This is a genomic window from Bythopirellula superficialaquae, assembly GCF_059632245.1.
The window spans coordinates 2,421,681-2,479,351 of the sequence record NZ_CP197426.1; the positions used below are offsets into that span (position 1 = coordinate 2,421,681).

General features: G+C 53.5%; 38 protein-coding genes (2 of these 38 cut by a window edge). 16 read left to right on the forward strand and 22 right to left on the reverse strand.

The window, feature by feature from the left end:
* Together SH678x_RS09890 and SH678x_RS09895 are read right to left on the reverse strand one after the other, a co-directional pair.
* Nucleotides 1–591 carry the 5' portion of a PEP-CTERM sorting domain-containing protein gene (locus tag SH678x_RS09890; RefSeq protein WP_496922741.1) on the reverse strand. Its footprint begins 24 nt before the window's first position, so the window shows 591 of its 615 coding nt (coding positions 1–591); the start codon lies at nt 589–591; its stop codon lies off the left edge, out of view.
* Nucleotides 592–686: 95 nt separating this feature from the next.
* Entirely contained in the window at nt 687–2,075 is a 1,389-nt protein-coding gene (locus SH678x_RS09895) for a glycoside hydrolase family 99 protein (RefSeq protein WP_496922742.1), read from the reverse strand.
* A 266-nt stretch (nt 2,076–2,341) separates the two neighbouring features.
* Between SH678x_RS09895 and SH678x_RS09900 the strand changes: the two genes are divergently transcribed.
* From SH678x_RS09900 to xdhC, 5 genes are all read left to right on the forward strand, one after another.
* Nucleotides 2,342–3,406, forward strand: coding sequence for a substrate-binding domain-containing protein (locus SH678x_RS09900; RefSeq protein WP_496922743.1), 1,065 nt, complete (start codon nt 2,342–2,344; stop codon nt 3,404–3,406).
* Nucleotides 3,407–3,517: 111 nt separating this feature from the next.
* Nucleotides 3,518–5,599, forward strand: a complete 2,082-nt coding sequence (locus tag SH678x_RS09905; protein WP_496922744.1) for a glycoside hydrolase family 97 protein — start codon at nt 3,518–3,520, stop codon at nt 5,597–5,599.
* 222 nt (nt 5,600–5,821) lie between these two features.
* A complete protein-coding gene (locus SH678x_RS09910; protein ID WP_496922745.1) occupies nt 5,822–7,255 on the forward strand; it encodes a xanthine dehydrogenase small subunit in 1,434 nt (477 codons plus the stop codon).
* A 15-nt stretch (nt 7,256–7,270) separates the two neighbouring features.
* A complete protein-coding gene (gene xdhB / locus SH678x_RS09915) occupies nt 7,271–9,607 on the forward strand; it encodes a xanthine dehydrogenase molybdopterin binding subunit (RefSeq protein WP_496922746.1) in 2,337 nt (778 codons plus the stop codon).
* Nucleotides 9,608–9,673: 66 nt separating this feature from the next.
* Nucleotides 9,674–10,480, forward strand: coding sequence for a xanthine dehydrogenase accessory protein XdhC (gene xdhC, locus SH678x_RS09920; protein WP_496922747.1), 807 nt, complete (start codon nt 9,674–9,676; stop codon nt 10,478–10,480).
* 66 nt (nt 10,481–10,546) lie between these two features.
* Here xdhC and SH678x_RS09925 read toward each other — a convergent pair whose 3' ends face one another.
* From SH678x_RS09925 to SH678x_RS09945, 5 genes are all read right to left on the reverse strand, one after another.
* A complete protein-coding gene (locus tag SH678x_RS09925; RefSeq protein ID WP_496922748.1) occupies nt 10,547–11,269 on the reverse strand; it encodes a PEP-CTERM sorting domain-containing protein in 723 nt (240 codons plus the stop codon).
* Between the two features lie 291 nt (nt 11,270–11,560).
* A complete protein-coding gene (locus SH678x_RS09930) occupies nt 11,561–13,213 on the reverse strand; it encodes an endonuclease (RefSeq protein WP_496922749.1) in 1,653 nt (550 codons plus the stop codon).
* A 21-nt stretch (nt 13,214–13,234) separates the two neighbouring features.
* The gene (locus tag SH678x_RS09935) at nt 13,235–14,815 is read right to left on the reverse strand and encodes a lamin tail domain-containing protein (RefSeq protein ID WP_496922750.1); all 1,581 of its coding nucleotides are present in this window, start codon (nt 14,813–14,815) and stop codon (nt 13,235–13,237) included.
* Between the two features lie 105 nt (nt 14,816–14,920).
* Complete coding sequence (locus SH678x_RS09940; protein WP_496922751.1) at nt 14,921–16,717, reverse strand: endonuclease; 1,797 nt, start codon at nt 16,715–16,717, stop codon at nt 14,921–14,923.
* Between the two features lie 102 nt (nt 16,718–16,819).
* Nucleotides 16,820–18,538: a PEP-CTERM sorting domain-containing protein gene (locus tag SH678x_RS09945; protein WP_496922752.1), complete on the reverse strand. Its 1,719-nt coding sequence runs from the start codon at nt 18,536–18,538 to the stop codon at nt 16,820–16,822.
* A gap of 446 nt (nt 18,539–18,984) precedes the next feature.
* On the opposite strand from SH678x_RS09945, the gene SH678x_RS09950 reads away from it, so the two are divergent.
* The 3 genes from SH678x_RS09950 to phnD all read left to right on the forward strand — a co-directional run bounded on the left by SH678x_RS09950 (nt 18,985) and on the right by phnD (nt 22,629).
* The gene (locus SH678x_RS09950) at nt 18,985–20,217 is read left to right on the forward strand and encodes an endonuclease/exonuclease/phosphatase family protein (RefSeq protein ID WP_496922753.1); all 1,233 of its coding nucleotides are present in this window, start codon (nt 18,985–18,987) and stop codon (nt 20,215–20,217) included.
* Nucleotides 20,218–20,340: 123 nt separating this feature from the next.
* Nucleotides 20,341–21,528: a DUF1559 family PulG-like putative transporter gene (locus tag SH678x_RS09955; RefSeq protein WP_496922754.1), complete on the forward strand. Its 1,188-nt coding sequence runs from the start codon at nt 20,341–20,343 to the stop codon at nt 21,526–21,528.
* Nucleotides 21,529–21,564: 36 nt separating this feature from the next.
* On the forward strand, nt 21,565–22,629 hold the full coding sequence (phnD, locus tag SH678x_RS09960; RefSeq protein WP_496922755.1) for a phosphate/phosphite/phosphonate ABC transporter substrate-binding protein: 1,065 nt from the start codon (nt 21,565–21,567) through the stop codon (nt 22,627–22,629).
* Here phnD and SH678x_RS09965 read toward each other — a convergent pair.
* Nucleotides 22,626–24,620 (reverse strand): hypothetical protein, encoded by a 1,995-nt coding sequence (locus tag SH678x_RS09965; RefSeq protein ID WP_496922756.1) that lies wholly within the window; start codon nt 24,618–24,620, stop codon nt 22,626–22,628. The two genes, phnD and SH678x_RS09965, sit on opposite strands and share 4 nt — an antisense overlap.
* A 149-nt stretch (nt 24,621–24,769) precedes the next feature.
* Here SH678x_RS09965 and thrC point away from each other — a divergent pair, with 149 nt between their 5' ends.
* The 3 genes from thrC to SH678x_RS09980 all read left to right on the forward strand — a co-directional run bounded on the left by thrC (nt 24,770) and on the right by SH678x_RS09980 (nt 29,016).
* Entirely contained in the window at nt 24,770–26,014 is a 1,245-nt protein-coding gene (gene thrC / locus SH678x_RS09970) for a threonine synthase (RefSeq protein WP_496922757.1), read from the forward strand.
* A 144-nt stretch (nt 26,015–26,158) separates the two neighbouring features.
* Nucleotides 26,159–27,610, forward strand: coding sequence for a pyridoxal-phosphate dependent enzyme (locus SH678x_RS09975; RefSeq protein WP_496922758.1), 1,452 nt, complete (start codon nt 26,159–26,161; stop codon nt 27,608–27,610).
* Nucleotides 27,611–27,708: 98 nt separating this feature from the next.
* The gene (locus tag SH678x_RS09980; protein ID WP_496922759.1) at nt 27,709–29,016 is read left to right on the forward strand and encodes an amidohydrolase family protein; all 1,308 of its coding nucleotides are present in this window, start codon (nt 27,709–27,711) and stop codon (nt 29,014–29,016) included.
* Between the two features lie 81 nt (nt 29,017–29,097).
* On the opposite strand, the gene SH678x_RS09985 is transcribed toward SH678x_RS09980, so the two are convergent.
* From SH678x_RS09985 to SH678x_RS09995, 3 genes are all read right to left on the reverse strand, one after another.
* Complete coding sequence (locus tag SH678x_RS09985; RefSeq protein ID WP_496922760.1) at nt 29,098–30,057, reverse strand: carbamate kinase; 960 nt, start codon at nt 30,055–30,057, stop codon at nt 29,098–29,100.
* 155 nt (nt 30,058–30,212) lie between these two features.
* Nucleotides 30,213–31,244: an ornithine carbamoyltransferase gene (locus SH678x_RS09990; protein ID WP_496922761.1), complete on the reverse strand. Its 1,032-nt coding sequence runs from the start codon at nt 31,242–31,244 to the stop codon at nt 30,213–30,215.
* Nucleotides 31,245–31,364: 120 nt separating this feature from the next.
* A complete protein-coding gene (locus SH678x_RS09995) occupies nt 31,365–32,630 on the reverse strand; it encodes a YgeY family selenium metabolism-linked hydrolase (protein ID WP_496922762.1) in 1,266 nt (421 codons plus the stop codon).
* Nucleotides 32,631–32,875: 245 nt separating this feature from the next.
* Here SH678x_RS09995 and xdh point away from each other — a divergent pair, with 245 nt between their 5' ends.
* Nucleotides 32,876–35,566 carry a selenium-dependent xanthine dehydrogenase gene (xdh, locus tag SH678x_RS10000; protein WP_496922763.1) on the forward strand — a complete coding sequence of 897 codons (2,691 nt, stop codon included), beginning with the start codon at nt 32,876–32,878 and terminating at the stop codon, nt 35,564–35,566.
* Nucleotides 35,567–35,632: 66 nt separating this feature from the next.
* Complete coding sequence (locus SH678x_RS10005; protein WP_496922764.1) at nt 35,633–36,235, forward strand: nucleotidyltransferase family protein; 603 nt, start codon at nt 35,633–35,635, stop codon at nt 36,233–36,235.
* An 11-nt stretch (nt 36,236–36,246) separates the two neighbouring features.
* Here the strand turns inward: SH678x_RS10005 and SH678x_RS10010 are convergent, their stop codons facing one another.
* The 8 genes from SH678x_RS10010 to SH678x_RS10045 form a co-directional block, all read right to left on the reverse strand.
* Nucleotides 36,247–37,563, reverse strand: a complete 1,317-nt coding sequence (locus SH678x_RS10010) for an MFS transporter (protein ID WP_496922765.1) — start codon at nt 37,561–37,563, stop codon at nt 36,247–36,249.
* 119 nt (nt 37,564–37,682) lie between these two features.
* Nucleotides 37,683–38,975, reverse strand: a complete 1,293-nt coding sequence (locus SH678x_RS10015; RefSeq protein WP_496922766.1) for a DUF5722 domain-containing protein — start codon at nt 38,973–38,975, stop codon at nt 37,683–37,685.
* Between the two features lie 348 nt (nt 38,976–39,323).
* Nucleotides 39,324–40,589, reverse strand: coding sequence for an endonuclease/exonuclease/phosphatase family protein (locus SH678x_RS10020; protein ID WP_496922767.1), 1,266 nt, complete (start codon nt 40,587–40,589; stop codon nt 39,324–39,326).
* Nucleotides 40,590–40,674: 85 nt separating this feature from the next.
* Nucleotides 40,675–41,799, reverse strand: coding sequence for an alkaline phosphatase family protein (locus tag SH678x_RS10025; protein WP_496922768.1), 1,125 nt, complete (start codon nt 41,797–41,799; stop codon nt 40,675–40,677).
* Nucleotides 41,800–41,882: 83 nt separating this feature from the next.
* On the reverse strand, nt 41,883–43,007 hold the full coding sequence (locus SH678x_RS10030; RefSeq protein ID WP_496922769.1) for a PEP-CTERM sorting domain-containing protein: 1,125 nt from the start codon (nt 43,005–43,007) through the stop codon (nt 41,883–41,885).
* 47 nt (nt 43,008–43,054) lie between these two features.
* Nucleotides 43,055–43,498, reverse strand: a complete 444-nt coding sequence (locus SH678x_RS10035) for a hypothetical protein (protein ID WP_496922770.1) — start codon at nt 43,496–43,498, stop codon at nt 43,055–43,057.
* 23 nt (nt 43,499–43,521) lie between these two features.
* Nucleotides 43,522–44,562: a DUF1559 family PulG-like putative transporter gene (locus SH678x_RS10040; protein WP_496922771.1), complete on the reverse strand. Its 1,041-nt coding sequence runs from the start codon at nt 44,560–44,562 to the stop codon at nt 43,522–43,524.
* A gap of 132 nt (nt 44,563–44,694) precedes the next feature.
* The gene (locus SH678x_RS10045) at nt 44,695–45,627 is read right to left on the reverse strand and encodes a hypothetical protein (protein WP_496922772.1); all 933 of its coding nucleotides are present in this window, start codon (nt 45,625–45,627) and stop codon (nt 44,695–44,697) included.
* A 508-nt stretch (nt 45,628–46,135) separates the two neighbouring features.
* Here SH678x_RS10045 and SH678x_RS10050 point away from each other — a divergent pair.
* On the forward strand, nt 46,136–47,149 hold the full coding sequence (locus SH678x_RS10050; RefSeq protein WP_496922773.1) for a metallophosphoesterase: 1,014 nt from the start codon (nt 46,136–46,138) through the stop codon (nt 47,147–47,149).
* A gap of 1 nt (nt 47,150) precedes the next feature.
* Here SH678x_RS10050 and SH678x_RS10055 read toward each other — a convergent pair whose 3' ends face one another.
* Both SH678x_RS10055 and SH678x_RS10060 read right to left on the reverse strand, forming a co-directional pair.
* Nucleotides 47,151–48,650 (reverse strand): MFS transporter, encoded by a 1,500-nt coding sequence (locus SH678x_RS10055; RefSeq protein ID WP_496922774.1) that lies wholly within the window; start codon nt 48,648–48,650, stop codon nt 47,151–47,153.
* Between the two features lie 213 nt (nt 48,651–48,863).
* Nucleotides 48,864–50,030 (reverse strand): XylR family transcriptional regulator, encoded by a 1,167-nt coding sequence (locus tag SH678x_RS10060; RefSeq protein WP_496922775.1) that lies wholly within the window; start codon nt 50,028–50,030, stop codon nt 48,864–48,866.
* A gap of 244 nt (nt 50,031–50,274) precedes the next feature.
* Here SH678x_RS10060 and SH678x_RS10065 point away from each other — a divergent pair, with 244 nt between their 5' ends.
* Both SH678x_RS10065 and SH678x_RS10070 read left to right on the forward strand, forming a co-directional pair.
* Nucleotides 50,275–51,474 (forward strand): Gfo/Idh/MocA family protein, encoded by a 1,200-nt coding sequence (locus SH678x_RS10065; protein ID WP_496922776.1) that lies wholly within the window; start codon nt 50,275–50,277, stop codon nt 51,472–51,474.
* 33 nt (nt 51,475–51,507) lie between these two features.
* Complete coding sequence (locus SH678x_RS10070) at nt 51,508–56,802, forward strand: PVC-type heme-binding CxxCH protein (RefSeq protein ID WP_496922777.1); 5,295 nt, start codon at nt 51,508–51,510, stop codon at nt 56,800–56,802.
* A gap of 37 nt (nt 56,803–56,839) precedes the next feature.
* Here SH678x_RS10070 and SH678x_RS10075 read toward each other — a convergent pair whose 3' ends face one another.
* A protein-coding gene (locus tag SH678x_RS10075) for a glycoside hydrolase family 3 protein (protein ID WP_496922778.1) crosses the window boundary here: on the reverse strand, nt 56,840–57,671 show its 3' portion. Its footprint extends 923 nt past the window's final position; 832 of the gene's 1,755 nt are visible here — the last part of the coding sequence; its start codon lies off the right edge, out of view; the stop codon is at nt 56,840–56,842.

Here is a 57,671-nt window from a genome sequence, read left to right on the forward strand (position 1 = left end):
CAGCATCGCGCAACCGCCCAACAAAGCAAACGAGCTTGGCTCGGGAACGAACAAACGCAGGTTTTCCCAAGCAATTGTGTATTGGCCCGACGTGCCTAACCCACCTGGATCAAGCTGCATGTGCATGTGGGTCAAAGTGTTTAGGTCGAGCCCTGGAACCGCACCTGGGACGGCCGTCCAAGTCGGCGAATCCACGGGCATGGTCAACACGTGGCTGCCCAAAAGTTGTCCGTACCAAGCAAAGTTGACATGCGTGCCGTCGCCATCGATCAAACCAACGATTGGACCCAAGTGGCCATCAGCCGCTGGTGGGCCGCTTAACGTGGCGGTGAGCTCGATGTATTTGTTGCCAGCGCCGTGGATTTCTGGAAAACCAATGTACTTGTAGTTGCTGCCGTAGCCCGTGGCGGTAATCGAGTAAGCATTCGGACCCGACACAACAGTGCTCGAGGGCAACGCCCACGATGGATACAGCGCGTCGGAAACAAAGTTATTGAAGTCGGTGATCAAGGCATCCGCCTGTGCCGTGGCCGTGAGCAACATCATGCTCAGTGCGGCGGCCAAACCGCAACGATTCAGTGTCAGTCTCATCGAAAGTTTCTCCCTTAAAATCTTCATTAGCCAGAAAAGTACCCTGAAAAAATGGTGATCAAAATCGCCTTGGCACACGCGTGCCAAGATTTCCTCTAATAACGATTGCCCTCCCCAACAGCGTTAGAGGCTAACTGAATAGAATGTGAGCCCTCGAAGGAAGGTCGCACGAATGAACGGTGACCATTCTCAAACGACGCTTTGTCGTTCGCAGAAGATATCGCCGAAAGATGCTCGATAAGGTGCCGCGCGGCGTCCGTTTCGCCGTCGGCTAACAATTCAGCCGCCTCATCCATCGATTTTACTCGTGCTTTCGCCGACTTTCTCAAACGGTACAGCTTTTCGGGAAGCCGTAGCGCAGAAGCCGTTTGCTGAAATTGTTGCCCATATTCATTACGACGCACAGATTGCACGATTTCTAAGAACTCATAACCAAATTCATGGCTCGGTTCGATCATTGTCCCCTCGCCGAAATCATTCCAAGTCACAAGTTGAATGACGGGCCATTCTCCAGCCATGCAAACAGCTAAGGTTTCTCGGAGCGTTTCACCGTCTCGGTGATCGATGTCGGGATAGCCCTTGTCATAGCGATCGTTGAAACCGGGGAATGCCGAAACGATTGTTTCTGTGGCAACTGGTGTGACGCTGTTGTATTCCTCGGCCAAGCGTTGTTCGGCAATCTGTGCTGCGGGACTGTCAGCCCAAACCTGTGGATAGACCCAAGTGAACCCGCCATCGGCTTGGACATCTTTCCACAGGTGATTGAGTGCGAAAAAGCGCGGCCGATTCTTGAGTGAAGCGAATGCTGTCTGCCAATCACCGGGCGAGGTGACGAAGATCGGCCCAAAGTTCAAGAGCAACGGTTGATCCGCAATACGAACATAATTAGGTGCGGCGAACCAATGATCATCCAGCCATTTGAAAGTTTTTGTCAGTTGGTCATCGACCTGATCTTGTTTTAATTCACCGCTGTCGACCAAATGCTTAATCGTGCGATCTTCATAGCACACGGCGAACTGCATTCCATATTTAGCGGCACCTGCGAAGATTGCCGAAGTGGCCAGATGAATCGCTGGATAGTCAGAACCTTGCGAAATTCCGTACCAATCGACAATGACGCCATCAATGCCGGCAAGTTTCATTTGCAGCAGATGGCACTCAATAAGATCGGGGTCGGACGAATCATAGGGTCCAAGCAGTGGATGATAGTGCGAAGCCAACTCGGGCAGGCCATCTTTGTCGAGCTTATCAGGGCTGAATTGCCCTCGATTGCCTGTCCAATGCTTGCCCCAGGCGCCACGAACCGACTTGCTCTGAAACCAGGGCATATAGTGAACGAGCAGAGTCTTTCGCGATTGCTCCGCCAATTCCTTACCGGCAATGTTTTCTTCAGAAACCTGCGCAGAGCCAGAAGCTGCCCCAATACAGGGGAGTATCAGGCAAACCCAGATCCACGATAAGGGATGTAGTGCGCCGAACTTCATAGCTAATGTCTAAGCGGTGCCGGAAACGAGAATAGAAGACTGAAACAAGCAGAAAAGGAAAAAACAAGTTATAGCGTTGTTGCACCTTGTAGCGTTCATGCTATATTGATAGGTATTGACTGTCAACACAATTGTTCTTGATTTTTTCTGAAAAGGGATTTTGTCCCCCATACGAATTGAAATGCGTACATATCGGACCAAATGACGTAGCCGTAGGCTGCGACGGGTCGAGGTGTGTCCGCTTGCTAGGATCAGGTAACCGCAACATGCCGTCTCAAGCCAAATACACGGAAGTGATGTCCGTTATTGAACGTCGCATCCGTGAAGGCGACTACTTATTGTCGAGCATTCCCGGCGAACGAAAGATCGCCGAGGAAACCGGCGTCAGTTATATGACGGCTCGCAGGGCTGTGTTGAAACTGCTCGATCAAAAAGTCTTGATACGCCAACCATCAGGCGCTCTCGATATCCATCCTTCGTATGCCATGCAAGCGCGGCCCGCCGAGGTTGTGCTGCTATATCCGGCGTACCCTTCGAATTACTTAACGCAACTGCGCGGATTGGTATCCGACTTTGCCGAGAAACGTGGCGTCCGTTTGCGGCCTGCCCAGTACGTTCACTGGGATGAAAGCACAGTGGTCGAAGCTGCGGAGCAAGCCCGCGGGGCCTTTGTGATTCCATCGGGAGCCGAGATCCCCGCACGTTTGATCGAGATTTTCAAAACCAACAAAGTCGTTATTCTCGACGGTGATTACGCAGGCACGGGTTTGCCCTCGATCCGCTTGTTTTCGGAAGAAAACATCGAAATGGTTCTTGAGCATCTCTACGAACTGGGCCATCGCCATATTGATTGCGTCAATACCCAGAATCAAAACGAAGAAATCGAACGCCGCATCGATATTTGGCAGCGGTGGACGAAGCGCAAAAAGGTCCAAGGCCAGTTGTGGGATCAACCCGCGCCGATGTTCACTGATCCCACAATTGTCTCGTACAACTTGATGGCCCGTTTGCTTGATGAGAACGAAACTCGCGCGACGGCCATGGTGGGCACGACTTGCCCCGCCGCGATTGGCATGATGCGCGCCTGCTGGGAACGAAGCATCCGCGTCGGCAAGGATATTTCCATTTGCTCGATCAACATCGAACCCCCCGCGGAGTTTTTCTGCCCTTCGATCACGGGACTCAACATGCCGAGCATTGCCGGCGTGCTTGAGAACTGCTTTGACTGGATTTTTGGAGCAGAGCAATACGCAGGACAATTGTTGCTGGAGCCCCAGGAAACTTCGCTATTTGAAGGAGAATCCACCGGCAAAGCCAGCCAGAAATACTAGTTCGACTGACACATCTTATCTCGCCTATCTACTAACTTTTCTTGTGCGCTAGCGTGAATGAGGCAGCACGCCTTGGCGCACAACGACCTTTCGCCATTGAATCGACACCCCATGTCCCGAATTTCACTTGTCGTTTGTTTGCTTGGTTTATTGTTTGCTCCCCAGCGGCTGCTTGCCCGGGACTATCAAGCCGTTTCACCCGATGGGCAATTGCAGCTCGATTTCAAGCTCGAAGATGGCACGCCGACATATTCGCTTACGCGAAACGGGGCGACGCTCGTCAACACCTCGCGATTGGGTGTGACGTTATCCGATGCACCCGCGCTTGACGGCAATTTTCGCGTCGTGGCTTCGCGCTGCACCTGTTACGACGATACGTGGACGCAACCTTGGGGCGAACGCAAAAAGGTTCGTAACAACTACTGCCAGTTGTGGCTCAAACTACGGCAACAAGATGAGCTCGCTCGCGAGATGATTGTCGTCTTCCGCGTATTTAATGATGGTATTGGCTTTCGTTACGAATGGCCCCAGCAACGCAACCTCAAGAATTTTGTGATCAGCGATGAACTCACCGAGTTCAACTTGGCGGAAGACAGTGCCGCGTGGTGGATCCCTGCCTACGAACCTGAACGCTACGAGTATCTGTATGATGAAAGCAAAGTGAGCGAAATGGGCACCGCCCACACGCCGGTCACATTTGTGCGTGAGGATGGTGTTAGTTTGAGCGTTCACGAAGCGGCGCTCGTGAATTTTGCGAGCATGACTTTGGAGCAAACGGACGGCGCTAAGTTGAAAGCCAATTTGGTTCCCTGGGCCGATGGCACAAAAGTGAAAGCGGCCACGCCGTTTCATTCGCCCTGGCGGACGATCCAAGTGGGGGCCAATCCCGGCGAGCTCGTCACGTCGTACATGATTCTCAACCTCAACGAACCGAATAAGCTTGAGGATACGAGTTGGATCAAACCCGGCAAGTTCGCCGGTGTTTGGTGGGAGATGCACCTCAACAAATCGACTTGGGGTTCTGGGCCTCAGCATGGTGCCAACACCGCAAACGTCAAACGGTACATCGATTTCGCGGCGGAAAATGGCTTTGCCGGCGTGCTTGCTGAAGGTTGGAATGAAGGTTGGGACGGAGATTGGACTGCCAACGGCGACAAGTTTAGCTTCACCAAGCCCTACGCGGATTTTGATCTGAAGGAGCTTGCCCGCTATGCCAAGGAAAAGGGTGTCGCACTGGTCGGGCACAATGAGACAGCTGGTTCCATCATTAATTACGAGGATCAACTGGCCGATGCCTTTAAGCTTTATGAAAGGCTCGGAATCAACGTACTCAAAACTGGCTACGTGAAACTTGAAAAGCTCATCAAGCGTGTTGATGAAAAAGATGGCGAGACCATGGAGTACCATCACGGCCAGCACATGGTTCGTCACTATCAGAAAGTGGTCGACGAAGCGGCGAAGCGACACATCATGCTCGATGTGCATGAGCCGATCAAACCAACGGGATTGCAGCGCACCTACCCGAATCTGATGACCGGCGAAGGAGCCCGTGGCCAGGAATACAACGCCTGGAGCGCTGACGGTGGTAACCCCCCCGACCATACGACGATTTTGCCGTTCACTCGCTTATTGGCGGGGCCCATGGATTTCACGCCGGGAATTTTCGACCTTGAGTATCCTGAGTTTCGCCCCACCAATCGGGTGAACTCAACGCTAGCCAAAGAACTGGCTCTCTACGTGGTGATCTACAGTCCGCTGCAAATGGTTCCCGATCTGCCGGAGAATTACGCTGCTCATGCCGATGCATTCGAGTTCGTCCGCGATGTCCCTTGTGACTGGGACGAAACGCAGGTGTTGCATGGCAAGATTGGTGACTATGTGACGATCGTTCGCAAAGAACGTGATGGCCAGGATTGGTATTTGGGCAGCATCACCGACGAAGAGCCGCGCACCTTAGAAGCCCGGCTTGCTTTCTTGAAACCCAATCAAAAGTATCTGGCGACGATCTATCGCGATGCCGACGATGCTGATTGGAAGACCGAGCCCAGCAAGTATGTGATCGAGCAACGCGAAGTCGACGCGCAAACGGTTATGCCCCTCAACCTGGCAGCCGGAGGCGGGCAAGCGATTCGCTTTTCGCCCATTTCACCGGCCGAGGAAATCAAAACGGCTCGCAAGCCTGCCGAGCGTTGAGTGCTGCCCAACCCGCACGCTCCGGAATTTCGCTGATTTCGGCAATTACGCAGTCTGGCCTCAATAATTCGGGCGAGACGGTCTGGCTTAGAATTCGCACCGAAATTAAGTTAGAGATTAACAAACTGTGAAGAATCGCAGTTTCTCGGCCGTTCCGCCAACGGCGAGGTCAGACAATTTCTCGAGCGAAACAAAACCTCTCTTGCGAAACACAGCGGGCCCATGCGGGATTATGCGTTAATCTATATCAACGGTATCCGACGTGAGATTCGCGGCAGTGAGGCGAGACTGTCGCTCTCCGATTTTCTCCGCCGACGGCTTGCACTTATCGGCACAAAAATCGTCTGCAGCGAAGGGGATTGCGGAGCATGCACGGTTCTCGTCGGCCGGCCCACCGAGCAGGGCCTTCGTTATCAGGCCGTGGATTCCTGCATCCAGTTTTTGTTCCAGCTCGATTGCACACATATCGTGACAATCGAAGGCGTGGCCAAGTCAGGTGAGTTAAGCGGCATTCAGCAGGCGATGATCGACTGCAATGGTTCGCAGTGCGGGTTTTGCACGCCCGGCTTTGTCATGACCATGACCGGCATGAGCGAAAATGATTGCGGAATGCACATCGAAGGTTTGAAGTACGGGCTGACGGGTAATCTCTGCCGTTGTACGGGTTATACGGCGATTATTGAAGCCGGTTTATCCGTCGGCAACGAACAGCAAGACCGCTTGGCGGAACTCTACCCCCCTGCCCCACTGCTGGCCGATTTTGCGAAACACGAACACGATGATCTTGTGCTCAGCGATGGTCAGCACCGCTCAATTCGTTGTCCCCAACAGCTGGCGATGGCACTTCAATGTTTGGCTGACAATCCTCAAGCGATGATCGTTTCCGGCGCCACCGATATTGGTGTTCGTGTGAATAAAGGTCTGCAACTGCCAGATCAATTGATCGATCTGAATCGCCTGGATGAGCTCGCTCATGTCGAACTTGTTGATGGCAAGTTAGTGATCGGTGCCCGCGCGTCGTGGACCGCCGTGGAAGCTGCTTATCGCGATCTTGTGCCCGAGTTTCATCGTGTGCTTAACGTATTTGGTGCGCCTCAGATTCGTAACGTCGGCACGATGGGTGGAAATCTCATCAACGCTTCGCCGATTGCCGATTCGTTGCCATTTTTGCACGTGATGGAGGCCGAGCTTGAGCTGTCATCCACTACCGGTAAGCGAACGGTGAATATCAACAATTTTTATCAGGGCTATAAAAAGTTCGATCTTCAACCGGGAGAACTGCTGACCAAGATCACCGTGCCCCTACCCGAGGCTACTGATTTGCTCGGACTTTATAAGATCTCACGGCGCAAAGATTTGGATATCTCTTCGTTTACCGCGGCGATCAAATTGCGAATAGAAGGCAACAAAATCGGCCAGGCCGCAATCGCTTTTGGTGCTGTCGGCCCAATTGTCCTCCGCGCGCGTGCCACCGAAACATTTCTCGTTGGGCGGGAATTTACTGAGGACACCATGCGTGAAGCCGGTGAAATTGCCGTCGGTGAGGTCACGCCAATCGGCGATGTCCGAGGTTCGGCCGATTACCGCTGGCAACTGACGCGCAACATCTTGGTAAAATTCTTTTTGGAGAATCAACCAGACGCCGTGTTGGTTTAGAGGATCGAAGCTACCATGCCCCAATCCGTTGGACGATCATTACCTCATGATGCGGCTCCGAGCCATGTCACGGGACGTGCGCTCTTTATCGACGACTTCCCTCAAGTCGCGGGGGAACTTCACGTCGGCTTTGTGGGCAGCCCCATTGCCAGCGGTAAATTGCTAAGCGCCGATTACAAACAGGCACTTGCCATTCCCGGCGTGGTTGGCTGCTACACGGCCGCGGATGTGTGCGGTCACAATATTTTTGGATTGATCGTTGCCGACGACCCTTTTTTGGCGGAAGGTGAAGTCCTGTATGTCGGCCAGCCGGTGGTTGTAGTGGCCGCGGAAACTCCCGAGGCACTCGCACAGGCTCGTCGGGTTATAAAAATTCAATGCGAAGCGACGCCTGCGATTCTCACGATTGAACAAGCGATTCGCGAAAACCGCTTCCTTGGTCCCATTCGCCGCATCGCGCGAGGCAAAGTCGACGAGAACCTCGCCGCCGCACCGCATTGCTTGTCCGGCACGTTCACTAGCGGCGGCCAAGAACAGTTTTATCTCGAATCACAAGCAGCGGTTGCCTATCCCGGTGAACAGGGCCAGATTGTCGTTCACTCCTCAACACAAAATCCCACAGAGATTCAGGCCGTTGTTGCCGAGGTTCTTGGTTTGGGACAACACCAAGTGGTTTGTATCTGTAAACGCATGGGGGGAGCCTTCGGGGGCAAAGAATCTCAAGCGTCGATCCCCGCGATTATGGCCGCGCTGGTCGCACAGAAGACTGGCCGCTCGGCTCGAGTCATCTACAACAAAGATGACGACATGTGTGTCACGGGTAAGCGGCACGAATATCTCAATCGCTGGGAAGTTGGTTTTAACGACGCGGGCCAAGTGCTGGCCGTGCGGTATGAGTTCTTCTCCAATGGCGGAGCAACCACCGACCTCTCCCCTTCGGTGATGGAACGATCACTCTTACACGCCGATAACTGTTATTATTTTCCAAATGCGGAGTTCACCGGCAAGATTTGCTTTACAAACTTGCCTTCCAATACGGCTTTTCGTGGTTTTGGTGGGCCTCAAGGGATGGCCGTCACAGAGAATGTGCTCGAATCGATCGCCCAATACTTGGGGATGGATTCCCTCGAAGTGCGGCAGGCCAATGTTTATGGCGTGGAGAGTCGTAACGTCACGCCTTATGGGCAAGTCGTCGACAAAAATCATCTTCCCGAGATTTTCACCAAGCTCGCGGAAACATCAGCATACAAAGCTCGCCGGGCGGAAATCGATGAATTCAACGCGAAGTCACGGCTCCAAGTGCGCGGCCTAGCCCTCACGGGAATCAAATTTGGCATTTCGTTTACGACGAAGTTCCTTAACCAGGGGAATGCCCTCGTGAATATCTATACCGATGGAACCGTGCAAGTTTCCACGGGTGCCACGGAAATGGGCCAAGGGGTCAACGTCAAAATCAAACAACTCGTCGCCGATGAATTTGCCATCGACCCGAGCTGCGTGATCGTGATGGCGACCAGCACCGAGAAGAACATCAACACGTCGCCAACCGCCGCCTCGGCCAGCACCGATCTCAACGGTGCCGCGGCGGTGATCGCCTGTCAGGAAATCAAAGCACGCTTACGGAACTTCGCCGCCGAACATTTGGCAGATAGCGAATCGGGGTTGGTTGCTTCGCCAGAACATATCTGCTTTGATGATGGGCACGTTTACGACGACCGCCAGCCGCGCGTGCGTGTCCCATTTGGACAGCTTTGTGATGATGCCCGCCGTGACCGGGTTGATCTGGGGGCACGCGGATTTTTCGCTACACCCGGCATCGACTTCAATCGTGAAACCGGTCGCGGCACGCCGTTTTTCTATTTCACCCAAGGCGCCGCCGTGGCCGAGGTTGTCATCGACCGCTTGACCGGCGAGATGCGCGTGCTGCGGTCAGACCTGCTGATCGACATCGGGGAATCCATCAATCCCGGCATCGATCGCGGTCAAATCATCGGTGGCTATATTCAAGGCATGGGTTGGGTTACGAACGAGTGCCTCGTGTACAACGACAAAGGTCATCTGCTTTCGCATTCCCCGACCACATACAAGATTCCGGCCATTACCGATATTCCCGCGGTCTTCAATCTCGATTTGTTTCCCAACGCCGATAACACACACAATATTGCGAGCAGCAAAGCTGTGGGCGAGCCGCCATTGATGATGGCCTTGGCCGTCTGGGCCGCGGCGAAGAATGCCCTATCTTATGTTAACGGCAAAGCCGAAAATGATTTGATGCTGCCAGCCACGGGCGAGGAACTCCTGCGAGTGATGACGACCCTCACGTTAAAAGCCGAACCCGCGAATGTTGGTTGAGTTGATTCAACTCGCTTTGTGCCAGTTTTATTCCGAAATCTGCAATCCGAATTCCGCGATTCTTCTATGTCTTCGCCTCACGGTTATGTTGAACGTCTCGCAGAACTCGCTGCCAGTGGCATGCCGTTCGTGAGCGTCACCATGGTCGATGCCGTGGGGAGCACCCCACAGGACACCGGCAGCAAGATGCTGGTGACGGCGGCGGGTTTGCATTCGGGAACCGTCGGCGGCGGCAAAGTTGAATTCAAGGCGATCCAATACGCTCAGAGTATGCTTAACCAACTGGGCAGCGAAATTGCGCCCCATCAATTGGTCGAATGGAATTTGCAGCGCGATGTCGGCATGACTTGCGGTGGCGTTGTGAAGCTCTTTTTTGAAGCCTACAACCATTGCGATTGGCGAGTCATCATTTTCGGTGCGGGGCACGTCGCTCACGCCGTTGTGCAATGCCTGGGGCAGCTTGATTGCCAATCCACGTGCATCGATTCCCGTGAGGAGTGGCTTGCCAAAATTCCCGATCGCGAACGGCTCACCAAGATTTGCACGGCGGACCTGCCCGCTCAAGTGGCAGCACTACCGAGCGATGCTTTTGTGCTCTGCATGACCATGGGCCACGCGACGGATCGCCCCGTGCTGGCCGAAATTTTCCGCCAAGGCCGCAGGTTTCCCTATCTGGGTGTGATCGGCAGCAAGGCAAAACGCGGCGTGCTAGTGCGCGAGCTTCGCGCCGAGGGGTTCTCAGCCGAGCAGGCCGAAGCGTTTCATTGCCCGATCGGCTTGCCGCTGGGCACGAATCAGCCGGGCGAGATCGCCGTGAGCGTGGTGGCTCAACTCATTCAAAAACGCGATGCTTGGCGGGATTCACGAGCATAAAAAAATAACGCCCAGGGATGGCAATCCCTGGGCGTTAGTCGTTTTCAAATTTTCAAGCAAGCAAGATTACTTGCGACGAATCAACAAACCACCCAAGCAAACGAAGGCCAAACCAAGTGTAGCTGGTTCGGGGATTTCGGTGCCTTGGACATAGAAGTTGTCCAGGCGGTTGTTGCCGTTAGTGCTCGAAGCGCCACTGTAAGTAATGCGAAACGCTGCGGCGGAGTTGTTATTCAGACCTGCAATGGTGCTCAAGTCGAGCGACACGGTCGTAAACGACGAACCAAGCGCTCCTGCGGAACCAGCGTAGGCGCCGATGTCGGTCCAACTTGAACCACCATCGGTCGAATATTCAAATACACGGCTGTTGTAGCCTGTGGAAGTACCACGTTGCGTCCAGGAAACAGATACGCCAGCGAAACCTGTGGTCGGAACACTGAATACCATCTTGGCCCCGTTGTTGGTATTCCCTACGAAGGAAAATGAACCACCGGCACCAGCTCCTTCAAGATCGTTGACGGTCGAACCAGCAAATGATTGGACTAAGGTGTAAATGCCGTTGCCATCTACGGTTGCGTCGAAGTCTGCAATGGTTAAACCACCTGCAGCAGGGCCATGATCATTGGCTTGAGGAAAGTCGGCAGCTTCAAAGCCGAAGCCCGTAGGGGCAAGAGGGTTGGCGTTACTGTTTTGATCCCAACCAGCAATGATTGCCGCGTTTGCAATCGAGGCAGTCAGCGCGCAAAGCGCTACCGCGCTAAAGATGAAGGAAATTTTTCGGATACTCATTAGCTCGTCTCCTGTTGAAAGTCGGGGTCACAATTTCGTGAAAAATGCCCAACGCCGCGGCTGCCTGACCCCTGAAATTAAAAACTTAAGCAGACAGCACGACGGCCTCCCTTGTCGCATCTAAGTTCTTCCATCCTATCAGCCCTGACAAGTGTTGTCTGCTGTTTTTTCCGAAGATTTGCTGATTCTTCATCTTCTATAGGTAGAAGACGCAAGTAGACCGGAAATGGCTTTAAAACAGCCACATTTTGTCCTCGTAAATCCGTAAGATCATCCATCTCAATCCTAGTATTAACAGCCTGGGATTGAAGCCTTGCGTGGCCGTGCTACGAGGCCGATCGAGCATGCGATACTGATCAAAAGCAAACCCGTCGGTTCAGGAATCACCACCGAGCCGAAAAGATTCAAAGTCAGATCGCCCAGACCGATAGCTCCCGCCAAATCCTCGTCTGAGAATTCCAGGGTATAAGTAGCGGAAAAACTCCCGATACTCGCAGTCGACATGGTCGCCGTGTAGACGTTGCTCAGACCGGCTTCGAGCGCCGCGACACCCGCAAAGGTCGTCAGATCGGTCATCAAAACCGAGGAGTCACCGCTGGCAAAAATGCTGTCGAGTTCCAAGTCGGCCGTAAAACCTAATGTGTTAGCAAGGTTGGCAATATCGAATTGGAAGCTGGGCATCGAACTGCCGACAAAGACTGTTCCCAGATCGATGCTGAGAGTATTGATGTCGCCAGCCAGCGAGAACGAGGGATTCGCGTGATCCAACACGTTCAAAGATACATTGATCGTGTCGTTGCCGTCATTGGCACCGCGACCTGTTCCACCTTCGGTCGTGACGTCGAGATTGTTAATGCTCACGGAGCCAGAACGCTGACCAGCGGCCACCGTGTTAGTGTTCAAACCAACGGAAAGGTTTCTACTGCTTGTGCCCGAGGTGAGCACGGGAAAAGCGTTGTAGCGACCGCTCACCGAGGAAGTGGCAGCGCCTGAAGCCGTGACTTCATAATAAGTGCCGTCGAGGCCCGACTTGTTCAGCGATACGTTTTGAGCCGCAGGGACCGCTGCACCCACCAGCACAGATCCCAAATTCAGATCGAGCGTCGAACTGCCATCGCTGCTGGGCGACCCGCCAAGATAGACCTGCGAATCGTTCTGTTGATCGACAAAAATCGACCAAACGTACTCAGGGTGATCGACGTAAGGATTGCGGTTTTGTTGGCGATATGCATTGACAATTGCCGGGCTGTTTTCGCCGGCTAAGCCGTAAATCGCATGATTGCGGCGTCGCTCGAAATCATCCGGCAAGTCGCGGAAATGGTAGTTGACCAGTGATGATAAGTCCCCCATTTGAGTGCCAGCTGGGAACGAATCGGTTAAGGATAAGTTGCTGTAACGTGTAGCCATGTAAAACTGTGCGCGGGCGACGTCACCGGCATCGGCGTCCCCGGGATAGTAATAAGAACCGATGGCACCATGATTGCCCGTCGTCGTATCCATGCCGAAGGGGTCATTGCCCCGCGAAGAGTTGATACTTGGGTTAGCTGGCCGAAGATTAAATTGATCCGTGGCGATATTTGTCGTGCTATTGCCAGGAGCACTCACGCCCAATCTGGAAACAGGCCAAATATGCTCGCGATTGAATGTTGTACCGCCATCCCAGACATTTGAGACCGAAGCTCGATTATAGATCAAAAGAATGTTCGACGAGTTATTCGGATCCTGATCCGTAATCGCTGCAGAGTAGCGAGCATCGCCATAATTAACGCCCGTCATGCTGCTGACAATCGATTGCAACTGGGTCTTAAGTGTTGCTCCCGTGCCAGTCGCGGAATTGTAGTACGTAGCGGGGGCATTGTACTGGGCCCGCGCGCACTCCATGGCAATGCAGCATAAGAATGCGACCGTCAACAAACGGCCGAACCAACTTGTCGTCATCTTCATTAGGCTAGCTCCGGTTGAAACTCATGGCACGCGGTTACTTCTATGTTGGTTGCCAAACGCAAATCTTGCAAGCGTTAAGCCCGCAGAGGCAAATAAAACCCATGTAATTCCCGCGGGCTCGGGAATTGCCTTGATCGCCACAAGTCCAACTCCGAAACGGGAACGCCAATCGTTCAAATCCTGGCTGCTGTGGGGATTTGGAGAACCGCCACGCTGCCATCTCAAAAAGTCGCGCCCATCGATATCCCCATCGCCGTCGAAATCCCCGGTATTTGAAGGCTCACCTGCCGAAAGAAAACTCCCCGGGCTACCGACATCCCCGCCCAGATGTAAGGGAATACCTCCCTCCCCGCCGGACACAAGAGTCGCCGCGAAAGAACCCAGCGAATCGTCATCGGCACTCACGGCCCAGTTGGAACCAGTTGCCGCATTCAGACTGAGATTTTTTAAGCTTAATGAGGCTCCTTCAGGTGGGTTGGGGAAACCGCTCGTCTGCATGAAGTTTTGTGTCACAACCGTCGTCCCAAACGTGTTCTTGAGGGTAATCGTGTCGCCCGTGTTGTTCAGCGTCAGCCGACTCCAATTTGTGACCGGGACCAAGTTAAGCCCCGATCCCCAGGCTCCGGCGAATTCCACCGCCGTTACGTCATCGGCATTGAACAAAATGGCGGTCCCTCCCGCGGCAACATTTCCACCCGCAATGTTGGCCGAAGTGACGACCGGATTGGCAACGTCATCGAGCGTGTAGCCTGCCAACGAAATTGCGGATCCGCTGCTGTTATAAAGCTCGATCCATTCCCAATCGTCATCGGGGCTGGCCGGGTCGAACATCACTTCCGTGACTTGCAGCCCTGAAACACTTGATATGCCTGGTGGTTTGATGCCCGGATTACCGATATCGTCATCGCTGTTGATTGAGCCTGGTATCGAAACCGCGCTGCTCGTCACGGCGCCGTTGATGCCTGAGTTGCTCAAATACCAGTTCGAACCCGCACCATGGCTGCCACTACCCGACCAGGCGATCGATTGCCCATCGGCTTGAGGAAAGTTCGCCGATGAAAAATCCAAGCTGAATGCGGCATGGTCAAAACGAGCCGTTTCGTCGTCGGTTTGATCTGCACGCCAATCCGACGCCGTGGCCCAAAAACCAATCGAGCGACCAGGGCTATCTACTGTGTTCGTGAGTGACGGTAGCGAATCCGCGGCGATGAGTTTCACCGCGGGCCCCAACCCCCAAGCTTGCCGAAAATAGGAATCGTTAAAATTGACCGAGTTGTCGTCCGAAAATTCACCATCGTAGATAACCGCCGTTTCTCCCGGATTGATAACCGTGTCGGGATCGAGCGTGGCGCTGATTGTGGGTGAAGGGGTCGCCACATCGGGGTCCCCTAACCGGCGAGCAAGCATGCCGTTGAGATTCACCGCCTGGCTACCGAAGTTGCGAACTTCAATCCATTCCCAAACGCTGTCGTCAATGGGGTTGTACATCACCTCGGTGATGCGAAGCTGGGCAAAGGCTTCATGCGTAAAGAGGACGCTAAATGCAGCAAAAGCGAAAGTGGCAAAACCCTGAAGAGTGATAGGGCGAAACCTGGAAGTCACTAGCCACCTCCCGATCATGGATGAAAAACTCTACGGCTAAAAACCTCCCCAATAATAATGGCGGGTCGTGGGCGTCACAACAAAATTTTCCCGTCGTTCTAAGTCCTAAAGAGACAACGACAAACGACGACGCGAGCTCCCCGAGAGGCCCGCCAAAACGAACAGGCACAGCACGCTGCTTGGTTCAGGGACGGCGACGGAAGCAACAACGGGTGGGGCAGCATACTCCGCCTGCCACAATTCCAGATCGCTGCTGCTGAAAGGATCGAAGGAATCGCCCCGCTGCCAGGCGAGAAAATCACGGCCATCGATGTCGCCGTCGCCATCGAAATCACCCGTTTCTACGGCGGCTGCTTCGACGATGCCCGACAAGGTGAGCGTCATCGCCCCCAGGCCAGCTGCACCGGGCAAGTCCTCGTCCGAGAAATTCAAGGTGTAACTGGCGCTGAAAGTTCCTTCCGCCGACGTGTCGATCGAGGCTAAGAACGAATTCGTGCTTCCCGCATCGAGTGAACTGAAAGCGGTGAGGCTCGTCGTCAGTGCCGAGATATCACCAGCGGAAACAATCGAATCTAAATCCAGTCCCGCGGTGAAACCAGCGGTCTCGATGAGATTGCCAATCTCAAACTCAAAGGCGGGAACCACGCTGCCCATTGTGACCGTGCCAAAGTCGAGATTCAAAACGTTTTCATCGCTCGCCAGTGTGAACGAAGGATTCGCATGCGACAGCACGTTGAGCGACACATCGATCGTATCATTCCCATCGTTATTGCCCCGCCCGGCACCGCCGTCGGTCGTAATATCTAAATTGTTGATCAAGACCGCCCCCGACCTTAGTCCCGCGGTTGCCGTGTTGGTGTTGAGGCCAACCGTCAACGCACGGGTATCAGTTCCCGAGGTCAAAACTTGGAAGGCGTTGTACCGTCCTGAGATCGAAGAAGTTGCCGCGCCGCTGGTTGTCACTTCAAAATAGGTGCCATCCAAACCGTTCTTACTGAGCGAAACATTCTGCGCGGCGGGGACGGCGGCACCGACCAGCACGCTTCCCAAATTCAAACTGTGCGTTGAACTTCCATCGGCACTGGGCGCTCCGCCAACGTACAGTTGCGAATCATTCTGCTGATCGACAAACACCGACCATACAAATTCCGGGTGATCGACATACGGATTGCGATTCTGCTGCCGGTAGGGATTCGTAATCGCCGGCGAGCCAGATGCACCTGCCAGTCCATAAATCGCATGATTACGCCGCTCCTCGAACGCATCGGGCACGTCGCGGAAATGGTAATTAATGAGTGACGATAAATCTCCCATCTGAAGACCAGAAGGAAAAGTGTCGACCAAAGAAAGCTGAGTGTAACGCGTAGCCATGTAAAACTGGGAGCGGGCCACGTCCCCCGCATCGGCATCCCCTGGATAGTAATAGGAACCGACGGCTCGATGATTGCCCGTCGTCGTATCCATGCCGAAGGGATCATTGCCCCGCGAAGAGTTGATACTTGGGTTCGCTGGGCGAAGATTGAATTGATCCGAAGCAATATTAACTGTGCCATTGCTGGCACTTGCACCGAGCCGCGATTGTGGCCAAATGTGCTCGCGATTGAAACTCGTTCCGCCATCCCAAACATTCGAAACCGAGGCCCGATTGTAAATCAACAAGACATTCGCAGAGTTGTTGGGGTCAGCATCGGTGATCGCTGCGGAATATCGGGCATCGCCGTAGTTGACTCCGGTCATGGTGCTGACGATCGTGCGCAGCTGGGTTTTGAGCGTCGCGCCCGTCCCCGTCGCGGAGTTGTAGTAAGTCGTCGGTGCATCATATTGGGCAAAAGCCATTTGCCGGCTCAGAAATGCCAATACGAACAGACCACAAAACCAGGCAATAGAGACTCTTCGCGTCATCGCAACAACCTTACTGTTCTGTAAGCAAAAATCAGGACACAGAAACGGCCATGCCCACTTTCGCGGGCATGGCCGTTTGATTAACAAAACATATCGTTCAGCTTACCGCTTGCGGCCACAAGCCAGCGGGGCAACCGCCAAAGCCAAGATCAACAACGAGCTGGGCTCGGGGACGGCATTCAAGCCCGATAGCGCACCGCCGTTGTAGGCCGTTTGCCATTCGAGCAGGTCCGCGCCACTGAAAGGAGTCGTCGATTCGCCGCGCTGCCAAGCCAGGAAGTCCCGACCATCGACGTCGCCGTCGCCATCGAAATCTCCATCCAGGCCTTCGCCAGGAATGGTGAAGAAGTCGACCTTGTCGCCGAAGCCAATCGAGGTGAACAGCGAAATACTGTCATCCAAATCCAAGAAGGAAGTCGTGACACCCGTGGCATAGTCGATGACCCACATGTCGAAGGCAAATTCAGGTGTTTCACCTGCGGCACCCGGAGCAAAGATAAACAATTGATCGGTCTCACTGTCCCAAGCTGACCACTGGCCACGCTCGAGGAAGCCGACGTCTCCGGTCGATTTTGTTGGGTTGAGAATGATCTTCTCGCTCCAAGCGCCAATCTCGATTTGTCCGCCATTGTCGTAGCTCACGATTTCGGCACGCAATAGGGCTGGTTCGTGATCACCAGCACCAATGCCGTCCAAAGTGTCATTAAAACCTGACTCGACAATGATGATATCGCCGGTGTCGAGGTCAACATGGATGTGATCACCTTTACCATCATTAGACACTGTGCTGAAGAAAGGATCATCATCCAAGGCAAACGCGGGCACGCCGCTCGTGAAATTGCGATACCCAACAAAATTGTTGGAGTTATCAATTTCCATGAAGGACACATCATCACCGGCGCCGTCACTTTCCATGACCCACATACCGCGGACGCCACTCACAGGATCATGATAATAAGCGGAAGCCGTGGGTTCACTGTGACCTTCGACATCCATATTAACCTTACCGATCCGACGAGAATTCCAAGATTCGGTTGTGCCGACGTTAAAGCCACCGTCTAAGAAGTCAAAGGCCGCGCCGTTGGCTGCACCGGGCGCAGTTGAAACTCGTTCAAGGACGCGATACTCGTGATCAGTAGACAGATCTTCAGGATCGCCATTAGGCGCAGAGGAATTGTCGAGGAGTAGTAAAGTATTTTCATCAACGAATTCCAGTGAAGTGGGATAGAAAGGTGATGGTTCGCCGAGGAAATTATTGCGTTTCACTTCGCCAATCTTCTCAATCGCACCTGGCAACAAGAAGGTATTGCTGTGGATCACAGCAAAGTCAAAACCTGGACTGTCCACACCGTAGGTCACATAGTCCCCGCGTGCGGCGTAAGCAAACCCAGCAGTGGGTGGGTTAGAAAATGGATCAACTAGACTTTCACCTCTCACATCGTGGCCTTGGTGATTCGTCTGCCAATAACTCAAGACATCCATGAAATTGATCTTGAGGATATCGAAATCACCGGAGGTGTCGACGGTGTCGACAGCCGGAGTACCGCTATCAAAAGCGAGAAGATAAACGTCGCCAGTCACTGGATCGACATCAATCGCTTGAGGTTCGTCGAAGTTGTTCGAGCGTTCGTAACCGGTGAAAACGCTAAACAGCGGGCCTTGATTGAGATTGTCAGCGTCGTAGAAAGAGACGCTCTTGGGTGAGTCGCCGTTGTTATTCTGCTCGTTGAGAACAATAGCAAATCGCGTTTGAGCAAACGTTTGCGAGACCAAGCCCGCTGCTGCCAACGCAGCGTAACAACAAATTAATAATCTTCGCACGAGTCTTTCTCCTGTTAGTCTGACCTTCAGAGTTGTTAGTAGGCTAAGTCCAAGCAGAAAAGCGCGACGAGTCCCTCTATGATCTTCTCTCGGCTTGACCTTCCTGACTCTATTCCGTTGCTACTATAGTGAGATTCACTTAAGAAAACATGAATTTGGCATGAATTAACCGCCAAGATTCTCAAACTATTGGCTCGCGAGAGCCGGGCGGATCGGTGGGCTTTCAATGCTCACAGTCTAATCAGTCGTTAAATATAATGCAAACAGGACGTACCTGGTGCGTAGTTTCCGTACCCAGTGCATTACTAACGACCAATCAGTTCCCATCTTTGCACAATCCCCTAAGATAAGGCCTACCGCAGAGAACATGGAACTTAGCGAGTCGCACGTTGGCAGGATCAGCAACCATATCAGTCGTCGTCTCTTTTGCCGTTCGGGCCATCTTCGTGCTGGCAGTCCTAGCCAGCATGGCCTATGAGGCTCCCGGCGAGACGGTTCGCTTCGCCACTTTCAACGTCTCACTTTATGGCAAGTCCGCGGAGGATGTGGCTCAACGAATCGCCTCGGGGAATGACCGTCAAGCTCGGTCGGAAGCCGAGATCATCCAGCGCGTTCGGCCCGACGTATTACTCCTAAATGAAGTCGATTACGATGCGGCGGGTCAATTGATCGACGCGTTTCAGCAGAAATATCTGGCGGTCGGACAGAATTTTTCGCAGTCCCCCGACGGTCCTGCTGAACCCATTGAATACAAGTATCGCTACTTCGCCACTTGCAACACGGGCGTTGCCTCGGGACACGACTTGGATTGCAATGGCCAAGTCGGGAGCCAAGTAGGCACGGTGGAATACGGCGGCGATTGCTGGGGCTTCGGCCAATATCCCGGGCAATACGCCATGGTGGTTTTATCGAAGCATCCGATCCAGACCGACGCCATTCGCACGTTCCAGAATTTTCGTTGGCAAGATATGCCAGGAGCAAAACTGCCGGACGATCCTGAGACCGATGAACCCCATGATTGGTACAGCACTGAGGTATTAAGTCGTTTCCCCCTCTCCTCGAAGAGCCATTGGGATGTGCCGATTCAAATCGGCGAGAAGACTGTCCATGCTCTTGTCAGCCATCCCACGCCACCCACCTTTGATGGTGCCGAGGATCGCAACGGCTGCCGTAATCACGATGAGATTCGCTTTTGGGCCGACTACATCTCGGACGACTACACCGGGGAAGGTGCAGCTGGCTACATCTATGACGATGCGGGGCAGCTAGGGGGCATCAAGCCGGGAGCAAGCTTCGTTATCATGGGGGATCTCAATGGCGACCCGCATGATGGTCAGGGGAAAGCAGGGATTTCCAAGCTCTTGGCCTCGCCCGAGTTGGCTTCCGGGTCGAACCCCGAGAGTAAGGGTGGCGTAGAACAGGCAAAGTTGCAGGGTGGGGTCAATGAGTTACATCAGGGTGACCCTCGACATGATACCTTGGACGCAGCGGACAAGGATGGCCCTGGAAATTTGAGGCTCGACTACGTTTTGCCGTCAAAAAACTTAAAAGTAGTTGCCTCCGGCGTCTTTTGGCCGCAAAATACAGACACACTGTTTAAGCTTGTGGGAGAATTCCCCTTTCCCAGCTCCGACCACCGGTTGGTCTGGGTCGATGTGGATTGTAGCGAGCCAAATTGATGAGGCGCCGTTTGGCACGCAAATATTTTGACAAGTCTTTAATAAACCTTCATTCTTTTCTCATTGAGTTTTTATAAAGTTATTAAGAAGCCATTAATCTCACCGAATTGACGGAGTAGCGCCATGCATCGTTTCGGATCCCCCTCTCGCCGTGCCGACGGCTTCACCCTCGTGGAACTCCTGGTGGTGATCGCCATCATCGGCGTGTTAGTGGCCCTATTGCTCCCGGCCATTCAAGCGGCCCGTGAAGCCGCTCGTCGCACACAATGCGTCAACAATGTTAAGCAAATGTCGCTCGCGGCGGCGAACTATGAAAGTGCAAAAGGCGTATTTCCACCGGGTCGTTTACGTCCAGAAGCAGAGCGAAGGACTGGTGCAGGTTGGGTAGAAGATTTTCCCAGCTCGACCTACTCGACAAGTTGGAATCCTAACCAGCGATACGGCAACTTTTCAGTTCATATTTGGCTATTGCCCTACATGGAAGCCAACAATGTTTACAACATGATCGACTTTTCGAAGGGTCAAATTAAAGCCATGACCACGACAGGTAATCCTCATTACAATGCCTATGCTACAGCTAGTGGTATGTTCTTATGTCCGAGTGATGGTGTTTTTGAAAAGATTATTTCCGAGAACAGTTATCGCGCCAATTTCGGTGGCTCAACTGTCTTCGCAGGTGCCACAGAAGCTGCTGACGTGGCTCAGCTAGACCTTGCCTATAACGCTGTATCTCCAGAAGGATTTCCTGCAGGTGGTAATGGTGCCTTTACAGCAGGAAGGACAGGTCTCAAAGCAGGCTACTATACGGACGGTTTATCGAAAACGGCTTTTTTCTCTGAACGTTTAGGCGGTAGTGGCAGTAATGCAGGTAGTACCCCTCCGACCAATAGAGATATTATTGGCTTGGGTCAGGGAAACAATGTTGCATCAATTACAATCGGTAACATTTATGATCAATGTTTAGCAGCCGCGAATAGTCCTCCTACAAGCAGCATGAATTTGACGGGTGCGGGGCGATGGTTGGAAGGAAGCCAATTCTCTAATGGTTGGCCGTTCGCTGGTTATGATGCGAGTCAATACAACCATGTCGCTACACCTAATTGGAACGGCTTGGATTGTGGCACTAACAGTGGTATTCCGGACACGGTTTTTGAGCATGCGATTATTGCGGCTCGTAGTGCACACCCTGGCACGGTGGTGGTTGGTTTTGGTGACGGACACACTGCAATTGCGAACGACGACGTCGATATTGCTGTTTGGCGTGCCATCGGCAGTCGTGATGGTGGTGAAACCGTCGATACCAATTTCTAGTTCCGAAATTTGTCACTCTTTGCGGAGACGTGTCTCGTGAGCATCAAAGCAGGTGTTATTCGTGCGCGGGTCGTGGCTGCCATTGCAGTCGTCGCCGCCGTGGCAGGTTGGGCCGCTTACGCTTCTTCGTCCATCGAAAAGCAAGCCCAAGAGCAGTACGTCAACCGCACGATGAGCAACTTCTTTGCAAGCCTGAGTCCGACCGTTGTGTTGGACCCCGTCTACAAAGATGCGGATAACGATCTGCTGCCTGATGCCCCCGAGAATGCGGCCTTGCAAGCCAAGCCAACCGAACTGGTCTTTTCGTTCATCACGTCCGAAGACTCCACCAACGAGCCCGCGCAATGGCAAGAAGTCATGGATGCCATCAAAGAGAAGACCGGCATCCCCGTGACATATCTCCGTCTCACCGATGCCCGCGAGCAAAACGAAGCGCTCCGCAATGGTCGACTACATATCACCGCGCTCAGCACCGGCGAAGTCCCCGTGGCTGTGAACACGGCCGGGTTTATTCCCGTCTGCATGTTTGGCAAGGAAGATGGCTCGAGCGGCTATAAAATGGAGTTCGTCGTCAAAGCCGACAGCCCGATCAAGAAGCTCAGTGATTTGCGCGGCAAGAAGATCGCCTTCACCCGTCCACGTTCGAATTCCGGCTGCAAAGCCGCGGCGATGCTGCTCATGAGCGAAGAGTTCAAGCTCGAGCCCGAACGCGATTACGAATGGCGTTACACCTACGGCCACGCAGGCTCTATCGCTGCCGTGCTGGAAGGTGACGTCGACGCTGCTCCCATAGCCAGCGACGTGCTCGCCCGCATGATCGCCAAGGGCGACGTCAAAAAAGAAGACATCCGCACGATCTACGAATCGGAGCAGTTTCCTCCCGCGGCGTTCGGGTTTGCCTATAATCTGACCCCGGAAATCCAAGAGGCCATCAAAACGGCGCTGCTGGAATTCAAGTGGGACGGCACGAAGGTCGCCAAGGAATTTGGTGCCGATGGCACGAGCAAGTTTGTGCCCATCACCTACAAAGACGATTGGGCCAACATCCGTCGCGTCGACATGGCCGCGGCTAACGCTCGCAACACACTGGCCGCCAATTAAGCTTCAGCCAACAACCGAGTATTCACCGCGTGAATGCGCCCCGCCGCACTGATGCCACGCAGCAGCGTTGCCAAGGCATGATAGCGTCCCATGTCGACCACATGCGGCGATTTCGGGTGAGTTGATTCCACACTGCCGATGGAATTGATTGTTAGCGTGACCGTGCCGTCTGAAAAAAGATATCCATCAGCGGTCTCAGCAATGCTCAACGGCATCCCATCAATTCTCGCTTCCAACTTCAGCGATCCCGACATGCCCGATAAGAAGAACCCGTCATGAGGTACGCCCGCCTCAAACGCCTCGCGGCTACCAAAAAAGCTGGGCTTCATTAAATACGGCCCATCGTACTCCGGGCAGAATGTGTCGCAGTTGCCGCAGTGATTGCAGTAGTCGGCGAAGTTGGCAATCTGCTCGGTCTTCTCCACGCGAAACGGCTTGGGTTCGCCGATTTCAACAACTCTGCCATCGGGCTGAACTTCGACATCGCAGTACAGGATATCCACCGCCGCGACGGGATACGCAAAGTTCGCGTCGTTGGGACAAACCGGGATGCACTTGTCGCAGGTGATGCAATCGAACGTGGTGAGATGCGAATTAATTTTCTTCGGCACGGCACGATTCTGCGCGGCATAGTAACGCGTGTCGGCTTGGATTTCCTCGACGATGATCGCGTTGTTGAGAAATCCAGCACGAACAGGATCGCCCCCTGCAGCCAAACGCTGTCCTCGGCAATCGAGCAAGTAATCATCAATCGTCTTCGCGCCGACGGCATTCATCGCTTTGCCGAGTTCATCAAAATACGGCGGCAGCCGCCCGTACCCACCCGTTTTCAAGAGGTCCGTGCAGGTCGTCACCGGCACATATCCACAGGCGACAGTCGAGGCGACGTTCTTGCGGTCGATCCCTGCCGAGAAAGAAATTGGCATCGCCGCGCCAATGCGTTGACGGAACTCATTGGCCAGCGTCAGCGTAATCACGTGCAACGGCAACCCCGAGAGATACATCACCTTTTCGTTAGGCGAGAACACGTCGCGATGGTTCGTGACTTCAAGCGTATTAGAGAACTTTGCCCCCAACCCCAGTTTCCGCGATGCAGCCAGCTTACTCAAACGCTCGCACATCGCGATCGACTGATCGAACAACAGCCCGCTGGTGTAGGCGTGAGGATTCACGGTCAGTTCCGTGTAGCCCATTATGTCGTAGAGCAAATGTTCAAGCCGTTCTTTGCCCAGCATTGGCGGATTCATTTTCACGATCACGTCGACACCGATTTCCGTGAGCAAGAATTCGCAGATACGCTCAATCTCATCCGCCGGGCAGCCGTGAAATGTCGACAGCGTGATGCTGCGGCTGAGCTTCGTGGGAAAATCCAGCTCGCGCAAAGCTCGCAAACGATGCGGCAGTTGATCGCGAAGTCGTTCGACGCTTTCTGTCGCGTCCATCATCCCGCGGATGAAACCTACGACTTTCTCGGTTTGGATACCCGCGAGGTCATAGCCCACGGACAAATCAAACACCGTTTCACCGCTGGTGCCCCCCATATCAGTTTCACCGAACGGACTGCCAAACTCCTGCGGCGCATGCCGAAGCATATGAATCAGCATAGCCCCTTGCACATATTGATCGAGCGATTCATGCACCTTGAGTTCCTGCGACCACTCGATGTTGTAGCCAACATTCGCTGCATCAATGCAGGGCCGCGAGATTTGCAGCGCATCGTTCACTTGCACCGTTTTAAGCTCCAGGATCCGCGAACCCGCGAGCCAGGACAGCACGAGATTCTGTGCCATTTGGGTTTGTGGGCCAGAAGCGGGGCCGACGGGATTCCCCGCGGTTTGCCCGTGGAACTTCACCGACAAATCGAGCGGATCTTCCGGTGCCGGCACGAACCACTTGCGGCGCGGCAGATCGAACATAGCTTGCTGCCGCGCGAACTCCAGACGCATGCGATCCACAAGTTCGACAAAGGGAGTGCAAAACAGATCGACCATATCACGTCGCTCGCTGGGTACTAGGTGATTTCCGCAACCAATTGTTCTGCCTCTCTTTATGATTCTAGCTTGGCTGACGTTGTTCCACTAGCTTCACCACGGCGAGTGGGTTAGAGTGCAAACTTGCATAAGTAGAGAAGGACATTGGGATGATCAAAGAACTCGTTTGTGTCAACTGTGGCACGACCTACAGCACGGCATCGTCGGATGCGCCGCAAGTTTGGATGACGTGTGGCAAGTGTGGGCCCGCTGAAGGTATTCTTGATTTTCGCTTCGATCTCGACGCTGTTCGCAAAGCTTGGGATGCCAAGCCACTCGCCTCGCGAGCACTCAACCATTGGCGTTACGCCGAGCTGCTGCCGCTTAAGCCCACTTCAATCAAATACGAGTGGCAAGTGGGTTGGACTCCGCTGATCGCGGCTGAGCGATTGGCAAAACAATTCGGTCTCAAGCGAATGCTGTTCAAGGACGAAGGCCGCAATCCGTCGGCTTCGTTCAAAGATCGCGCAAGTTCTGTGGGGGTCGCCCATGCCTTGGAAGTTGGCGCCAACACGATCGCCTGTGCCTCGACAGGCAATGCCGCGACGAGTCTCGCTTGCCACGCAGCCCTGGCTGGCATGCAAGCCAATATCTTTGTCCCCGCGACGGCCCCCGAGCCCAAGCTCGCACAGCTCTTGGTTTTTGGTGCTCGCGTCTTCGCTGTGGAAGGAACCTACGACCAAGCCTATCAACTCTGCTCGGCGGCGTGCGATAAATTTGGTTGGTATAATCGCAACTGTGCGATCAATCCGGTGTTGGTCGAAGGTAAAAAAACGGGTGGCCTCGAAGCGGCCGAGCAGGTTTCGCTGCTAGGCGAAGTTCCCGATTGGGTCGCCGTGAGCATCGGCGATGGTTGCACGATTGCTGGCATTTGGAAAGGCTTCGCCGAAATGCATGCCTTGGGCGTGATCGACCGCTTGCCACGCCTGCTGGGCGTTCAAGCCGCCGGTGTGGCACCCATTCCCTATGCCATGGAGCACAACAAACTCCCCGCCCCTGGCCAAGGCGCTACGATGGCCGACAGCATCGACGTGCAAGTTCCCCGCAATTGGAAAAAAGCCGTCAACGCGTTGCGGGATGGCAATGGTATTGTGAAATGCGTCAGCGACGAACAAATTCTCGAGTCGATTCGTTTGGGTGGCAAGCATGGTGTGTTTGCCGAGCCAGCCGCCGCTGCAGCTCTTGCTGGCGTGATGGCTGCGCTCGATGATAAAACAATTAAGCCTGGCGAATCGGTTCTCGCGATGGTTACCGGCAGCGGACTCAAAGATATTCGCAGCTCAATCCGCGCGGGAGGACACCCAATTCGCGTGCAACCCAACCTCGCGGCCATCGCGGAAGTTATAGAAAAATAGTAATTTATTAGTTAGCCACAGAGAACGCAGAGGAAACCACGAATAATACGAATCAGACGAATAAATATTATTCGTGCTATTCGTTAGACTCGTGGTTAACTCTTAATCCTTGTCGTTGTGGTGAGTTTATCTTCGGAGTAGGTGATGCAAATCAACGAACAAGTCTTGTCCCGCACGATCGAGCGCTTTCGCGAGCGGAAGATTCTGCTCCCAACGTTCGCCCAGATGCGCAGTCCTGATTCGATCCCCGACAAGATAAAAAATCGCCTCCGCCAAGTAGGCTTGTGGGATATCGATCCTGTGAATTTATTTCGTATCACTTGGAAGAACGAGCCCGTCGAAAAAGGCGGACTGTTCAACGAAGGGAATTGGATCGAATTTCCCTCGGAACTCACCGGCGTCGAAACTCGCATCATCGGCCTGATGGGCAAATACTTTCCCACGGGCGCTCACAAAGTCGGCGCGGCCTATGGTTGCTTGATTCCCAAACTCGTGAGTGGGCAATTTGATCCCACGTCGCAGAAAGCGGTGTGGCCCAGCACGGGGAATTATTGCCGCGGCGGGGCCTTTGACTCGGCACTCCTGGGCTGCACGGCCGTGGCGATTCTGCCCGAAGAAATGAGCCGCGAACGATTTGAATGGCTTAAAGAAATTGGCGCTGAAGTAATTGCCACCCCCGGTTGCGAATCCAACGTCAAAGAGATTTACGACAAATGCTGGGAGATTCGCAAAACACGTCCTGAGTGCGTGATCTTCAATCAATTTGAAGAATTCGGCAACGCCTGTTGGCACTATCATGTCACGGCCTCCGCAATTCTCGACGTCTTCCAGCAAGTCGCGCCAGGCCATCGACTCGCCGGTTATGTTTCAGCCACGGGCAGCGCGGGTACTATTGCTGCCGGTGATCGCCTGCGTAAGACGCATCCCGATATTCGCGTGGTTGCCACCGAAGCCCAGCAATGCCCGACGCTCTATCAATTTGGCTTCGGGGGACATCGCATCGAAGGCATCGGCGACAAGCACGTTCCTTGGATTCATAATGTCCGCAACACCGACATGGTGGCTGCAATCGATGACGAGCAATGCATGTCGCTCTTCCGATTGTTCAACGAACGCGACGGGCACGAAGTGCTGAGCGATGACTTACCCCCTGAATTTCTCGCGCAGCTTCCCAATGTGGGCATCTCGGGCATTTGCAATCTCGTCGCCGCGATCAAAGCTGCCAAATACTACGACATGACCAACCGCGACGTGATCTTCCTCTGTCTCACCGACGCTGCAGAACTGTATTCCAGCCGGTTGGAAGAGTTATCCTCGGAACGTGGTGCCTATTCAGCGGAACTCGCATCCAACGACCGGGCTCGATACCTCGACGGTATTTCGCTCGACTATCTGCGCGAGCTCACCTACGCCGACCGCAAGGCCCTGCACAACTTCAAGTATTTCACTTGGGTTGAGCAACAAGGCCGCACGGCCGACGAACTCCGTGAGTTGTGGAATCCTGATTTCTGGGATCAGACTTTTGCTCATGCGGGCGAGTGGGACAGACAGATTGAAGCGTTCAACAAGCAAACAGGCGTTTTAGAACTACTGTAAGTTATTCGGGTGCCACTGCTGGCTCGCCCAGCAGTGTCTTAGACTCACGGATAGGCACACCATCCGCGTGGAATTCAGACTCAATCTTGGTCAAGACGATGCCGACCTTATTTCGCGATTGCTTACTGGTCCAGTTAGACCCCCCGCGGGTCGAGCGGGGCGATCTGCGTGAGGCCGATGGCCGCATTGTTTCGGTGGGCACCAATCTTACGCTGCAACCTGGCGACGACATCGTCGATTGCTCTGGGGCCGTCCTGATGCCGGGCCTCGTCTGTGCTCACACCCATTTGTATTCGGCGCTTGCCGTGGGGATGCCTGCCCCACCACGTCAGCCCCAGAATTTTCACGAGATCTTGGAGCTAATTTGGTGGCGGCTCGACCGTGCCCATAATTTGGAGAGCGTCAAAGCGAGCGGCCAAATTGGTGCGCTCACGGCGTTGCGATGTGGTACGACGACCTTGATCGATCATCATGCTTCTCCCAATTGCATCGAAGGAAGCCTTACCGCGTTGGAGCAAGGCATCGCCGACGTTGGATGCCGGGGCGTGCTTTGCTACGAAGTGACCGACCGCAATCGCCCCACCGAAGGGAGCGAAGGACTGGTCGAAAGTGAACGCTACATTCGCCAGTGTCAGTCACGCAACAACGGACATTTCGCCGCATTAGTGGGAGCCCATGCCAGCTTTACGCTCAGCGAGCTGTCACTAGCGAATTGCGTCGAGATGGCCAGCGAATTGGGGGTCGGCGTGCATATCCACGTGGCCGAGGATCCCGTCGACGAGAAAATAACGCGCGAGCAATTCGGCTGTGGTTTGATCGACCGTTTCGAGCGGGTCGGATTGCTCGAAGTTCCAGGCACAATTCTTGGCCACGGCACGCATCTTTCACCAGATGATCACGCGCGGCTCGCCGAGTACAAAGAGTTGCTGCACCTAGCACACAACCCAAGTTCCAATATGAACAATGGCGTCGGCTACACCAAAGTAGCGAATGCCACTTTGCCAGTTACGCTCGGCACGGACGGCATCGGTGCCGACATGTGGCGTGAAGCTCGGCTTGCGGAATTCAAAAGTCATGATGCTCATTCCCCCCTGCCCTTTGGTGGTTCGCTGGGGTTGCTCGCTGAATCGGCTCGGCTCGCTTCAAAAAGACTGGGCGTGACGCTGGGCAAATTGGAAGTGGGGGCCGCAGCGGATTTAGTGCTTACCAGCTACCGCCCCGCGACGCCGCTTACGAGCGATAACCTTGCTGGGCATTTCTTATTTACGCTCGGGCCGGAATTCGTCGACAGCGTGATGATCGATGGTCGTTGGTGTCTGCGTAACGGCCAAGTCGTGTCGTGCGATGAAACATCGCTGCGTGCCGCCGCGGTGGCCACGACCCGCGAACTATGGGGCCGGATGTAAACCTTAGCCGGAGCACAACGTGCTCCGGGCCATAATTGTTAGCGCGGACCGGACCGCGTTGCTGTCCGGCTAGTCGAAGTGCTACTTCACAAACTTCGTTCCACTCGAACCCGCTAAGACTTCACCGAGCTTTTCCAAATGTCCGATATAGGCCACGGCGTTGGGCGCTTGAGAGTTAGTCACGAAATCGACCGCGGCTTCCACCTTGGGCCCCATTGACCCCGAACCAAAGTGCCCCGCGCCAAGATATTCTTGAGCTTCCACCAGAGAAACCTCTGAGAGCTGCTTTTCGTCGGGTTTACCAAAATTAAGGCATACCCGCTCCACGCCCGTGAGGATGACCATCGTCGAGACGCCCAGCTCACGAGCCAACAACGCAGTCGTCAAATCTTTGTCGATGACCGCCGCGCTGCCGCTGAATTTGCCTTGCTCGTCACGGCAAACGGGAATGCCTCCACCCCCGCAGCAGATGACCAATTCTCCGTCATCGGCTAGATTTCTGATCGTCGACAGCTCCATGATTTCCATGGGACGCGGCGACGAAACGATCCGCCGATAACTGCCGTCTGGCATCTCTTTGATCTTCCAGCCTTCGGCGTCGCGCTGTTTTTCGGCGACACTTTTTTCGAGCTTGGGACCAATCGGCTTCGTCGGTTTTTGGAATGCTGGGTCGTCCTTATCCACTCGCACGTTGGTGACAATGGTTGTCACGTGACTTTGTTGACCGCGCCCGGCGAGCTCGTTCATCAAGCACTGGCCGATCATATAGCCCATGCCCGCTTGGGTGTCGGCCACGCAAACCTCGAGCGGTATCGTGTAAAGCTCATGCTTAGCGAGTTCCACCCGCCGCAGGATATTGCCGACTTGGGGGCCGTTGCCGTGCGTGATGATCGGTTGGTAGCCAGTAAGAATCGCATCGGCGAGGAAAACAGCCGTCTGCCGGGTGTGCTCGAACTGCTCTTCGATGGTCCCTTGCTCACCAGGCACGCTGATGGCATTTCCACCCAGCGCAATCACCAACTTCTGCGGCGCGATACTCATGCAAGTCCTTTGCAACCTTGTCATCCCGAGGTGAGTTCTGCGACCCGTGGGATCTGGCTTCAGTCGTCACACGGATCCTATACTTACTCAGGTAGAAACCAGATTCCTCAGTCGCTTAGGCTCCTTCGGAATGACATGAGTTTTACCTTTCCGCACTAGAACGGCCGCTCGCGCATCGTGCACGACATGATCGCCTTAGCCGTGTGTAAACGATTCTCCGCCTCGGGGAACACCACCGATTGTGGGCCATCGATCACGGCATCCGTGACTTCCGAGCCGCGATCGGCCGGCAGGCAGTGCATGTAAACGGCCGTCTTTTTGGCGAGTTTCATACGGTTTTCGTCGCAGATCCAATTCTTGTACTTCGCGTTCATCGCGAGGCATGCCTTTTGGTTGTCGGCGATTTCATCCTTCGTCGTGGCGTTCTGCCGCTCAAGCATCAGATCATAAACGCCCCAACTCTTGGGATAAACAATGTCAGCCCCTTCAAACGCGGCATCCATGTCGTCGACGATCTCGAATTTGCCGCCCGATTCAGCCGCGTTCTTCTTAGCGGCTTCCAGCGTCCGACCGACCAGATTGTATCCCGGCGGATGCGCAAGCGTCACGTGCATGCCAAAACGAGTCATCAAGGTGATCAAGCCCTGCGGCACGCTCAACGGCTTAGCATAGGAGGGAGCGAACGCCCAGCTGACGGCGATCTTCTTGCCGCTCAAATCGTTGCCAAACAATTCACGCATCGTTTGCAAGTCGGCTAGGGTTTGCGTAGGGTGATCAACGTCACACTGCATGTTGATGATCGGCACATTGGAGGCCTCGGCCATCTCGCGCATGTACTTGTTGCCCTGGTCAAGCACCAAGTCGTGGCGGATGCAAATACCATGGCCCATCGAGGCCAGAATCTTGCCGGTGTCGGCCGGTGTTTCGCCGTGGCTGATTTGCGTGACGTCGGCATCAAGGAAGTGGGCATGACCACCAAGCTGAGTCATCCCCGCTTCAAAGGCATTACGAGTGCGAGTGGACTTATCGAAGAACAGCAAGAAAGCCGTTTGATGCGGCAAGAGTTGTGTGGGTTCGCCTCGGTGGAACTTCGCTTTGAGCTCCGTGGTGGTATCCAGCAGCAGGTCCAACTCTTCGCGAGTGAGGTCCTGAGTTTCGATATAGTCGCGGCCTTTAAGATTCGCCATCGGTCAATATTCTCCAACTAATGATTCTTTGGAATAGAACGCGGATTATCTCTGATTGTGCGGATGAACACCGATCAAAATCAGTGCAAATCCGTCCAATCCGCGTTCATCTGTGTTCTATTAAGCACTGTTTTTTCGTTTAAACGTCATCGAAGTTTCGTTCGGTCGACCTGCAGCCAGGTCGCAATAGGCCTCGCCGAAGCCGGCGTAGAATGCCGCACAGTCGATCAGGTGTTGGATCGGCACCGAATCGTTGACCGTGTGAGCCACGCTTTCCGGTGCCGGACCAAAACCAACGCAGGGTATGTCGTACATCCCCGCGATCGACACAGCGTTGGTGCTGAACGTCCAGCGGTGCACAACCGGTGCGCGGCCCAACACATCTTGATGTGCTTTGATCGCGGCCTGAATTTGCAACGACTCTTCGGGGAAGCACCATGTCGGAAAGTACTTCTCGGTCTCGTATTCCAAACCGGTATAGCTGGGCCGCGAATATCGCAACACTTCCACCTTGGCTTTCACGCCGGCCCGCTTCACAGCGTCTTTCACTTGCGCGACAGCCAATTGCTTGGTATCACCAACCGTCAGGCGGCGATCCAAATGTATGTAGGCCTGTCCAGGCACAGCACAGAGGCTGGGAGTCTTGCAGTCGATGTAGCTGACCGTGATCGTTCCTTTGCCCAGGAAATCATCCTTAGGAAGTCGCTCGTTCAGCGATTCAATCTCGCGAACGACTTTAGCAATCTTGTAAACCGCATTGTCACCTTTTTCCGGCATCGAACCGTGGCACGACTTGCCATCACACGTGACGCCAATTTCCATCCGCCCGCGCTGACCGCGCAAGATCGTGCAGTTCGTGGAATCGGTAACGACCACCACATCGGGCTTAATCTTGTCTTCGTTGACGATGTACTGCCAACAGAGGCCGTCGCAGTCTTCTTCCATCACGGTGAACGTCAGAAGCAAATAAAACTCCGACATGTCGACTTTAAGATCACGCAAGATTTTGGCGGCGTAAACCATCGCCGGCACGGCACCCTCTTGGTCTCCCGCGCCGCGGCCCCAGACTTTGCCGTCGGCGACTTTACCTTTGTAAGGATCATGCTTCCATTCGTCGCGGTTGCCGATGCCGACCGTATCGACGTGGGCATCGATGGCGATCAGCTTCTTACCCTTGCCGGGCGTGCCGACCTGTCCCAACAGGTTGCCGAGCTTGTCGACCCAAATCTTGTCGAACGCCTTTGTGGCTTCCATCTCCTCGCGGATACGGGCGATTACCGGCCCTTCTTCGGCCGATTCGCTGGGGATCGCGATCAAGTCCCGCAGGAACTTGACCATCTGTTTTTCGTACTTTTGTGCTGCTTTGAGGTATGTGCTGTTTTTCATAATCGGAGCAATCTACCAAAAACCCTTATTGTGTCTATGCGAAGGTCCCGTATTGTGCTTGAACCAAGTCTGTCCGTATGGCACACTAGTACTGGTGGAAGGATAGTCTCGCCCACTGCGAGGCATGAGTTGGCCACTACGACCAGGCAACAGTCACTGACCGGGTTTGCTATCAAACCCCCAAGGCGGAGGTTTTACCATCGCCGGTCTGGTTCACCTACACCAGTTCTCTGGAGGCCAACCCTGTGGCAACAGTTTCTGACCCTAACTCTCTCAAACTTTCGTGCCGAGTCAACGGTTCCGACGTTGAAGTCGAAATCCTCGACCACGAAGAGCTCACCTTGCTCGACGTGCTGCGGGATCACTTGGGGATCACCTCACCCAAGAACGGCTGTGCACCCCAGGCTCAGTGTGGTTGTTGCACAATTCTGCTCGATGGCAAGGCGACATTGTCCTGTGCGATCAAGCCAGCCAAAGCGGTTGGCAAGGAAATCACCACCCTCGAAGGGCTCGACGAAGAGCATCGCCAGCAGATCGCCGATTCGTTTGTCCGCTGTGGCGGGGTGCAATGTGGCTTTTGCATCCCTGGCATGGCGATGCGTGGCGTTGGGCTGTGCGATAAAAATCCCAATCCCACCCGCGAAGAAATCACCAATTCGCTCAAGCCCCATCTTTGCCGCTGCACGGGTTACGCGCAAATCGTCGACAGCATCGATCAGTACGCCAAACTCCGCCGCGGCGAAGAATTGCCGCCGCTGTCCGAGGCCGACCGTTCCGGCAAAGTGGGGACCGATCTACAGCGTTACACAGGCCACGACGCCGTGCTTGGCGATCGCAAATTCGTCGACGATATGGTCGTGCCCGACATGCTGTACGGCGCGGTGCGACTCACCGATCACCCCCGCGCGAAAATTCTTTCCATCGATCCCACTCGCGCGCTGGCACTCGATGGTGTGCATCGCGTGGTGACCGCCGCCGACATTCCGGGCGATCCGCTCGTGGGACTTATTGCCAAAGATTGGCCCGTTTACGTGGGCATCGGTGACGTGACCCGCTGTACGGGCGACGTGGTGGCTTCAGTCGTGGCCGACACACAGCACTTGGCCCGCCGCGCAGCCCAGTTGATCGACATCGAATACGAAGTCTACGAGCCGATCACCGATCCCGAAAAAGCACTCGACCCCAGCTTGGGCATCGTGCATCCCCATCTCGATACCAACCTACTGAGCAAATCGTCGCTCAAAAAAGGGGATGTCGAGGAAGGCTTTCGCAACTCGGCCTTTGTTCTGGAAGATACCTACGTCACGCAGCGGATCGAGCACCTGTTTCTCGAACCCGAAGCATGCCTAGTCGTACCGATCAACACGGACACCGAGTGGTCGCTTCAGCGTCCCGTAGAACCCGGCCTGTTTGTCTTTACCCAAGGTCAAGGAGTTTTCGACGATCAACGCCAGATCTCGTCAGTGCTTGGCATTGATAAAGAACACGTCGAAGTATTGCTCGTGAGCAATGGCGGGGCCTTCGGCGGCAAGGAAGATATGTCGATCCAGGCCCAGACCGCGCTGATGGCTTGGCTCGTACAGCGACCGGTGAAAATGACGCTCACCCGGCCAGAAAGTTTCCGTATCCATCCGAAGCGCCATCCGATTGTGCTGAATTACAAAATCGGTTGCGATGCCGAAGGGCACATCATGGCGGTGAAGGCTCGCATCATCGGTGACAAGGGCGCTTATGCCTCGGTGGGTGCCAAAGTGCTGGAGCGCGCCGGTGGCCACTGCACGGGACCTTATCGCGTGCCAAACATCGACATGGAATCGCTCGCCGTTTACACGAACAATCCTCCCTGCGGAGCGATGCGTGGTTTTGGCGCCAATCAGGCGGCATTCGCCATTGAAGGTTTGCTCGACCGCTTGGCCGAAAAAGTCGGTATCGATGCCTACGACATCCGCGACCGGAATATCCTCGAACGGGGCGAAGCCTTCGCCACGGGACAGATTCTCGATAAGCCATTCGGTCTGCGAAAAACGCTCGAAGCCGTTAAAGATCAATTCAAAGCCGCCAAATACGCCGGCATCGCCTGTGGCATCAAGAATGTCGGCATCGGCAATGGCATGCCCGACATCGGCCGCGCGGCATTCACGATTGAAGACGACGGCAGCGTGCATATTCGCACCGGCTTCACCGAAATGGGCCAAGGTCTGTTCACGATCTGCATCCAATTCGCGGTAGAAGCGACTGGCCTGCCTCCGGAAGTTTTCAAATGCTCCACCGACACGAGTCTCATGCTCAACTGCGGCCAGACGACCGCCAGCCGGGCAACCGTGCTGGCTGGAAATTCCATCGCCGAAGCGGGGAAAGCCCTCAAAGCCGCGCTCGACAGTGGCAAAACTCTTGCCGATCTCGCGGGGCAAGTGTTCCACGGCGAGTGGATTTGCAGTTACACCAGTAAGCTCGGCTACGACATGGACAAGCCCGGCGGGCCGAAGACGCACATCACTTACGGCTTCGCAACCCAAGTGGCGATCCTCGACGACGATGGCAAGCTCGTGAAGATGATTGCCGCTCACGACGTCGGTCGCGTGCTCAATCCAACGCACCTCAAGGGCCAGATGTACGGCTCGCTCCACATGGGGATTGGTTACGCACTGACCGAAGACTTCCAGAGCGAGGGAGCGGTCATTCAAGCGAAAAAGATGAACGATTGCGGAGTTCTTCGCAGCCATCAAATGCCGGAGATGGAGCTCATTTTCGTCGAAGAACCCGATCCCGAGTGCCCGTTTGGCGCGCGTGGGGTTGGTGAGATTGGCTTGGTGCCGACGGCCCCCGCGATTGCCGGCGCGCTCTACAAATACGATGGCCAAGTACGGTTGAAGCTGCCGATGAGTGATTCCCCCGCCGCGTTGGCGATCACCAAACCGCAAGCGGCTCGGAAGTAGCTTTCAAACCTTAGCCGCGATTCAACGAATCGCCGGTCCCAGCGATTCGTTGAATCGCGGCTATTTATGGTGAATAAACACAAACTACACGGCCTACTCCTCGCCGCCGGTCGTGGCCGTCGCATGGGGGGCAACAAGCAGTTTCATCTCGTGCCCACCGCCGACGGTGAGAAGCCTCTTGTCGCGGCGGCGTTCGACACAATTGCTTCGACTTGCGAAGCGATGTTCGTCGTCGTCGGCCACCGCGCCGACGAAGTCGTGGCCGCACTGGAAAATCGAAAATTCCAAGTTATCGAGTCCGATCCCGACGCACCAATGATCAACTCGATCAAAACCGGCCTGCAAGCTGCACTTGAGTTTAGCCGGACCGCCACGCGGTCCGGGGGTAATGTTTCCATTCTCCTCCAACTTGGCGACCATCCAACAATTAGTCCACGAACCCTCACGCAAATCTCAGCAATCGCTAACGAACATCCCGGCAAAGCCGTGATGCCAACCTTCAACGGCAACGGTGGGCACCCCGTGATGATTCCAGCCACGATTGCCGAACAGATTCTCACCGCCGACGAAGCCGGAGGCTTGCGCCAATTTTGGCTCGATCACCGCGACTTGTGCGTGCGGTTTGAAGTTGACGACCCAAGCGTGATCCACGACATCGACACCCTCTAGCCGCTCGCGGCTTAGCGCGCTTCCAACTCGCTCACCAACATCGGTTCGCCAGCCACGACTTCGCCCTCCGCTGCCGCCGCAAGGCTGATCTCCTCGGCCGAGATCGGTTCATCCGCCACGCGCAAATGACCTGCGAGCCACAGACTCGCAAGCGTCGATGCCACGGCGATCCAACCTACGGTGCCGAAATGCTCGATCTTGCCGCTGGGGGATTCGGCAATAATCATCCCGCCGATTGAAGCCCCCAAACCACAGGCCATGTGCTGCACCGAGGAATTGGCGCTCAAGAACGCGCCGCGGCGGCGTGGTTCGACGCTGCTGGTGACCATCGCCATCGCGGGGATCATGCGACCCACATTACACATCATCATGCCACCAAACACGAGCACCGCCACAACGGTCGGTACCGGCGGCAGATGGGTGATTAACAGAATCATCACCGCCGAAGTTGGGGCGACGAAGCGATAAATCTTGAGTTTGCCGAAATGGTCGGCGAGTTTGCCCACGATGGGTGCCGCGACAAAGGTCAGCGCGCCACCGGCAATGTAAACCAGCGGCAGTTGCTGCTCGCTCATTCCGACGTTGGCCACCAAATAGGCGCTCAAATACGGGAACACCGTGAAGTTGCCCACCATCAACGTGATGATCAACGCGAACGCCTTCAAATGATTCGGCTGCGAGAATGTTTCCATCAAGGAAGCAAGCGGATGTTCGTGAGCCTTTCCCACGTGGGCATCGAGTGGGGGTAGAGCCAACCGCGACAAGATCAATGCCGGCAAGCCGCCAATCGCCAGCACCACGAATGGTACGTGCCACCCGTAATTCGTGCCGAGATATAAACCAAACGGAACTCCGGCCACCGAAGCGAGTGCGAAGCCCGTCATCATCGAGCCGGTCGCCCTACCACGTCGCTCTTCAGGAAAGACGTCACCAATAATTGCCATCGCCATTCCGCCCAGAATACCGCCAAAGGCACCGGTAGCGATCCGCGCGAGCACGAGCGCCGTGTAATTGGGTGCGAGCGCGCAGAACAAAGTTCCCAGCAGAAAGCCGGCGTTCAACACCATGAACGTCGAACGTCGGGCAAAGCGATCAACAATCGATGAAGCGATCAAGCCTGCCGCACCAGCGGCGAATGTGTAGGAAGACACGACCGTGCCGAATTGCGCGGGAGAGATTTGCAGAGTCCGCATGAGCTGCGGCCCCAACGGCATAACGATCATAAAGTCGACGATCGTCGTGAATTGGACCGCGGCCAGAATTAAAACAACAATCCGTTCTCGCGTTCGCTGGCGACTTGCCTCATCGTCGCTTTCTCCTGATGCCATTGCTTCGCCTGCCTCGATGTACTGATTCCGTTCAATTATTATTAGCCAAACGCCGTGAGACGGACAGTTCGGCAATCCGTGGGGTTCGCCCGCTGGCGGTTTGGCCGCACCAAAACGCCCTATTCCCAGCTCTTTTTCCCCACAATAGGCAATGCAAAGCGAAATGCCTCTTCCCATTCCGTGGTATCCGCCGCTCGGAAGCACTCATAAATCAATTTTTTACCGTGCGGCTCACCATTGCCAGGAGCCAGTCGGCGCAATCCCAATCGCAAGCCACCCTCGTGCGGATGGTCCACGTGTCGGTGCAAAATGAAGGCGTCGATACCCTCGGTTTTTTCAACCTGTTTATAGGCCGCGCAGTAAGCGGCCGCTTGGACCAATTCTCCGTCCGGCCCATCGGGCGTGTGAAAACCTTGCTCGCTGAGTATGACCCGCCGGGGCTCGCCGTCATATAACAACTCGTCACGTTTCAAATACCGTGTTAGCACATCGAGATTTTTGAACGTGATCCGCGGAGTGTTTTCCTCGGATAAGGCGGTTGTGTCGTTCCAAAACCGCGGGTTAAACAAATCTTCGGGATACGGATGATACGCCACGTGCCAATCGAAATCCCCTGCTTCCCGAGCCTGTCGCGCGAAATCGTCGAGAAACGCTTTACCGCCAACGGCCTGCAGTTCCTCACTCGGCGGATTGCGCATCGTCCAGAAATGATCGAGTGAAATGTAAACGCGGGCCCACGACGATTGTCGCCGGACGGCATTGTGAATCAGTCGCACAGCGGCGTGATAGGCAGTCACGACGTCTTCTAACGAAGCGCGGCCCATGTTCGACCACCACCAGTGCGAGTTGACCTCGTTGCCGACAATGTAACCGGAGACTCGGCCAAACTTTTCATTCGGCCGGGACCAGCGCTCCGCAAGAAACTTCATCACCGCCGTGAGCCAGGCCTTCCCCTCGGGCGTCGTCGCGTTGAACATTCCAAGCCGATTCGGCGCAGCTGGGTCATAGCGAGGATGGAGCATAATCTTGTTAATATGCTCATCGGCATTGGCATACGTCAGCAGGATGAGGTAGACCACGACGCCGCGATCGGAAAGTTTCTTGATCTTGCGATCCAATTCATGCAGGTAACGGGAATTGAAATTGAACCGCCGTCCGCCAGTTATCCAATAAGGTTGGCCGTTGTCTTCCAAGTCGTCTGACGATACATCGACCAGTTGGCACAAATCGACGTTGATCGCGGCGTGTTTCACCCCCAGCCGCAGGGCATCGTCAACGTCTTCGACCTGCAACCCTTTTTTGGAAAGCGATGAGGGGAAGGAAGCTACGTAACGAGAATCCACGGGCTCGGTCGCCATTGTGGCCGTCAAGCCTGTGGCGATGGCAAACAAAAAGTAAACCAAGAATCTCATGAGCAGCTAATTGTAACCACGGAATCTTGTCGGAAATGGCCGCGCGATTTGGTACAAGAGGACTATGGGACAATAGAACTGTGGACAGTAGAACCAAGGACTGGAGAAGAGATCTCACAGTCTACAGTCCATCGACCACAGTCCTTCCCCCTGCTTTGCAACAATCGAGAGGCTGCAAACCAAGCAAACCTCACCATGCTGGCAAACCTGGAGGGAGAAGACAATTGACGATGGACTGTATGAGAGCGAACACCGATATTCCCAACAACTTGATCAAAGCAAAGGCATGAACAAGTTGATGAAGTTGATCAAGATGACAAAGTTCCGGACCTTAGCGCGGCCGCTGCGCTATTGCAGCTTGAACTTTGCCCACACGGGGTCGTGATCCGAGCCGTCGACTTCATCGGGGGCGCGCATCACCTGGCAAGAATCCTCGACGTAAAGCTTGCGCATCGCCGGCGATACGGTAATGAAGTCGATCGGCGCGCGGCCTTCGGGGAACTCAGGGTCGATGACGGAATCCGCTGTTTCCTTGGCCTCGGGAGCCCACATTTCTGTGGCGCCAGATCCCAAGATAATGGAAAACGGTTTGCTGTCGCGGGTGTCGTTGAAATCACCGGTCACGATGATCCGTGCGTTGGGGTCCTGCTTGAATTCTTCGTCGAGCAGTCGCCGAAGTTCCGTGGCTTCCGCCAGACGAATGGGCTCGGAAGTCTCGGCGCTATCGGCTTTGCTCTTGAGGTGAACAGGCCAGATTTCAATCGGGGCGGCATCCTTGGGCATCACCGTAATGGCGGGGACGTCGCGATTGAACCGTCGCAGGACACCGCCTGGGTCGCGAAATTCCAAATGCCGGCGAGAAGTGACCTCACCAATAGGTACCCGCGAAATCAGAGCCACATCGATGCCGCGGAGGTCATTGCCATCGAACTGCACGATGTAATTGTAACCCATGTCAGCGAGAAACAATTTGACGAAGCGCTCCAGATATCCGCGATTCTCGACTTCCTGCAAGGCAACCACGTCGGCGTTCACCTTGCGAATCGTTGCCGCGAGATGCTCGAGCTCTTCCCGCGGTTTTTCCGGAGTGCCTTCGTCGGTGGTGTAAGGATCATCATGACCATCAAACAAATTCAGCGTGTTCACGGTGGCAACGACAATTTCCTGGGGATTTCCCGACCAGGTTTCGACCTTTTTGTCTTCAAGCGTTTGCGTTTCAGGCAGTTCGTCGAGGATTGTAATTTGCTCGGGTTTAGTCACGACCACTTGGGGGCGATCTTGATAAGTGGTGATCAGTCCGCGAATCTCCACGTTCTTGTCGTTATACAAGTCTCGCAACTCGCCAGGAAATTTGTCCCAGTTGTCGTTGAAAATGACTGCTGTGAAGGCGGGGGGACGATTCTCGTCAAAATTGAGGAAAGCGATCCGGTTTGTGTTGCCGACGCTTGTGATTTTGCCGCTGACAAAGACTGTTTGGCCCACGGCGCTGCCCGCTTCGCTCCAATTGATGTGGGGAACGCCCTCGTCGGGGTCGATGGCGGGCTTGCTTTGGGCAAACGAAAACGAGGAAATCAGCGTAAGCAGCACGAGCGAAAGCACAAAACGTGGCATCATCAGACTCCGGGAACCGAGGCGTTGAGGTCCCCTATTCTGACATGCTATGCGCGACAATTCAATTGTTGGCCGATGAGCCTGCTGATTATGGCTTATCCGTCGAATTCAGCACGTCGGGCAAGGCGGGAGCAATCCTCGAATCTGTCGCGGCGTAATCGTAGCCCAACAGAGCCGCCACCGTCGCAGCAGTTTGACCTTGAGTTACTTCCAAATCCTTGCGAACACCCAGTGCTGGAGTATCGGGACCAATGATCGCACTCCAAACCCGCTCAGAACCCGGGAGGTCAACACTATGATTCTTCCAACCTTCGCGTCCATCCCCACGGCCATGATCGGTAGTGATGACGAGCGATGTATTGCCACGATAGTGGGACGAGCTTTGCAGAAAGTCCCAAATTTGTTTGAGATAGGCATCAGTGCGATGAGCGGCATCGAGATACAAATCATAGCGCCCAGAATGGCACCAGTCGTCGGTTTCATCGAGCGAGATATACAGAACTCGCGGCTGCTTGGTGCGCAAATATTCCAAAGCCCCCGCGATGGTGAAGTAATCGAAGCGGGCGTATTCCCACAAATGGGGCAGCTCGCGCATCGTGCGGTTCAAATCCGTGAGCGTTGGCGAATCGGGAGCGAAGTCAAACGGCTGCCAACCCGCGTTGACGTAAATGCCACTGCGCTCGGCATTGAGAATATAAGGAAACAGATCCCAGGAAGTGAATGCCGCAATCTTGCCCTTCAGTTCTGGCTGCTCGTTAAGCCACTCAAGAACCGATTTATTGGGGTTCGGGTTTTTATCGTTGGAGTTAATCTCGTCGTCGGGGAATCCGCACAGGAGCTCTTGGTAGCCGGGGTAGGAAAAGTATTTGCCGTTCTTGACCAAGTCAATGCAATTGTCCTCCGGCGAACCAAAGACTTGTCCTTGCTTGGCGATCATGTTCCAAAAGAACGGCATCAATCGGTCGCGGCGGGACATTTGATCTTCGCGCCAGAATCGAACACGCAGAGCTTCAGGGTTGTATACGCCACCTACGTCCTTATCGATCAGTCGATTATCCGCGCCGGTGAACAATTCTTGGAATCGCAAGCCATCGATAGATATATAGATGACGTTTTGAGTCTGACGGTCGGTTTGCTCGGCAACGCATGGGAAGCAAACGAGCAAAAGGCTGGTAAGTGTGAATACTATTCGGGTGATAAATATATTCATCATGGCTATGGTCAATTAAAAAACCCTCTCCCTTTGAACGAATCCAAAGAAAGAGGGCCTGGGAGGTTGTTCAATATGTTAGCTAATTAGAAGCGGCGAATTTTGAGGCACAAGAGCGAAGCCAGCAAAAGTGCAACGGTGCTCGGTTCAGGTACGCTGACGCCGCCTACCAAGGCGCCGCCATTGTACTCCGATTGCCACAAGGTCAGGTCGGCGCTGCTGAACGGATTGGGCGAGTCACCACGCTGCCAAGCTAAGAAGTCTCGGCCATCGACGTCTCCGTCACCATCGAAGTCAGCACCCGAGCCAACAAAGGGCGTGATGATGTCAAACGAAAATCCAGAGATACCAGCACTGGCACCGCCAGGAGCCGTCATCGCGGAGAATAAAAACTGATCGCCAGGCTGTGCGTCAATAATATCAAAGAAATGCATGTCGACGAAGCGGTTAGGGGACAGTGCTCCCGAGCTAATCGTCTCGACGGGCGTTTGATCAACCAAATGGGTCAAGAAAACTTCACCGGGGGCGAACTGAACGCCATCAAGTCCGTCGGTCATGACCCCAATACGAAAATGCGAAGGAACATTGGCACCGACTTGAAACCCCCAGCGGCCTGACGGATCAAAAGTTGGGTTTGCTCCCGTGATGGTATCCAGGCCGTCCAGGATTCCAAGTTTTACATAGGGAACAACGCCCGTGATATTGCCGGGATCGCCGGTGCCCGGATTAGGTCCAACTGGATCGGGATAGTTTGTGCCGTCAAACGTCCACTTGCGAATACCGCCCTGTAAGCGGGGATCGTCAATCAGTGCATATGACCAACCGGCGGCGATACGTGACGAAAAGATTTGATGTTGAGTAACGAAACTTGGGAGATTGAACAGATTTTCAAAGTTAGGATCGGTGATATCCATTTCGGGCGGAAGGAATGCGTTAGCTACGCCGCCGGGATTGGCATTCGGAAACGCGAATTGGGTTCCAAACAGCGCCCAACCGTCTTTCGCATAGTACCGTTGGCCGATCTGATCGGAGACGCTGTAAAAGTTCGCTTCCGAATCGCTGCGCCAGTTCGAAATCGAATTCTGAGGATACGAATAGGTAGGAAAAAACGTGCCGCCGAGATCCTCTTGAGTTGCAACAAACTGCAAATCAACAGCACCGGCTAATTCCACGCAGAGAAGTAATACAAAAGTGGCAGATAAGTATTTCATGATGACGCCTTTCATTCTCCGATCGCCGTATGTGTCAGCGAATTCAATTAATTACTTGTTAATGCAAAGTCGTGCTTGTCAGGGGTCTGATCCGTCAGTTCCAAATAAAGTTCTGATCGCGTGTTGTATTTCGCAGGAATGTATTGTTCGAGTTCTTCAGTGGATTGGTCCTCTTGCGAACGGGGATCGGCAGCTATTGTGTGTCCCGTCGGCCGATCGGCCGTGATGCGGACCAAGTATTTTCCCGTTTGAGCTGGGCGCTCGGCAGGAAGTTGATAAGTGCCGTTGGCGATTTGTGCGAGTGTCATTTTGCCGCCCGCTTGGGGCTCGAAAATAATCTGACCTGTTTCAACGGGTTTGCCATCGAATGTCACACCACCGGAAAGAGCAATACCGGGTTGACTCTTTGCGCAGCCGCCAAGGACGAGCAAACACAGCCCCAGCAGTGACAAGAAAGTGAAAAAAGTTCTGTTGCCGTGTTGGAAAAGCATTTTTTTTGGACGAGTTAGTTCTACTAGTTCGAAAGCACTTCTTCGCCGGCTCTCGTCGACATCCGCCGCCAGTTGGTCAAATCGACGTCGTCGGAGATATACCGCACGCTGCCATCGCAAAAAGACAAGTTAACGCCGCCAGGATGCGAGCTGCGTGAAGTTTGGCCATGGCGTCGTGGCGGAGCGGCGTATTGTTGGCTACATGGCGCGCCGGGATTAACGCTTCCTTGAGCATCATCCACTTTTGGAGGGTTGGATGCGTTGGTACAAAACTCCATGTAGTCGGTCGCCGCTGTGTTGGGTGCCGAGAAGTGACCGTACATTGAGCTAGCGAGATAGAGCATGCCTCGCGAATCTTCTCCGGGAAATTGTCGGACTTCACCCAGCATGGCTGTATTTGTCGTTCCATCAGTAATCCGCTTGAGAGGTATGCCTTTGCCACTCATGTCAAACATCTTTTCAAAAGGTCCCCGCATGTCGGCACTTGCGGCGGGGTCGTTGGCATAGTCCGCAAGATCTTGAGCAACTTCGGTATCGTGGGTTTGCTCACTTTCTATCTGCGACCACAACGGTCGCCAGCCCTGGTTGGCCACATAATTTCCGTGAGCAAAACAGGCACACGATCCTGTATGGATACCACGAGTTTGATCGGATGGGCACAAATGGATGTCGAGTTGTGTGTAGGTCCACACGGCGTTGGGGGGGCATTGATAACCACTGGCAACCCACGGCTGCCAAGCGGCTTGACTAAAATCGATTTGATCGAACATCGAGCCGGCTTCAAGGTAAGGCAAGATATAAGCAGCCCATGTGTGGTGTAAGTCATTGTCGCCGCTAGTTCGCGTGGACGAACCAGCTGGCAGGACCTTGTTAGCGCTTTCGTAGTTTAAGCAACCGAGAGAAAACTGGCGCATATTGTTGATGCACTGGCTCCGGCGGGCAGCCTCGCGGGCGGCTTGAATCGCGGGCAATAAGAGTGCCACAAGGACGCCAATGATCGCGATGACCACCAAGAGCTCAACGAGTGTGAAAGCTCGCCTGTTTGACTTAAAATGCTTTTCCATAGTCCACCTCTTCTCGAATCTCCCTAAAAGAACGCCCAATGTGATTTCCAACTGTTCTCTGCTTCTTGTTGAAAATGGGAGGCAGTGATACAAGCAGCGATCACTGCCTCCCTGACGTTCACCCTCAATCAATTAACGACCTTGGCGTCGCTTGGGAAATGCCACAAGCGATCCCACAGCCGACAACAGCAGTACCACGCCGGTTGGTTCAGGCACCACACTGTCAAAAGCAACGCCGGCGATCGCACCCTGGCCGTCGCCCGAGGCCTTGGCGAAAATGGCATAATTTTCACCAGCCTGGCCACCAACAATATCAAACGTATGCATATCGACGAATCGATTACGAGTTAATGCACCTGAACCGACGATGTCCAAAATACCGCCAACGTTATCAACGCGTGCCAACAACACCTCTGTTGCCGACCAGTTAGTGCCATCATACCCATCGCTCATCACACTCACTCGAACCGTTTGTGGCACATCAGCGCCCAACGTGAAACCCCAGCGACCTGCACCATTAGGACCAGAGCGTGCATTGTTTCCTAAAATGTCATTGCCTTCGATGTTGCCCATTTTTACATAGGGAGATTGTGAATTTGCTGGAACTACTGCTGGTACTTGTGTATTACCCCAATTGTAGTCGCGGTAGCCGTTGACCAGTGTCGGGTCATCGATCAAAGCGTAGTTCCAACCGCCAATTTTGTTATTAACGAGGAATTGTGATGCAGCGACGTAAGATGGCAAATCAATCAGGTTTGGATAGGTGGCGCTGTTCACAGCTTGCACCGAGCCGCAGCAGCCTTGATTAGGCCAATTGAATTGTGTTGCGAACAGGGCATAGCCATCGCTGCCGTAAACATTATTTCCATCGATATCAAGGGCCTTTGTAACTGAATCAGACCGCCAGGGCACGACGACATAGGGTGCAGAACCTCCGGGAAAGAATGTTCCACCAATGTTGTATTCAGTACCGGCGTAGTTTAGCGTTGCCAGAGCCGTACCTTGAATTGTCAACAAACAAGCAACGGCCAACGTAGCCGCGATCACAAGAAAAGTTTTCTTCATTAGACTCTCCCTCACAAGTAAGAAAATAGAACGTCATGACTCGTCCGGATTGTCGTCAACGCCATGAGCGTTGACCCTCTCCGCAGCGAGCCTCGGGTGATTGCCAGGCAATCTTGGCTCTTTCTTTCCGCTTCCAAGTCGTTTCAATTCGTCTCAGGTGAGATGTACCGATACTGCGCCTTCCGCCTGGCGCCAAAATCGCCTAAATTCGATCAGGCCTTTAGCCTCGTTCAGGCCCACCTCAGCTTTGACTCATCCAAATCCTCAAACATTAGAAAAGTAGTTGAGCAACTGTTTGGGGATTTGATTTCTCTATTACGATATTCGATGAAGATGCAAAAAACGTCAATTCAAAAATGCTAACCATTTGCTTTGTGAAATAACACGTGTAGATGTGAAATTTCAAAGTCGCAATATTGAATTTGCGTTAGATAAGTTTAGAAAAGTTCCGCCGTCTAAATCCTCTAAATGTATTCTACACACGAACTCGAGAAGGGAAGTAATTTCAGTGATCAACCCTCTGCGCATTTGTTTCCTCACGCTTTGTTTTTGCGCTCTGGCGACGTACTCAGCTCTCGCTGAAGTGCAACCGATTCAACCCGGTTCATGGACGCTGGTTATTCTTCCAGACACGCAAATTTACAGTCGCGCCTATCCCGAGCATTACAAGAAGCAAACGCAGTGGATCGTTGATCATGTAAAATCTCACAACATTAAATATGTTCTGCACGAGGGAGATATCACCGATAACAACGTCCCAGAGCAATGGGACAATGCCTTAGCGGCGATGCAGACACTTGATGGCAAAGTTCCCTACGCAATGATTCCCGGTAATCACGACTACGGGCCCAACGGCAATTCCGCCGATCGTGACACGATGTTTAACAAGGAAAAGTATTTTGGCGTTGGATCCACTTATGCTCAGCAACCCTCGATAGGTGCTTTTTTTGAAGATGAACAAACCGATAATTCTTTCCACACCTTTGAAGCAGGTGATCAGAAATGGCTTGTGATTGCCTTGGAATGGGCTCCCAGAGATGAGGTCGTTGCATGGGCTGAAGAAGTCGTGAAAAAGCACCCCGATCACCTAGTGATGCTCGTTACGCATGCCTACATGTACTACGACGATACTCGATACGATTGGGCCAAGAACAGCCACAACCAGACTTGGAATCCCCATTCCTATCCACTTGCGAAAATTCCCAATCAGACGATCAACGACGGCGAACAACTGTGGCAGAAGCTCGTCTCAAAGTATCCCCACTTTCGCTTTACTTTTAACGGTCATGTGCTGGAAGATGGCACAGGCCGGCTAAGTAGTGAAGGAAAGCATGGTAACACCGTACATCAGCTGCTGGCCAACTACCAATTCAAGGAAGAAGGTGGCATGGGCGACATGAGACTGCTGGAATTTCTGCCGGATGGCAAAACGGTCGAAGTGCGCACCTATTCACCCGTGCTTGATCGCTACGACACAGCCGAGGATCAACAATTCACGTTGGAATGTGAACCGATGAAGTAGCTCAACCTTCTCCTGGCCCTATCGTGCCGCCGGTGAATTTTTCATCCTCGGCGGCATGCCCCGTGAGAACCTCGGCGCGATAACCGCCGCGTGACTTGAAGTAAGCAATCAACGCGAGATAGCAGACGCACATAATCGCGGGCAAGACAGCGATTTTTGCAAGGGCGTGTTGCTTAGTTTGCGCGGAGATCTGGTTGATTTTTTCTTGATCCGCCTCTGGGAGTGATGCAACTTTGGTGTTATCGATGGCCTGATAGTTAAAAAAGAGCCCTTGTTGCTCCTGGGCGATCTCGGCATGAACGTTAGGGACTGCTTGGGCAACTGCAGCATTGATTGTTTGGTCCTGTAAAGTACCGATGGCTGGTCCACCCAGCGTACCGATCGAAATCATTCCAACGCCGCTAATCGCGTTCAATAAGAGTGCGCCCCCCCTGGGATATTGTTCCGACACGACACCAAGTGTGGTTGGCCAGAAGAAAGTTTTGCCCACGCCGTACAAAGTCGCGGCGGCAAACAAGGTCATCGCCGCGGTCCCAGCATTTCCGAGCCAGTACAAACCAACGGTTGCGAGTGCCGAACAACCCGCCAATAAACCAAGCGGCGAGATGCGGTGGACGATCGGGCCAGCAAAGAATCTCAGCACAAACATAATTGCCGAGGTGTAAGTTAAGAATAAAGTTCCCTTGATGGGGTCATCCAAAACCGCTGCCATAATGCTCTGAATCCAACCATCGGTGCCAAGTTCTGTGGTCGCCAACAGGAACATGACAAGCATCAAGAAAACGAACATTGGTCGACCGAAGCTAGGGATAAAAATTGCATACAAAACCGTGGGAGCGATAGCGTAGGCGAGCGCCATGTGGGGAGAAATAGGTGGATAACCAAATACTGTTAAGAGTTGGCTGATCCCCATGATGATAAGAAAGGAGACAATATAGGCACTGCCTGCTCCAAATTCTTCAAGCATCGTGCGATAACTGATACCTGCCTCAACACGTTCTTGTGGGGGAAACTTCATTCCTGCCAAAAGAAGGCCATAGGAAAGAATTGGCAGCAGCAAGATACCTAATTGCCATTGCCAGAGTTCACCGGGCAGCGATGCACCAAGCGTATTGCCCAAGGTTAAAACCAGGATAGATAGAAGACCACCCAGCACGAGTCCCCCTGGCCATCCCGCATGTAAGATATTAAGCCAGTGTGTCTTGTTTTCACGATGAATCGTCGCCACGACTGGATTAATCACCGCTTCAACCGCACCATTGGCTAAGGCATAGACAAAGGTCGCGACGTAAAGCGTGCGAAAATCTTTTGCCATAATTGTAAGGACGACCGAAACAAGGTGTCCAATAAAAGCAAACACTAAAATGCGGCCATATCCAATGCGATCAACAACTAGGCTCAGCAAGATGATGGAGATTGCAAATGGGAATAGTCCAACGCCTATCAATGTGCCGATCTGTTCTTCCGTGAGATCAAACGATTTTTGCCAACTTTCAATCACTTGTGGTGAATTGCGAACAGCAAACCCGAATGCCGTGGCCACGAGTGCCATAAAACAGCCGAGAAAAAGTCGCTTTTGATCGCTTGACTGGGTCATAAAGATTCTCGCCAAAAAAAGAGGAGTCGATTTCAATTGAAGAGATAGGCTGAAAAGATGTAAGAGTTATAGAGTGAACTTTGCTAGGGAGATAGGGTCATAACGCTCCAGCGGTATTTATTTTTGACGAGACAACCGACTGCGCTTGCGATAGTTCCGCGGCGTCATTTGCATGAAATTCTTAAACGCCACCGAAAAGTAATCGGGATTGGCGAAGCCAGATCGACTGGTAATCTCGGAAAGAGAAAGGTCCGTTTCGCGTAATAGACGGCACGCTCGTTCCATACGAATGCGAATAATCTCCGCATGAGGGGTGCGTCGCACAAGCTTCTGAAAACGATGTTCCAGCATGCGGCGTGAAAGCGGCACGGCTTTAAGAACGTCGGCTACGCCGATTCCTTTACAGGCATTTTCTCGAATAAATCTCAGGGCGGTAACAATGTCATTATCGTCCAAGGCATAGACGTCGCTCGATTGACGCTCCGCTATTCCCGACGGAGGAACCAAAATACATTCCTCTGATTTTTTTAAACTGTGCATCAATTGGTCCAGTAATTGTGCAGCTTCGTAACCCGTGCGGTGCGTGTCAGGTATGACGCTCGAAAGTGGCGGGGTGCAGAGTCGGCACAGACGCGCGTCGTTATCAACGCCAATCACAGCCACTTGCTCTGGGACAGCGACATCGAGTTCGCGACAAACATCTAATAACTGTTGTCCCGCAAAGTCATAGCATGCCATGACCCCTATGGGTTTGGGAAGCTTTTGCACCCAGGCTTTGAGGCGTTTGCGTTCGGTCGTCCATGAATAGTCGAAGTCGCTGCGACTTTTGCCGTCGAAGATAAAGCATTCACAGTCTGCTTCGGCGGCCGATGTTACGAAATGCTGTTGCCGCCACTGGGACCAGTTGAATTTCGGTTCGCCATAGAATGCAAGCTTTTCAAAACCTCGCTCAATCAAATGCTGGGCAGCCAAACGAGCGATCTCGCGGTCATCGGTTTCGACCCAGGGAATGTTTTTAATTAAGCGTGCTGCGCTTACGTCAACCATAGGGAGACGTGTTCGTCTCACCGCGGAAGCAATAGCTTCGGTTTCAATACGAGCGATGATGCCATCGCCCTTCCAATTCTTGACCCAGGTTGGCGGCTGCGCGCCACGCCCCTGCTCGCCGACGTAGATTGACCAGGGATCATGCTCGCGTTGATAGGCAATAATTCCGTCAAGCAATCCTCGCGCGTAAGCGTTGGAAGTTTCGATCAAAAGAGCTACAGACTTTCGGCCGTGCATGCGTCTGTCACCTCGTTGGAGGGCAAGTTGATGAGTATCGCAACCTTGATCATTAGACGAGCATGTAATAAATCACAGGTGTTATGCGCTTTTCTCCATACTACATTACTGACTCATGGCTAAAATAAAAGAGTGAAATCATTTTAAAAGGCGGTATTTTCCGCTGCTTATGAAGTGCTGAGGAAACTCAGCGCCGCATCTTTTCTATTGCGCAGGAACAACGAAAGTGGTTAGAGAAACACAAGTGTTGAATGCCGCTCTTGTCGGACTCGGTTTTGGCGCCGAGTTCATTCCGATTTATCAGAAGCACCCGATGGTGAACATCGCGGCGGTCTGCCGACGTAATGAAGCTGAACTCAATAAGATTGGCGATGCCTTTGGTATCCCAAAGCGTTACACCAAGTTTGCTGATGTACTTGCCGATCCAGAGATCGACTTCGTGCACATTAATAGCCCTATTGGTGATCACGCGCGCATGAGCATTGCCGCTCTAGAAGCTGGCAAGCATGTCATGTGTACCGTTCCGATGGCGACGACGGTTGAAGAATGTGAGAAGATTTGTGACCTTGTCGCCGAGACGGGGCTGAAATACATGATGGCTGAAACGGTGGTTTATAGCCGCGAGTTTCTGTATATCAAGGATATGTACGAACGAGGCGAGTTCGGAAAGATTCAATACCTGCAGGCATCTCATCCTCAGGATATGGATGGTTGGCCTGAGTATTGGCAACGCATGATTCCCATGCACTACGCCACGCATGTTGTCAGCCCCGTCTTGGGGTTGATGAACAGTCGTGCCGAATGTGTTTCGTGTTTCGGTTCCGGAAGCGTACGCGACGATATCCGGCAAAAGAGCGGCAGCCCCTTTGCCGTCGAATCGTGCCACATCAAGCTCGCCGAGAGTGATGTTTCGGCTCATATTTGGCGCTTCTTGTACGACACAGCTCGGCAGTATCGCGAGAGTTTTGACGTTTATGGGTCCAAAAAATCGTTTGAGTGGACGCTCGTCGAAGGCGAATCACATATCCTGCATACGGCCAAGCGGCCTGAGCACGAAATCGCTGAGCGGATCGCGATTCCTGACTTTGCCCACCTGTTGCCGGAAGAAATCCAGCAGTTTACCCGGTCAATTGTCGACGCCGATCATTTATCCTTCCTGCAAGGTTCCGGCCACGGCGGCTCGCATCCCCATTTGGTAAACGAGTTTGTGCAGGCCTTGGTCGAAGATCGCGATCCTTGGCCGAATGCCGAGACTAGTGCCAACTGGACGTGTGTTGGTATTCTGGCTCATGAGTCGGCAATGTCGGGGGGTGAAATTCGCTGGTTACCCGATTTTACAAGAAGCTCGGCAACCCGCATGGACCCTCAAGAAGACGTTAAACGTACTCATCACAAGGCACGTCAAGTCGTGTCCGCCGGTCAAAACGGCGATTCATTGAGCTAATCGCACTCATCGCGTGCGTAAGGGAATTGAAATATGACCGCCAGGAATTTTCTGGTTGGCTGGGTGCTGGCCATTTGTTTAAGTGCCACTGCATCCGCCGAAGACAAGCATTTCGTCCACTCGTTTGAACGACGACAGCTCAGCGATCAATTTACATGCGAAGGCGCAACGGCCGCCGATCTGAATCGAGATGGTCATCCTGATTTGGTTGCCGGACCATATTGGTATGCGGGTCCAGAGTTTACGGAGCGCACCGAACTCTACGCTCCACAGGCTTTTTCCATTGACGGCTATTCAGACAACTTCTTTGCCTTCGCACATGACTTTAATAACGACGAATGGCTTGATGTACTTGTCATTGGTTTTCCGGGCAAGGAAGCTGTTTGGTACGAGAATCCACGCGAGAAGTCTGGCCACTGGCAGAAGCATTTGGCTTTCCCGACCGTTGATAATGAATCTCCCACATTCGGCGATATCAATGGCGATGGCAAACCAGAGATAATATGTCACACCAATGGCCAACTCGGATATGCGGAGTACGACGCCAACAAGCCTGCGCAACCATGGTTGTTTCATGCGATTTCGCCTGATCGTGGCTACGATCACTTCCATCATGGACTAGGTATTGGCGACGTTAATAAAGATGGCCGGGTCGATCTGCTGGAGAAGCAAGGTTGGTGGGAACAGCCAGCGACTCTTGCTAAGGGTGAAAATTGGAGGTTTCATCCGGTTCCGTTTGCTGACGCCGGTGGGGCGCAAATGTATGCCTATGACTTTGACGCCGATGGCGATAACGATGTTGTTACAAGCAAGGCGGCTCACGCCTATGGATTGTCCTGGTTCGAAAATGTTGCCACGAGTTCCGAAGGGGAAATTGAGTTTCGTGAACATGTCATCATGGGCGAGCGGCCTGAAGATAATGAGTATGGAGTTGCTTTCTCACAACTTCATGCGTTGGCGCTCGCCGATATGAATGGCGATGGTGTGCTGGACATTATCACCGGCAAGCGATTTTGGGCTCATAAGGATCAAGATCCGGGTTCTCTTGATCCCGCGGTTAACTATTGGTTCGAGACAGTTCGTGAAGATGGAACAGTACGTTTTGTTCCCCATCTGATCGACAGATCATCTGGTGTCGGTACACAGATCGTTGTTGCCGATCTCAACGGCGACGAATGGCTCGACTTGATTGTCGGCAATAAGAAGGGAACTTTTGCATTACTACATCATGCTCAGCCAGTGGATCACGCTGCATGGCAAAAAGCCCAGCCTCGCCCTACGGCCGACGTCAAGTTGGTCGCTACTCAACGGCAAGTCAACAGAAAACAGCCGAAAGACGGCTATCTCGCGCAAGATCCAAACGGCAGAGTCATCAATCTCGACTTTGAAGCTGGTGACGCCCGCGATTGGACGGCCACGGGGTCGGCTTTTGAAAAACAGCCTGTTTGGGGAGACACCGTTCACACGCGACGCGGTGACATGATTAGCGGTCACCGCGGCGATCGTTGGGTAGGCAGCTTCGAGATTGGTGGTGACGAACCTCAAGGAACCTTTACATCTGCGAATTTCATTGTTTCTCATCCCTTCGCAACCCTCTTGGTGGGTGGAGGATCACAGAACTCAACTCGTGTGGAAATAGTCCGAGCGGATACTGATGAGATCATTTTTACAGCCAGCGGTCGAGATAACGAGCAGATGAATCCTGTGGTGGCTGATCTTAGCAACCATATCGGTAAAGAGATCTTTCTGCGAATCGTCGATGAATCAAGCGTCCCTTGGGGGCACGTCAACTACGACCATTTCCGCTTTTGGGATACCAGGCCACAGATCTCAGTTCTCGAATCAAATGTATTGCAACTCGATGAATATCCGCACAGTGGTCTATCGCCGGATGAATCCGTTGCCGAAATGATTTTGCCGGATGGATTCGAAGCAAAGGTATTCGCTGCGGAGCCAGACGTTAAGCAGCCCATCGCCATGGCCCTCGATGACCGTGGGCGAGTTTGGGTGGCCGAGGCGTATGAATACCCAAATCGTGCTCCCGAAGGTGAAGGACAAGACCGCCTGCTGATCTTCGAGGATAAAGATGGCGACGGGCATTTTGATAAGCGGAAGGTCTTCGCAGAAGGTTTGAACCTCGTCAGCGGTTTTGAAGTTGGATTCGGTGGGGTCTGGGTTGGTGCAGCGCCTTATTTACTATTTATTCCCGACAAGGATGGCGATGATGTGCCTGATGGTAAGCCTGAAATCCTGCTGGATGGCTGGGGATTTCAAGACACGCATGAAACTCTAAACACTTTCACTTGGGGGCCGGACGGTTGGCTCTATGGTTGCCACGGTGTTTTCACGCATTCTCTCGTCGGTAAGCCAGGAAGCTTGCCGAAGGATCGCGTGCCGCTCAACGCGGCGATTTGGCGGTATCATCCCACGCGACATAAGTTTGAAGTTTTTGCTAACGGGACGAGCAATCCCTGGGGAATCGATTTCAACGATCATGGGCAAGCGGTTGTCACAGCTTGTGTGATTCCTCATTTGTTTCACATCATCCAAGGGGGCCGCTACCATCGCCAAGCCGGCGAGCATTTCAATCGTTTCACTTACGACGATATCAAAACGATTGCCGACCATTTTCACTATCTTGGAGACACACCTCACTCGGGGAATGCGAAGTCCAATGAAGCCGGCGGAGGCCACGCGCACGCTGGTGCCATGTTTTACTTGGGAGGAGCTTGGCCCGAGAAATATCGGAATGCGATCGTGATGAACAACATTCACGGCCAACGTTTAAACACCGACATCGTCAAGCCTCACGGTTCTGGCCTCGTAGGGAGCCATGGTCCCGATTTCCTGCTGACGCAAGATCGCGCTTCGCAGATGCTCAACTTTCGTTACGGGCCTGATGGGCAAGTTTATGTTATCGATTGGTACGACATGCAGGCCTGTCACGATGGCAATCGAGATTTGCATGATCGGAGTAATGGTCGCATTTATAAAGTCGTTTATGGTGATTCGGAGCCTGTTGTCGTTGACCTCAAGTCGTGGAGCGATTTGGAGTTGGCCGAGGCCATGCTGAATAACAATGATTGGTATGTTCGCCATGCCCGTCGCATTCTTCAAGAACGCGCTGGTGATCGCGAGATCGATAACAAAGCTACAGAAAAACTCATCGAGATCGCCACAAAGAATGAAGACGATACTCGCCGGCTACGAGCGATTTGGGCGTTGCATGGGATCGGCAAGATTGACGCGGCGTTAACTCAAGAATTGTTAGCTGATGAAAGTGCTTATGTCCGTGGCTGGGCGATTCAGCTCGCGCTCGATCGCGGTTCTGCCAGTGCAGAGTTTTTGACAAAGCTTGCAGAACTTGCTCATCAAGATCCTTCGCCTGTGGTGCGGTTGTACCTTGCCTCCGCTCTTCAACGCATTCCGCTTGAGAGTCGCTGGGAAATCCTCGCGGGATTGGCAAGCCATAGCGAAGACGCGGGAGATCAGAATTTACCGCTCATGGTGTGGTATGCGGCCGAGCCGTTGGCGGAGGCCGAACCAAGCCATGCACTAGAATTTGGCCTTTCGTGCGGCAAGAACTTGCCAAAGGTTCGTGATTTCATGCTTCGGCGCGTGGCAAGTTTGGATTCACCAGAAGTTTTAACAGCGTTGGTTGCTGCGTTGGGTAAATCAACACAGCTTGATGAGCAGTTGGCGATTATCGCGGCGATGCGACAAGCCCTTGAAGGGCAGCGGCTTGTCAAATCGCCCGCCGAGTGGTCGAGCGTTTACCAGACATTGGGCAAGTCAACGGATGAAATCTTGCGCACGCAAGCGACTGCTCTCGGGATAAAATTCGGAGATGTGAATGCTTTTGCTGCGTTTCGGGAGTTGATCGAATCGAAAGATTCGGACCTTGATAAACGCCGTGAAGCTCTTAAAGCCTTATTGGCCGCTAAAGATCCTGAGTTGGTGAAAACTTTGCAGAAGCTGCTTGCCGAGGCTTCGATGCGAGACGTCGCGCTCAATGGTTTGGCGCTCTACGATGATTCAGCAACACCGCAAGCGGTCTTAGCGGCTTACCAAGTTTACTCGCTCGGTGAAAAACAAAAGGCGATTTCCACGTTGTCGTCACGCGCAGAATATGCCGTTGCACTATTGCAAGCTATTCAAGAGGGCCAAATTCCTAAATCTGATCTGTCAGCGGATCTCGTTCGTCAATTGAACAATCTTGAAAATGAGAAAATTAACAAACTGCTGACAGAGATATGGGGCCAAGTTCGCACGACCGCCGCCGACAAGTTAAAATTGATGGCAGACTACCGGAAATTACTTGCTTCAACAAAAGCGACTCAGGCTGATTCCGAATTAGGGCGAGCAGTCTTCAACCGAACTTGCCAACAGTGTCATACTCTTTACGGCACGGGCAACAATATTGGACCCGATTTAACGGGTTCCAATCGGGCCGACGCCGAATATCTTTTGACCAATATCGTGGATCCCAGCTCCTTGATTTCCAAGGAGTATCAAACTTCAGTCCTCATCACCGATACAGGGCGCGTGATCACGGGTATCGTCATTGCCGAGGATGACAAGTCGGTGACCATCCGCAGTACTGCCGAGACATTGGTTGTCCCCAAGGAAGAGATCGACGAGCGAATGCTTAGCGAATCTTCGATGATGCCGGAGAATCAACTCGCTCAATTCACTGAGGACGAGATTTTGGCGCTCTTCGCATACTTGCGAGGAAAAAAACAAGTTCCGCTGTTGGCCGCCGAGAGCAATGCGAGCCTGATTTTTAATGGCCAAGATTTGACCGGCTGGCAAGGCGACGAAAAATTATGGTCGGTTGAAAATGGTGAAATTGTCGGTAAGAGCGAAGGTCTTAAGCAGAATTCGTTTTTGCTTAGCGACTTAAGTGCCGAGAATTTTCATTTGTCCGTTGAAGTGATGCTAAAGGACAACGCTGGCAACAGTGGGGTTCAGTTTCGCAGCCAACCGATCAAGGGTTTCACGGAAGTTGCCGGCTATCAGGCGGATATCGGCCTTGATTGGTGGGGCAAGCTCTACGAGGAACATGGCCGTGAGTTGTTGTGGAAAGAATCTGGCGAGCAGTTTGTGCTTCCGGATCAGTGGAACAAGTACGAAATCCGTGCAGAAGGCTCACATATCCAAACCTGGATTAATGGCAACTTGTGCGTGGATTTAGAGGATCCCGAAGGTAAGCGACGCGGCATCTTTGCCTTGCAGCTACACTCAGGTGGTCCTACGGAAGTGCGCTTCCGCAATTTCAAGCTCGAGATACTACCAGACACTACCCCGCAGGTCCCAGCGGCTCGATAGCAGTAACTGGCTGAAGACACTTAAAGCGAGGCGTTGCTTACTTGTCGTAGGTCAAGCCATAGCCAAAAGGAAACAGTGGGTCATATTCATCGTCGCCGACATTGATTGGCTCTTGTGCGGCGGACTTAGGCCAAGTGAAGGAGAGCTTGCCCGTCGGTGAGAAGTCTCCCAGGAGCACGTCCACGATGCCGGCTCCTTCTGTTCCCGGCAACCAAGCCGCGACGAAGGCATCAGCTTGTCCAATGACATCACTGATATCCAATGGCCGGCCTGAATAAAGGACAACCACCGTTGGAATATTGCTCTCGCTGACTTGGGCAAGCATCGTCAGATCAGCTTTAGGAAGCTTCAAATCATCGTCGTCACCGGCCCCCTCGGCATAAGGGATTTCTCCAACCACCGCAAGAATTAGGTCGGCGCCTTCAGCACCACTGCCGTCGGTAGAAGATGTGACCTTAACATTATCGCCCAATTTTTCGCGTAAGGCGGCCAGCAATGTCGTTCCACCCGTGGTGACATCGCCTGCTTTGCCTTGCCAGTCAATCGTCCAACCACCGCATTGGATACCAATGTCGTCAGCAGCAACTCCCGCGACGTGAATATGCTTGAGGTTTTTAGAAAGAGGTAAGGTCTTTTCGTCGTTCTTCAATAAAACGAGCGATTCGCGGACCGCTTGCCGTGCAACTTTGCGATGGGCCTCCGAGCCAAATTGTTCTTTTAATGTTTTATCCGCTGTGAGCGTCACACCAGGGTCTAACAATCCCATCGCAGCTTTTACTTGAAGAATACGTAGAACGGCATCATCGATTCGTTCCAGCGGTACTTCTCCCTCGTTGACCAATTCGGTCAGCAACGTGATAAATTCACGA

Bases quoted from the DNA above. Each gene is read 5' to 3' on its own strand.
- SH678x_RS09895 (WP_496922742.1), bottom strand. From the start codon at position 2,075: ATGAAGTTCGGCGCACTACATCCCTTATCGTGGATCTGGGTTTGCCTG.
- SH678x_RS09900 (WP_496922743.1), top strand. From the start codon at position 2,342: ATGCCGTCTCAAGCCAAATACACGGAAGTGATGTCCGTTATTGAACGT.
- SH678x_RS09905 (WP_496922744.1), top strand. From the start codon at position 3,518: ATGTCCCGAATTTCACTTGTCGTTTGTTTGCTTGGTTTATTGTTTGCT.
- SH678x_RS09910 (WP_496922745.1), top strand. From the start codon at position 5,822: ATGCGGGATTATGCGTTAATCTATATCAACGGTATCCGACGTGAGATT.
- xdhB (WP_496922746.1), top strand. From the start codon at position 7,271: ATGCCCCAATCCGTTGGACGATCATTACCTCATGATGCGGCTCCGAGC.
- xdhC (WP_496922747.1), top strand. From the start codon at position 9,674: ATGTCTTCGCCTCACGGTTATGTTGAACGTCTCGCAGAACTCGCTGCC.
- SH678x_RS09925 (WP_496922748.1), bottom strand. From the start codon at position 11,269: ATGAGTATCCGAAAAATTTCCTTCATCTTTAGCGCGGTAGCGCTTTGC.
- SH678x_RS09930 (WP_496922749.1), bottom strand. From the start codon at position 13,213: ATGAAGATGACGACAAGTTGGTTCGGCCGTTTGTTGACGGTCGCATTC.
- SH678x_RS09940 (WP_496922751.1), bottom strand. From the start codon at position 16,717: ATGACGCGAAGAGTCTCTATTGCCTGGTTTTGTGGTCTGTTCGTATTG.
- SH678x_RS09955 (WP_496922754.1), top strand. From the start codon at position 20,341: ATGCATCGTTTCGGATCCCCCTCTCGCCGTGCCGACGGCTTCACCCTC.
- SH678x_RS09965 (WP_496922756.1), bottom strand. From the start codon at position 24,620: ATGGTCGATCTGTTTTGCACTCCCTTTGTCGAACTTGTGGATCGCATG.
- thrC (WP_496922757.1), top strand. From the start codon at position 24,770: ATGATCAAAGAACTCGTTTGTGTCAACTGTGGCACGACCTACAGCACG.
- SH678x_RS09975 (WP_496922758.1), top strand. From the start codon at position 26,159: ATGCAAATCAACGAACAAGTCTTGTCCCGCACGATCGAGCGCTTTCGC.
- SH678x_RS09980 (WP_496922759.1), top strand. From the start codon at position 27,709: ATGCCGACCTTATTTCGCGATTGCTTACTGGTCCAGTTAGACCCCCCG.
- SH678x_RS09985 (WP_496922760.1), bottom strand. From the start codon at position 30,057: ATGAGTATCGCGCCGCAGAAGTTGGTGATTGCGCTGGGTGGAAATGCC.
- SH678x_RS09990 (WP_496922761.1), bottom strand. From the start codon at position 31,244: ATGGCGAATCTTAAAGGCCGCGACTATATCGAAACTCAGGACCTCACT.
- SH678x_RS09995 (WP_496922762.1), bottom strand. From the start codon at position 32,630: ATGAAAAACAGCACATACCTCAAAGCAGCACAAAAGTACGAAAAACAG.
- SH678x_RS10005 (WP_496922764.1), top strand. From the start codon at position 35,633: ATGGTGAATAAACACAAACTACACGGCCTACTCCTCGCCGCCGGTCGT.
- SH678x_RS10010 (WP_496922765.1), bottom strand. From the start codon at position 37,563: ATGGCATCAGGAGAAAGCGACGATGAGGCAAGTCGCCAGCGAACGCGA.
- SH678x_RS10015 (WP_496922766.1), bottom strand. From the start codon at position 38,975: ATGAGATTCTTGGTTTACTTTTTGTTTGCCATCGCCACAGGCTTGACG.
- SH678x_RS10020 (WP_496922767.1), bottom strand. From the start codon at position 40,589: ATGATGCCACGTTTTGTGCTTTCGCTCGTGCTGCTTACGCTGATTTCC.
- SH678x_RS10025 (WP_496922768.1), bottom strand. From the start codon at position 41,799: ATGATGAATATATTTATCACCCGAATAGTATTCACACTTACCAGCCTT.
- SH678x_RS10030 (WP_496922769.1), bottom strand. From the start codon at position 43,007: ATGAAATACTTATCTGCCACTTTTGTATTACTTCTCTGCGTGGAATTA.
- SH678x_RS10035 (WP_496922770.1), bottom strand. From the start codon at position 43,498: ATGCTTTTCCAACACGGCAACAGAACTTTTTTCACTTTCTTGTCACTG.
- SH678x_RS10040 (WP_496922771.1), bottom strand. From the start codon at position 44,562: ATGGAAAAGCATTTTAAGTCAAACAGGCGAGCTTTCACACTCGTTGAG.
- SH678x_RS10045 (WP_496922772.1), bottom strand. From the start codon at position 45,627: ATGAAGAAAACTTTTCTTGTGATCGCGGCTACGTTGGCCGTTGCTTGT.
- SH678x_RS10060 (WP_496922775.1), bottom strand. From the start codon at position 50,030: ATGCACGGCCGAAAGTCTGTAGCTCTTTTGATCGAAACTTCCAACGCT.
- SH678x_RS10070 (WP_496922777.1), top strand. From the start codon at position 51,508: ATGACCGCCAGGAATTTTCTGGTTGGCTGGGTGCTGGCCATTTGTTTA.